The organism is Nocardioides sp. (assembly GCF_036405735.1).
Lineage (GTDB): Bacteria > Actinomycetota > Actinomycetes > Propionibacteriales > Nocardioidaceae > Nocardioides.
The window spans coordinates 1-52,578 of sequence record NZ_DASWXC010000056.1; the positions used below are offsets into that span (position 1 = coordinate 1).

The 52,578-nt window shown below is 71.7% G+C and carries 60 protein-coding genes and 2 tRNA genes; 45 read left to right on the forward strand and 17 right to left on the reverse strand.

All coding sequences use genetic code 11. The features are described from left to right. Positions 1-45: 45 nt before the first annotated feature. Genes VGE38_RS08270 through VGE38_RS08300 form a run of 7 tightly spaced genes read right to left on the reverse strand, consistent with a single transcriptional unit; the run spans position 46 to position 3,164 of the window. On the reverse strand, positions 46-174 hold the full coding sequence (locus tag VGE38_RS08270) for a hypothetical protein (protein WP_331142057.1): 129 nt from the start codon (positions 172-174) through the stop codon (positions 46-48). Further along, a complete protein-coding gene (locus VGE38_RS08275; RefSeq protein WP_331142058.1) occupies positions 171-506 on the reverse strand; it encodes a hypothetical protein in 336 nt (111 codons plus the stop codon). Before VGE38_RS08275 ends, VGE38_RS08270 begins: the two co-directional genes overlap by 4 nt. Then, positions 503-847, reverse strand: coding sequence for a hypothetical protein (locus VGE38_RS08280; RefSeq protein ID WP_331142059.1), 345 nt, complete (start codon positions 845-847; stop codon positions 503-505). Before VGE38_RS08280 ends, VGE38_RS08275 begins: the two co-directional genes overlap by 4 nt. After that, positions 844-1,641: a DUF6551 family protein gene (locus tag VGE38_RS08285; protein ID WP_331142060.1), complete on the reverse strand. Its 798-nt coding sequence runs from the start codon at positions 1,639-1,641 to the stop codon at positions 844-846. Before VGE38_RS08285 ends, VGE38_RS08280 begins: the two co-directional genes overlap by 4 nt. After that, complete coding sequence (locus tag VGE38_RS08290; protein ID WP_331142061.1) at positions 1,634-2,608, reverse strand: hypothetical protein; 975 nt, start codon at positions 2,606-2,608, stop codon at positions 1,634-1,636. Before VGE38_RS08290 ends, VGE38_RS08285 begins: the two co-directional genes overlap by 8 nt. Further along, entirely contained in the window at positions 2,605-2,850 is a 246-nt protein-coding gene (locus tag VGE38_RS08295; RefSeq protein WP_331142062.1) for a hypothetical protein, read from the reverse strand. Before VGE38_RS08295 ends, VGE38_RS08290 begins: the two co-directional genes overlap by 4 nt. Continuing rightward, entirely contained in the window at positions 2,850-3,164 is a 315-nt protein-coding gene (locus VGE38_RS08300) for a helix-turn-helix domain-containing protein (protein WP_331142063.1), read from the reverse strand. Before VGE38_RS08300 ends, VGE38_RS08295 begins: the two co-directional genes overlap by 1 nt. On the opposite strand from VGE38_RS08300, the gene VGE38_RS08305 reads away from it, so the two are divergent. The 7 genes from VGE38_RS08305 (at position 3,163) to VGE38_RS08335 (ending at position 8,335) form a co-directional block, all read left to right on the forward strand. Beyond that, entirely contained in the window at positions 3,163-3,543 is a 381-nt protein-coding gene (locus tag VGE38_RS08305; protein ID WP_331142064.1) for a hypothetical protein, read from the forward strand. The genes VGE38_RS08300 and VGE38_RS08305 overlap by 2 nt on opposite strands. 31 nt (positions 3,544-3,574) lie before the next feature. After that, entirely contained in the window at positions 3,575-3,970 is a 396-nt protein-coding gene (locus VGE38_RS08310; protein ID WP_524538545.1) for an ImmA/IrrE family metallo-endopeptidase, read from the forward strand. Positions 3,971-4,005: 35 nt separating this feature from the next. After that, the gene (locus VGE38_RS08315) at positions 4,006-4,464 is read left to right on the forward strand and encodes a hypothetical protein (protein WP_331142066.1); all 459 of its coding nucleotides are present in this window, start codon (positions 4,006-4,008) and stop codon (positions 4,462-4,464) included. A 190-nt stretch (positions 4,465-4,654) separates the two neighbouring features. Further along, positions 4,655-6,043 (forward strand): M15 family metallopeptidase, encoded by a 1,389-nt coding sequence (locus VGE38_RS08320; RefSeq protein WP_331142067.1) that lies wholly within the window; start codon positions 4,655-4,657, stop codon positions 6,041-6,043. A gap of 19 nt (positions 6,044-6,062) precedes the next feature. After that, on the forward strand, positions 6,063-6,509 hold the full coding sequence (locus tag VGE38_RS08325; protein WP_331142068.1) for an HIT family protein: 447 nt from the start codon (positions 6,063-6,065) through the stop codon (positions 6,507-6,509). 32 nt (positions 6,510-6,541) lie between these two features. Beyond that, positions 6,542-7,309, forward strand: a complete 768-nt coding sequence (locus tag VGE38_RS08330; protein WP_331142069.1) for an SDR family NAD(P)-dependent oxidoreductase — start codon at positions 6,542-6,544, stop codon at positions 7,307-7,309. Between the two features lie 27 nt (positions 7,310-7,336). After that, on the forward strand, positions 7,337-8,335 hold the full coding sequence (locus VGE38_RS08335) for a DUF3048 domain-containing protein (RefSeq protein ID WP_331142070.1): 999 nt from the start codon (positions 7,337-7,339) through the stop codon (positions 8,333-8,335). 3 nt (positions 8,336-8,338) lie between these two features. Here VGE38_RS08335 and VGE38_RS08340 read toward each other — a convergent pair whose 3' ends face one another. Then, positions 8,339-9,040 (reverse strand): TetR/AcrR family transcriptional regulator, encoded by a 702-nt coding sequence (locus tag VGE38_RS08340; protein ID WP_331142071.1) that lies wholly within the window; start codon positions 9,038-9,040, stop codon positions 8,339-8,341. Between the two features lie 131 nt (positions 9,041-9,171). Between VGE38_RS08340 and VGE38_RS08345 the strand changes: the two genes are divergently transcribed. The 4 genes from VGE38_RS08345 (at position 9,172) to VGE38_RS08360 (ending at position 12,586) form a co-directional block, all read left to right on the forward strand. After that, on the forward strand, positions 9,172-9,708 hold the full coding sequence (locus VGE38_RS08345; RefSeq protein ID WP_331142072.1) for a hypothetical protein: 537 nt from the start codon (positions 9,172-9,174) through the stop codon (positions 9,706-9,708). A 162-nt stretch (positions 9,709-9,870) separates the two neighbouring features. Then, positions 9,871-10,434 carry a YqgE/AlgH family protein gene (locus VGE38_RS08350; protein WP_331142073.1) on the forward strand — a complete coding sequence of 188 codons (564 nt, stop codon included), beginning with the start codon at positions 9,871-9,873 and terminating at the stop codon, positions 10,432-10,434. Positions 10,435-10,496: 62 nt separating this feature from the next. Next, a complete protein-coding gene (locus VGE38_RS08355) occupies positions 10,497-10,778 on the forward strand; it encodes a DUF3039 domain-containing protein (protein ID WP_331142074.1) in 282 nt (93 codons plus the stop codon). Between the two features lie 107 nt (positions 10,779-10,885). Next, entirely contained in the window at positions 10,886-12,586 is a 1,701-nt protein-coding gene (locus VGE38_RS08360; RefSeq protein ID WP_414690911.1) for a DEAD/DEAH box helicase, read from the forward strand. Positions 12,587-12,610: 24 nt separating this feature from the next. Here the strand turns inward: VGE38_RS08360 and VGE38_RS08365 are convergent, their stop codons facing one another. Further along, positions 12,611-13,846, reverse strand: a complete 1,236-nt coding sequence (locus VGE38_RS08365; protein ID WP_331142075.1) for an MFS transporter — start codon at positions 13,844-13,846, stop codon at positions 12,611-12,613. Between the two features lie 66 nt (positions 13,847-13,912). Then, complete coding sequence (locus VGE38_RS08370) at positions 13,913-15,226, reverse strand: nicotinate phosphoribosyltransferase (protein WP_331142114.1); 1,314 nt, start codon at positions 15,224-15,226, stop codon at positions 13,913-13,915. Positions 15,227-15,254: 28 nt separating this feature from the next. Here VGE38_RS08370 and clpS point away from each other — a divergent pair, with 28 nt between their 5' ends. The 5 genes from clpS to VGE38_RS08395 all read left to right on the forward strand — a co-directional run bounded on the left by clpS (position 15,255) and on the right by VGE38_RS08395 (position 17,958). Further along, positions 15,255-15,548 carry an ATP-dependent Clp protease adapter ClpS gene (clpS, locus tag VGE38_RS08375; protein ID WP_331142076.1) on the forward strand — a complete coding sequence of 98 codons (294 nt, stop codon included), beginning with the start codon at positions 15,255-15,257 and terminating at the stop codon, positions 15,546-15,548. A 7-nt stretch (positions 15,549-15,555) separates the two neighbouring features. Next, complete coding sequence (locus VGE38_RS08380) at positions 15,556-16,137, forward strand: DUF2017 domain-containing protein (protein ID WP_331142077.1); 582 nt, start codon at positions 15,556-15,558, stop codon at positions 16,135-16,137. Between the two features lie 82 nt (positions 16,138-16,219). Further along, positions 16,220-16,666, forward strand: coding sequence for a M67 family metallopeptidase (locus VGE38_RS08385; protein ID WP_331142078.1), 447 nt, complete (start codon positions 16,220-16,222; stop codon positions 16,664-16,666). A 12-nt stretch (positions 16,667-16,678) separates the two neighbouring features. Next, positions 16,679-16,966, forward strand: coding sequence for a MoaD/ThiS family protein (locus tag VGE38_RS08390; protein WP_331142079.1), 288 nt, complete (start codon positions 16,679-16,681; stop codon positions 16,964-16,966). 44 nt (positions 16,967-17,010) lie between these two features. Then, positions 17,011-17,958: a PLP-dependent cysteine synthase family protein gene (locus VGE38_RS08395; protein ID WP_331142080.1), complete on the forward strand. Its 948-nt coding sequence runs from the start codon at positions 17,011-17,013 to the stop codon at positions 17,956-17,958. A gap of 43 nt (positions 17,959-18,001) precedes the next feature. On the opposite strand, the gene VGE38_RS08400 is transcribed toward VGE38_RS08395, so the two are convergent. Continuing rightward, entirely contained in the window at positions 18,002-19,048 is a 1,047-nt protein-coding gene (locus VGE38_RS08400) for an alkaline phosphatase family protein (protein ID WP_331142081.1), read from the reverse strand. A gap of 117 nt (positions 19,049-19,165) precedes the next feature. On the opposite strand from VGE38_RS08400, the gene murI reads away from it, so the two are divergent. From murI to rdgB, 6 genes are read left to right on the forward strand one after another with little or no spacing between them, the layout of a single operon-like run. Then, on the forward strand, positions 19,166-19,981 hold the full coding sequence (gene murI / locus VGE38_RS08405; protein WP_331142115.1) for a glutamate racemase: 816 nt from the start codon (positions 19,166-19,168) through the stop codon (positions 19,979-19,981). Beyond that, entirely contained in the window at positions 19,978-20,760 is a 783-nt protein-coding gene (locus tag VGE38_RS08410) for an MBL fold metallo-hydrolase (RefSeq protein WP_331142082.1), read from the forward strand. Before murI ends, VGE38_RS08410 begins: the two co-directional genes overlap by 4 nt. Positions 20,761-20,797: 37 nt before the next feature. Beyond that, positions 20,798-21,736: an ABC transporter ATP-binding protein gene (locus tag VGE38_RS08415; RefSeq protein ID WP_331142083.1), complete on the forward strand. Its 939-nt coding sequence runs from the start codon at positions 20,798-20,800 to the stop codon at positions 21,734-21,736. Beyond that, positions 21,733-22,536 carry an ABC transporter permease gene (locus tag VGE38_RS08420; protein ID WP_331142084.1) on the forward strand — a complete coding sequence of 268 codons (804 nt, stop codon included), beginning with the start codon at positions 21,733-21,735 and terminating at the stop codon, positions 22,534-22,536. Before VGE38_RS08415 ends, VGE38_RS08420 begins: the two co-directional genes overlap by 4 nt. A gap of 50 nt (positions 22,537-22,586) precedes the next feature. Then, on the forward strand, positions 22,587-23,315 hold the full coding sequence (gene rph / locus VGE38_RS08425; protein ID WP_331142085.1) for a ribonuclease PH: 729 nt from the start codon (positions 22,587-22,589) through the stop codon (positions 23,313-23,315). Next, on the forward strand, positions 23,312-23,920 hold the full coding sequence (gene rdgB / locus VGE38_RS08430; protein WP_331142086.1) for an RdgB/HAM1 family non-canonical purine NTP pyrophosphatase: 609 nt from the start codon (positions 23,312-23,314) through the stop codon (positions 23,918-23,920). Before rph ends, rdgB begins: the two co-directional genes overlap by 4 nt. Before the next feature lie 18 nt (positions 23,921-23,938). Here the strand turns inward: rdgB and VGE38_RS08435 are convergent, their stop codons facing one another. Further along, positions 23,939-24,727, reverse strand: a complete 789-nt coding sequence (locus tag VGE38_RS08435; RefSeq protein ID WP_331142087.1) for an SDR family NAD(P)-dependent oxidoreductase — start codon at positions 24,725-24,727, stop codon at positions 23,939-23,941. Positions 24,728-24,768: 41 nt separating this feature from the next. After that, entirely contained in the window at positions 24,769-26,091 is a 1,323-nt protein-coding gene (locus tag VGE38_RS08440; RefSeq protein ID WP_331142088.1) for a hypothetical protein, read from the reverse strand. A gap of 71 nt (positions 26,092-26,162) precedes the next feature. Between VGE38_RS08440 and VGE38_RS08445 the strand changes: the two genes are divergently transcribed. The 12 genes from VGE38_RS08445 (at position 26,163) to VGE38_RS08500 (ending at position 36,237) form a co-directional block, all read left to right on the forward strand. Next, a complete protein-coding gene (locus VGE38_RS08445; RefSeq protein ID WP_331142089.1) occupies positions 26,163-27,032 on the forward strand; it encodes an alpha/beta hydrolase in 870 nt (289 codons plus the stop codon). Positions 27,033-27,044: 12 nt separating this feature from the next. Further along, on the forward strand, positions 27,045-27,563 hold the full coding sequence (locus VGE38_RS08450; protein WP_331142090.1) for a ribose-5-phosphate isomerase: 519 nt from the start codon (positions 27,045-27,047) through the stop codon (positions 27,561-27,563). 3 nt (positions 27,564-27,566) lie between these two features. Continuing rightward, positions 27,567-28,442 (forward strand): Fpg/Nei family DNA glycosylase, encoded by an 876-nt coding sequence (locus VGE38_RS08455; protein WP_331142091.1) that lies wholly within the window; start codon positions 27,567-27,569, stop codon positions 28,440-28,442. 43 nt (positions 28,443-28,485) lie between these two features. Then, complete coding sequence (locus VGE38_RS08460; protein ID WP_331142092.1) at positions 28,486-29,580, forward strand: PP2C family protein-serine/threonine phosphatase; 1,095 nt, start codon at positions 28,486-28,488, stop codon at positions 29,578-29,580. A 79-nt stretch (positions 29,581-29,659) separates the two neighbouring features. After that, positions 29,660-29,733: transfer RNA gene (locus VGE38_RS08465), tRNA-Gly, on the forward strand. Between the two features lie 46 nt (positions 29,734-29,779). Continuing rightward, positions 29,780-29,855 (forward strand) — tRNA-Pro (locus VGE38_RS08470). 138 nt (positions 29,856-29,993) lie between these two features. Then, positions 29,994-31,376 carry a trigger factor gene (gene tig, locus VGE38_RS08475; protein WP_331142093.1) on the forward strand — a complete coding sequence of 461 codons (1,383 nt, stop codon included), beginning with the start codon at positions 29,994-29,996 and terminating at the stop codon, positions 31,374-31,376. 93 nt (positions 31,377-31,469) lie between these two features. Beyond that, positions 31,470-32,573 carry a lipase family protein gene (locus tag VGE38_RS08480; RefSeq protein ID WP_331142094.1) on the forward strand — a complete coding sequence of 368 codons (1,104 nt, stop codon included), beginning with the start codon at positions 31,470-31,472 and terminating at the stop codon, positions 32,571-32,573. A gap of 254 nt (positions 32,574-32,827) precedes the next feature. After that, positions 32,828-33,442 carry an ATP-dependent Clp protease proteolytic subunit gene (locus VGE38_RS08485; RefSeq protein ID WP_331142116.1) on the forward strand — a complete coding sequence of 205 codons (615 nt, stop codon included), beginning with the start codon at positions 32,828-32,830 and terminating at the stop codon, positions 33,440-33,442. Next, on the forward strand, positions 33,442-34,047 hold the full coding sequence (locus tag VGE38_RS08490; RefSeq protein ID WP_331142095.1) for an ATP-dependent Clp protease proteolytic subunit: 606 nt from the start codon (positions 33,442-33,444) through the stop codon (positions 34,045-34,047). The genes VGE38_RS08485 and VGE38_RS08490 overlap by 1 nt, the downstream gene beginning before the upstream one ends. A 143-nt stretch (positions 34,048-34,190) precedes the next feature. Continuing rightward, complete coding sequence (clpX, locus tag VGE38_RS08495) at positions 34,191-35,474, forward strand: ATP-dependent Clp protease ATP-binding subunit ClpX (RefSeq protein WP_331142096.1); 1,284 nt, start codon at positions 34,191-34,193, stop codon at positions 35,472-35,474. 157 nt (positions 35,475-35,631) lie between these two features. Continuing rightward, positions 35,632-36,237, forward strand: coding sequence for a hypothetical protein (locus VGE38_RS08500; protein WP_331142097.1), 606 nt, complete (start codon positions 35,632-35,634; stop codon positions 36,235-36,237). 11 nt (positions 36,238-36,248) lie between these two features. Here VGE38_RS08500 and valS read toward each other — a convergent pair whose 3' ends face one another. Beyond that, entirely contained in the window at positions 36,249-38,891 is a 2,643-nt protein-coding gene (gene valS, locus VGE38_RS08505; RefSeq protein WP_331142098.1) for a valine--tRNA ligase, read from the reverse strand. Between the two features lie 79 nt (positions 38,892-38,970). Here valS and VGE38_RS08510 point away from each other — a divergent pair, with 79 nt between their 5' ends. From VGE38_RS08510 to ndk, 4 genes are all read left to right on the forward strand, one after another. Next, positions 38,971-39,861, forward strand: a complete 891-nt coding sequence (locus VGE38_RS08510; RefSeq protein WP_331142099.1) for a GNAT family N-acetyltransferase — start codon at positions 38,971-38,973, stop codon at positions 39,859-39,861. 50 nt (positions 39,862-39,911) lie between these two features. Then, complete coding sequence (locus tag VGE38_RS08515) at positions 39,912-41,282, forward strand: bifunctional folylpolyglutamate synthase/dihydrofolate synthase (RefSeq protein WP_331142100.1); 1,371 nt, start codon at positions 39,912-39,914, stop codon at positions 41,280-41,282. Beyond that, the gene (locus tag VGE38_RS08520; protein WP_331142101.1) at positions 41,279-41,680 is read left to right on the forward strand and encodes a DUF4233 domain-containing protein; all 402 of its coding nucleotides are present in this window, start codon (positions 41,279-41,281) and stop codon (positions 41,678-41,680) included. Before VGE38_RS08515 ends, VGE38_RS08520 begins: the two co-directional genes overlap by 4 nt. Positions 41,681-41,762: 82 nt before the next feature. Further along, on the forward strand, positions 41,763-42,185 hold the full coding sequence (gene ndk, locus VGE38_RS08525) for a nucleoside-diphosphate kinase (protein ID WP_331142102.1): 423 nt from the start codon (positions 41,763-41,765) through the stop codon (positions 42,183-42,185). Here ndk and VGE38_RS08530 read toward each other — a convergent pair. Then, complete coding sequence (locus VGE38_RS08530; RefSeq protein ID WP_331142103.1) at positions 42,178-42,804, reverse strand: maleylpyruvate isomerase family mycothiol-dependent enzyme; 627 nt, start codon at positions 42,802-42,804, stop codon at positions 42,178-42,180. The two genes, ndk and VGE38_RS08530, sit on opposite strands and share 8 nt — an antisense overlap. An 81-nt stretch (positions 42,805-42,885) precedes the next feature. Here VGE38_RS08530 and VGE38_RS08535 point away from each other — a divergent pair, with 81 nt between their 5' ends. Next, positions 42,886-43,350 (forward strand): MarR family winged helix-turn-helix transcriptional regulator, encoded by a 465-nt coding sequence (locus VGE38_RS08535; protein ID WP_331142104.1) that lies wholly within the window; start codon positions 42,886-42,888, stop codon positions 43,348-43,350. Here the strand turns inward: VGE38_RS08535 and VGE38_RS08540 are convergent. Then, the gene (locus tag VGE38_RS08540) at positions 43,307-43,915 is read right to left on the reverse strand and encodes a M23 family metallopeptidase (protein ID WP_331142105.1); all 609 of its coding nucleotides are present in this window, start codon (positions 43,913-43,915) and stop codon (positions 43,307-43,309) included. The two genes, VGE38_RS08535 and VGE38_RS08540, sit on opposite strands and share 44 nt — an antisense overlap. A 178-nt stretch (positions 43,916-44,093) precedes the next feature. Here VGE38_RS08540 and VGE38_RS08545 point away from each other — a divergent pair, with 178 nt between their 5' ends. Genes VGE38_RS08545 through rodA form a run of 5 tightly spaced genes read left to right on the forward strand, consistent with a single transcriptional unit; the run spans position 44,094 to position 49,899 of the window. After that, on the forward strand, positions 44,094-45,122 hold the full coding sequence (locus VGE38_RS08545; RefSeq protein WP_331142106.1) for a rod shape-determining protein: 1,029 nt from the start codon (positions 44,094-44,096) through the stop codon (positions 45,120-45,122). Then, entirely contained in the window at positions 45,122-46,072 is a 951-nt protein-coding gene (mreC, locus tag VGE38_RS08550; RefSeq protein WP_331142107.1) for a rod shape-determining protein MreC, read from the forward strand. The genes VGE38_RS08545 and mreC overlap by 1 nt, the downstream gene beginning before the upstream one ends. Further along, complete coding sequence (locus VGE38_RS08555; protein WP_331142108.1) at positions 46,069-46,623, forward strand: rod shape-determining protein MreD; 555 nt, start codon at positions 46,069-46,071, stop codon at positions 46,621-46,623. The genes mreC and VGE38_RS08555 overlap by 4 nt, the downstream gene beginning before the upstream one ends. Before the next feature lie 7 nt (positions 46,624-46,630). Continuing rightward, positions 46,631-48,733, forward strand: coding sequence for a penicillin-binding protein 2 (mrdA, locus tag VGE38_RS08560; RefSeq protein WP_331142109.1), 2,103 nt, complete (start codon positions 46,631-46,633; stop codon positions 48,731-48,733). Continuing rightward, positions 48,730-49,899 carry a rod shape-determining protein RodA gene (gene rodA / locus VGE38_RS08565; protein ID WP_331142110.1) on the forward strand — a complete coding sequence of 390 codons (1,170 nt, stop codon included), beginning with the start codon at positions 48,730-48,732 and terminating at the stop codon, positions 49,897-49,899. The genes mrdA and rodA overlap by 4 nt, the downstream gene beginning before the upstream one ends. Here rodA and VGE38_RS08570 read toward each other — a convergent pair. Further along, positions 49,896-51,017 (reverse strand): calcium:cation antiporter, encoded by a 1,122-nt coding sequence (locus VGE38_RS08570; protein ID WP_331142111.1) that lies wholly within the window; start codon positions 51,015-51,017, stop codon positions 49,896-49,898. The two genes, rodA and VGE38_RS08570, sit on opposite strands and share 4 nt — an antisense overlap. 99 nt (positions 51,018-51,116) lie before the next feature. Here VGE38_RS08570 and VGE38_RS08575 point away from each other — a divergent pair. After that, the coding region (locus tag VGE38_RS08575; protein ID WP_331142112.1) for a TIGR03960 family B12-binding radical SAM protein at positions 51,117-52,578 on the forward strand (1,462 nt) is incomplete at its 3' end.

Genomic DNA, 52,578 nt, shown 5'->3' on the forward strand with positions numbered 1-52,578 from the left:
CTTGACCTCGGACGCACGCCATCCCCAAGCGCGCGCCCGAGGGGTCTAGGTGGCGCTCGCGGTGACGATGGCTGCGACGGTCACGCCGTAGATGACGACGAGCGCGAGGAGGAGAGCGACGGTCGTCACGAGGCGGGCCGTCGGGTGCTTGGTGAGGGAGCGGAGGGTCATCATCGCTCCACTCCCCATCCGTCAGCCGCGAGCACCGGCAGAAGTTCGGCGGTGCGGTAGCTGATGACCCGCGGCAGATCGTCGGGGATGGTGCCGGTCAGCGGGAGGCCGGCGGTCGCGGCCTTGCTGGCGAGCGTCTCGGCCAGGTCGGTGGTGAAGTCGATGACGCCGGGCTCCCACTCAGCCAGCACCATGCGCTGTGTGCCGGTGCCCAGGTCGCGGGTTAGGCGGATGATGGAGATGTCTGCGTTGCCATAGGGGGCGACGCTCAGCAGTTCGAGCCCAGCAGCGAGGTTTTTGAGGTCGGTGGCCGAGAGGCGAAGGGGGGCGCTCATGCCACACCCCCGAGCCACTCCATGACCGGCGCCGGCTTCCCGCGGTTCTTGCCCTCGCGGTCGTCGGACACCTGCCAGTCGCCGGTGCGACGGACGAGGCCCTGCGACAGTGCGCGGTGACAGAAAGCGCCGACCCGCTGTGGCTTCACGCGACCACGCACCAGGGGCCGCAGCTCGTTCGGCGGGATGAGGCCGGCGTGACGAGCGGCGACAGTGGCCAGCGCGTCGACGTAGGCCTGCCACTCCTCGCGCTCGGACGGGATCGCCGGGTGCTGCTCGGCCAGGAGGTCGAGCAGGGAGGCGGTGTCGGAGTCGACAGGGGCGAAGGTGGGGGCGGTCATGCGGCCCACCAGGTCATGAGCTTCACGCCGCCGCGACCGGAGTTGTAGAACTCGACGACGGCGGCGGCGGCTGCCTCGGGCTGGGTCACGCCGTACTGCGCCTTGAGCACGTTCATGCGCTGGATCAGGCCCTTCCAGCCGTTCTTGACGCCGGCGAGCTTCTGAACCAGGCGTTCGTCGTCAACGTCGTCGGCGTAGCGGGCGAAGACTGCCGCCACGCCGAGGAGCACTGGTCGCTCGAATCCGCCCTCGGTGAAGGCGTCGCGGATCGTTCGGATGGTGCGCGCGAGCACCTTGGCGCCGTGCTTCTGGTAGATCGTGATGAGAGCGCCGATGGCGCTGATCGAGTTCTCGTTCTTGCTGACGCCGATGGTGCAGCCGTTTGCGCGGACGATGCGGTTGATGTCGCAGGCGTCGGTCCTGCCGGCGGTCACGGCGGCCTTGAACTTCGCCATGGCGTCGACCTGCTTCTTGTTGTTGAACGTCAGGAAGAACTCGGCCTCCTGCTGCTCGGTCAGGCCCTTGTAGAGCCAGACCTGGATCTGCTGGCCTTCGCCGAAGAAGTGCCGGTAGGCCCAGCAGGAGTGCTGGCCCTCCATCACGTACAGCGAGCCGTCGTTGCGCTGGTTGACGTGCGGCACCTGGAACTTGTCGATGTCGAAGTTGTCCAGGATCCACTGGCCCCAGGTCGGCTTGAACTCGCGCTGGGCGACAGGGTTGACCTGGAGGTCGTCGGCGTTGACCCAAGCGAGATGCGCCTGGCGGGCGGGCTTGTTGTTGGTAGGCTCACTCATGGAGCGACTCCTTGATCTTCTTGACTGCCTTGGAGAGGGCGTTGATGGAAGTGGTCAAGGAGTCGAGCCGTTCCAGGGCCTCCTCCTTGTCGAGCTGGCCCGGGTCGATGTCCCGCACGGCCATGGACGCGACCTCTACCGACTCAGCGGCGTTGGCGAGGATCACGTCGTAGTTGAGGCGGCGGACCTTGCCGCGCACCTCGTCGGCGATGATGAGGACGCCGTGCTCACGGGCGAGTCGGCGGACCTGAATCTCTGAGACGCCGATCTCTCTGGCGATCTGAGCGGAGGTCGCGCCTCGCTCGGCCAGATCGCTGATCTGCTTGACGCGCTCCTCGGCGCGCACCCACGCCCTCTTGTCGTCAGCCGCGGCAGGGGCCGACGACCTGACCTCTCGGGCGGCAGCGCTGACGGTCTTCTCGCCCGACTCGACGGCCTTGATCAGGTCGTCGTCGCCGGACTCGATGACCGCGCGTGCTCGCTTGACCGACTCCCGAGCGATGTTGAACTGAGCCGCCGCCTCCACGATCGAGGGGGCGGAACGCTCAGACTTGGCCTCAGGAGTGGAGGGCTCTTTTGAGCCATCCACCTTCTCGGCGTACTGGTTGGAACCGTGCTTCAACGTCGCCAGCCGGGCGGCGATCATCGCCTTCTGGCTCGTCGTCAGATGACGACGGTGCACGTTGTGGCTGATGATCCACTGCTCCACGTCGTCGCCCGAGTAGCGCGTCTCCTTGACGTCGATCCCGAGCGCCTGGCAGGCACGGGCACGGTTGCGGCCGTCGAGAAGACGCCCTTCGGCGTCGAGCACAACCGGCTCGCGCTGGCCGTTGACGCGGATGTCCTCCACGAACTCGCGGAACGCCTCGCCCTCGATGAAGGGGAAGAGGGCCGCGACCGGGTGGACCTCGTAGTTCAGGACGGACGACTCAATCTCGCCGGTCTCGGTGTTGACGACGGAAGTCATGACGCCCTCCGAGCACTACGGCTGGTCTGCCCGCCAAGGATCGGGGCGGACGCCTTCTGCTCGCCGATCACGGTGTGCTTCGCGAGAATCTCGGCGACCTGCTCATCGGTGAACCGGATCGTTCGGCCGACCTCAACGCAGGGCCAGCCGTACTCACGGCGCCAGTCGAGCACCTTGCGGGCTGTCGTCTCGCCGCCAAACAGGTCAGCCAGGTCGGCAGGGGTACGGAGACGGCCGGCCATCAGGCTGCGTCCTTCTGGCTGGCCGCAAGAAGGTTCACCAGCGGAACGCCGAGCCAGTCCGCGATGACTGGAAGCTCGTCGAGGTCGAGACCGAGTCCGCCGTTGAGCCGACGGGAAGCCGACTGCTGACTACACTGGAGGAGCCGGGCAAGGTCCACGCCGGTCTTCCGCTGGCGAGCCATCTCGGCTCGGATCTCGGCCGCTACTTGCTGGCGGAGGGATGCTGTAACCACATGGGTACAGTAGGCACGAGTTGGGTACGCAAGCAACCGACTAGAGACATGTACTCGTGATTTGAGTACATTGCCCCCCATGACCGACTTCCCCGCCGGCACCCGATCCGCCTTCGCGCGCGCTGTTTCAGCAGAAGTGCGGGCCCTCCTGGGTGCATATCGCCTGTCTCTGCGCGACTTCGCCTCGGCCGCCGGATTCAGTTCGCACAACTACCTGGCGATCCGGCTTCGTGACGAGAAGCCATTCACGCTTGACGACATCGACCTGGTCTGCGCCTACTTCGAGTTCGATGCCTCCGAGTTCCTGCGACGCTGCTACGAGAACCACATCGAGCGACTCTGGGCTGAGGCCGACCTCGAGAGAAGCCGCGGGGGCTTGTCGGCGGTTGATGACAACCTCGGCGCTGCCGCCTCCACGGAGTCGGCAATCGAAGGCTCAGGCGAGGAAGGGTCGATCTAGGTTGCACAACACGTACAGTCCATGGGCGGAGTTGTCGACCCTGTCCGACCTCACTCTTGAGTGGCGGCACTTGACCGGCCGGGTCGGCGAGTACCTCCACCGCGAGCGCAAGATCCACCTTGACCCACGCGCGCCCCGCCGCCAGCTCCGATCAGTGCTCTGTCACGAGTTGAGGCACGCTGAGGCCGGCGACCGTCTGACCCATTGCGGGCGGGTCAACTTGCGGCAAGAGCAGGCCGCAGACCAGAAGGCGGCGCGGCTGATGATCGACGTTCGCGACCTTGGGGACGCGATGGTCCTGCACGCCAACCACCTGTCGGCCATCGCCGTCGAGCTCCGCGTCTCGGACGCTCTCCTCCGCGTCCGTCGGGACCACTTGCACCCGAGCGAGAAGTCCTACCTGCGTCAGCGGCTGGCGGATTCGTGAGACGAGCGCGGGCTGGCCGCAGTAGGTTGCCGAGAGTGAAGCGACTGATCTCTGCCATCGGGCTGATGGCCACTGTCTCGCTGGCGGCATGCGGCGGGAATGACGAGCAGTCGCAAGCGAGCGGCGAGCTTGACGCTCCAGAGGCCAGCGCGTCGACTCCAAGCGCGGAGCCGCCCGATGTATCGCTGGGGACTACCTGCAGGATTTTGTTTGCTGGCGAGACCGGCACAAATCCGCTCGACAAGATCACGATCCTCTTCGAGGAGGAATCGCTCGACGTCGCAGAACTCGACGAGATCAATGCCGGGATAGAGGCGGTTGAGTCGGCAGCCGAAACCGCGCAACCGCAGCTCGCCGTTCAGATGATTGCGCTGGTCGAGCAAGCCCGAGCGTTCTTGCGCGACGGGCTGGGGGATGAGCCGGTTGCGCGCGACACAACGCTCTACAAGTCGGCCGGTCTAGAGATCGCCTCTATCTGCATGGATGAACTCTGACCGTGCGGAAATTTCCGCACGCGGGCCGTTTCGCGTCGTCCGAGTCGTCTCCAGGCGTGCCTCCTGGGGCGTGTCGTATGAGTCCCAGTGAGGATGCCGCGTCGTTCGATTCCCCGCAGCTCCACCAACTGATGCGGCACCGCCCCGTGGTGCCGCTGCATCACCCCTCCGGCACGGCACACTGGGGCGCATGCGTCGTCTCGGGTCCCTCCTCCTCCCGCCGCTGGCAGCGCTGGCGGTCCTGCTCGGCGTGCTGTCCACGCCCGCTCCCGCCGCGGGCGCGGGGCCGGAAGGGCCCGGAGGGCCGCAGCTCTCCGTGGCGCCCGTCCCGGCGGCGTACGCCGGCGAGACGGTGACCGTCGTGGTGACGCTGTCGGGTGTCGAGCCGGCGGAAGGTCAGGAGATCACCGTCACCCGGATGGGGGAAGTGCTCGTCGCGCCGACCGACGAGCACGGCGTCGCGCGGGTCGCGCTGACAGTCGCCCGCGACCCGGACCGCAACGTCGTGGTGGCCAGCCACGGCACCACCTCGGTGTCGGCGACCCTTCCGCTGCGACCGCGGGGCGCCGTCCTCACGGTCGGCGGGCCCGGCGCGGTGGTGGACGAGCGGTCCACGACCGTCGCGGTGTCCTGGATCGCCGACAACGGCGAGCCGGTGTCCGGGCCGGTGACCTTGCTGGCCAGCAGTCGCGGCGGTCCGTGGCGGCCGGTCGCCGCCCTGACGACCGGGCCGGACGGCAGGGCGACGTACGTCGCCACTCCCCGCTACGACACCCGCTGGCGGGTGCAGGCGCCGCCGCTGCCGTGGGTGCTGGGCGGCGGCAGCGCGGTCTACCACCTCGACAACCGGCCGCCGGGGCGGGTCGTGCGGATGGCGAAGCGCGCTCCCCAGCCCTCGCGCAGGATCCGCGGCGAGCAGCCGCGAGCGGTCGGCGCCGGCGCGAACCCGGTCATCACGCCCCTTCCCGACGCGGTCTGGCGCAGCATGGTGGGTCGCAGCTGGCACCCCGGATGCCCGGTGGGGCGCTCGGGACTGCGGCTGGTCGCCGTCAACTACTGGGACTTCACCGGCTACCGCCGCCGCGGCGAGCTGGTCGTCGCCGACGAGGTCGCGGGTCAGGTGGCCGCAGCGGTCGCCGAGCTCCACCAGCGGCGCATCCCCATCCGCCGGATGGTGCGGGTGGACCGGTTCGGGTGGTCGAAGCGGCTGCGCGGCGCCGACGACTACGCGTCGATGGCCGCCGGCAACACCTCCGCGTTCAACTGCCGCGACGTCGTGGGTCGCCCCGGGGTCCGCTCACCGCACGCCTGGGGCCGCTCGGTGGACATCAACCCGTGGGAGAACCCCTTCCGCTCCCGCCACGGCCTGGTGCCCAACGGGTGGTGGCACTCCCATCCGCATCCCCGGGTGTCCTGGCGCTCGCGGGGCCACGTCGTGGTCCGGCTGATGGCGAGGCACGGGCTGCGCTGGACCTACGGCACCGGCGACAGCCACCACTTCGACGCCGTACCGCGCGGCGCCAGCCGACCGCTGCTGCCACGGGCATGCGCCGGGCCGGCCGCCGGCGTCTGTCACTGAGCGCCGCTAGCGTCGAGCCATGAGCTGTGTCTTCTGCGCGGTCGGCGCGGGCGAGGAGCCGGCGCACGTGGTGCTGGCCGACGATGCGTTCGTGGCCTTCCTGGACCGCCGCCCCGTCTTCAAGGGTCACGTGCTCCTGGTGCCGCGTCAGCACGTGGTCACGCTCCCCGACCTGCCGGCGGCGCTGCGGGACGGCTTCCTCGGCGCCGCGCAGCGGCTGGCCTCCGCGGCGGTCGCCGGACTCGGCGCCCAGGGCAGCTTCGTCGCCGTCAACAACACCGTCAGCCAGTCGGTCGCCCACCTCCACCTCCACGTCGTGCCGCGCACCAAGGGCGACGGGCTGCGCGGCTTCTTCTGGCCGCGGACGACCTACGCCGACGACACCGAGGCGGGGGAGTACGCCGCACGACTCCGGTCCGCGCTCGAGGCTGGTCCCGGATCCGTGCCCACCGCTGATCTAGAGTGACCGGCGGTCACGCACGAGAGCGAGGAGCAGTCATGGGTCGGTTCGACGGTCGGGTCGCGGTCATCACGGGCGCGGCGCGCGGCATCGGGTTCGGTGTCGCCCAGCGGTTCGCCCAGGAGGGAGCCTCGGTCGCCATCGTCGATCTCGACGAGGCCGCTGCCGCCGAGGCGGCCGCGAAGCTGACGCTCGGCGAGGGCGCCAAGGCCGTCGGCATCGGCGCCAACGTCGGCTCGGCCGCCGACGTCGACGCCGCGATCAGCCGGGTGGTCGACGAGCTCGGCGGGATCCACGTGCTCATGAACAACGCCGGCATCACCCGCGACAACCTGCTGTTCAAGATGACCGAGGACGACTGGGACCTCGTCATGAACGTCCACCTCAAGGGCGCGTTCCTGCTCTCCAAGGCGGCCCAGCAGCACTTCGTGGCCCAGAAGTACGGCAAGATCGTCAACGTCTCCAGCACCTCGGCGCTCGGCAACCGCGGCCAGGCCAACTACTCCGCCGCCAAGATGGGCATCCAGGGCTTCACCCGGACGCTGGCCATCGAGCTGGGCCCGTACGGCGTCAACGTCAACGCGATCGCGCCCGGCTTCATCGCCACGGAGATGACCGACGCCACCGCGGCCCGGCTGGGCCTCGACGTCGAGGACTTCCGCAAGCTGAGCGCCGAGCACAACCCGGTCCGCCGGGTCGGCTTCCCCGAGGACATCGCGTCGGCCGCGGCGTTCCTGGCCAGCGACGAGGCGTCGTACATCACCGGTCAGACGCTGTACGTCGACGGCGGCGCCACGCTCGTCTGAACCAACCCACCCCAGATCGGAGTCACCGTGCGCGTCATCGCCCGCGTCCTCGCCCCCCTGCTCGTCGCCAGCCTCGCCCTCGCGGGCTGTGGCGGCACGAAGGAGTCCGGGGACAAGCCCGACGCGGCCGCGTCGTCGGCTCCGCCGAAGCCGGAGTTCTGGCCGCTCACCGGTGTCCAGGCGCCGCTCGGCGAGACGGTGGCCAAGGACCACCCGGTGATGGTCGTGAAGATGGACAACACGGCGGCGGCCGCCCCGCAGCTCGGCCTCGGCTCGGCCGACCTGGTCGTCGAGGAGCTGGTCGAGGGCGGTCTGACCCGGCTCGCGGCCTTCTACTACTCCCAGCTGCCCAGCAAGGTCGGCCCGGTGCGCTCGATGCGCGCCAGCGACATCGGCATCGTCACGCCGGCCGACGCCCAGGTCGTCACCAGCGGCGCGGCGGCGGTCACCATCAGCCGGATCAAGCAGGCCGGCATCACCTTCTACGGCGAGGGCTCCAAGGGCCTGGCCCGCGACAACGGCCGGCGGGCGCCGTACAACCTCTTCGCCGACCTCACCAAGACCGTCGGCCTGGCCCGGCAGGACCCGGCCACGCCGGCCGACTACCTCACCTGGGGCGCGCCGGCGGACTTCGTCGGTGTCCAGCCGGCCACCCGTGTCGACGTGCCGTTCTCCTACGGACACACGACGCGCTGGAGCTTCGAGGGCGGCAGGTACGTCAACACCAACTCCAACGCCCGGCAGGGCGACCGGTTCCAGGCCGACAACGTGCTGGTGCTGCGGGCTCCGGTCGGCGATGCCGGCTACAAGGACCCGGCCGGCAACCCGGTCCCCGAGACCAAGCTCGAGGGCAGCGGCGCCGCCGTGCTGTTCCACAACGGCAGCCTGGTCCGCGGCACCTGGTCCAAGGCGTCGCTCGACGCTCCCATCGAGCTCAGCACCGAGGCCGGCGCCCTGACGGTGCCCGCGGGCAGGACCTGGATCGAGCTGGTGCCGGAGAACGCGCCCCAGCTGGTCATCAAGTAGTCGTCAGTCGGTGCTCGGCGCGGCGTCCGCGCCGAGGACGACGCCCTGGTCGGCCAGCGACTGCAGGCCGGCCATGATGTAGGCGATCGCCGTCTCGACCCGCTCGGCCGCCCTGGTCGGGTCGTCGGCGGTCGCGACGGACTCGCCGGCCGAGGAGAGGGCGCCGAAGAAGATGCGCGCGAAGGTCGTGACCATCTCCTCGTCGGCGTGCTGGCCGCCGGTGCGCAGCACCGAGCGGACGATGTCGTGCACGACCCCGAAGGCCGTGCGCTCCTCCTGCTCGCGGAAGCGCTCGTACCCGAGGACCGCCGGGCCCTCCTGGATGACGATGCGCCGGTAGCCGGGCTCCTGGACCACGTCGAGGAAGGCCCGCAGGCCCACCATCGCCGCCTGCCAGGGGTCCTTGATGCCCTTCATCGTCTGCTGGATGCGTTGGGCCGACTCGCTCTCGACGCGCTCGAAGACGGCCTCGAACAGCGCCTGCTTGCCGCTGAAGTGGTGGTAGAGCGCGCCCTTGGTGACGTCGGCGCCGGACACGATCGCGTCCAGCGGCGTGCCGGCGTAGCCCTGGACACTGAACAGCTCCTCGGCGACGTGCACCAGAGCGCGCTTGGTGCTCGCGGAGTACTGCTGTCGGCGGCTGGCGCCCGGCACGCCCGGAAGCGGCGGCACCTTCGGCACCAGCTTGGTCACGGACTTCGGCACCCGACGCAGTGTAGTTGGGAGGGTCGGCCAGGTGGTCCGGATCACGTACGCGGACGTTGGCATACCGTTGGTATGGGACGTACGGTGGGTACGTACTCACGGTATGTGAGTCCGCCGACGAAGGAGGAGCCATGACCTCGACGTCCTTTCACAACCGCGGAGAGATCCTCCGCCGCGTCATCGACGCCGCCGACAGCCGCCGTGACGGTCGTCTTCCGATGGACCTCGACGGCGTCGCCGAGAAGTTCGACGACGAGCTCGACCTACTCAGCGCACTCCAGCTGCGCTGGCACACCCGGCTCGCCGGGCGGATCGAGCAGCAGCTCGCCGACCAGCCCATGGACCTGGAGGCGGCCGTGGTCGCCGCGTGGCACGGCGTCGCGGACGCCATGCCCGGCGTCCGGGCGATCCTCGACCACTACCGCGCTGAGCCGCTGGACGCCGAGATGGCCCTGGTGATGACCAAGGCCGTCAACAAGGAGCGCATCCTGCTCGCCGTGATGGCCGGCCATGCCGGCGTCGCTGACGAGCTGGCGGTGCAGGTCGGGCAGCGGATCGAGGAGCGTGCCCGGGCGACGTACCGCCGCGCCGACCTGCCGGCCGTCCCGTCCGTCCCCCTGCCGCGCGCCAGCCTGATCGACCGCCTGCGGGCGGCCCTCGCTGCCTGACCCAGCTCCCGCCCCCACGCTCCCCGAAGAGCGGACCCAGAGCCAGACGGCTCCGGTTCCGGTGCACTCCCTCCCTCCCTGCGGCCCCTCCCGCCGCCTCCCTCGCACCGGGCCGGAGCCGTCTTGTGTCACCAGCCGACCTGGCGCGTCATGATGGAGGGCATGGCGGAGGACGGGCTGCGCGCGGGCATGCTGGCGGTGGCGACCGCCGACCTGCTGGATCCGAGCTTCGTCCGCAGCGTGGTGCTGTTGCTCGACGTCGAGGAGGACGGCGTGCTCGGGGTCGTGCTGAACCGGCCCTCGCCGGTGCCGGTCGCCGACGTGCTCGACGGGTGGGGCGAGACCCTCGCGTCCCCGGAGGTGTTCTTCCAGGGCGGGCCGGTCGCCGCGGACACCGCGCTGGCGGTCGCACGGCTGCGCGATGCCGCCGTCGTGCCCGTGGGGTTCCGCCGGGTCCACGGGCGGCTCGGGCTGCTCGACCTGGACACCCCGGTCGAGCTGCTCCGCGGCAGCCTCGCCGGGGTCCGCATCTTCGCCGGGTACGCCGGCTGGGGTGCCGGTCAGCTCGAGGCGGAGATCGCCGAGGGCAGCTGGTACGTCGTGTCCGCGGAGGAGAGCGACGTGTTCCGCGACGACGTCGGCCGCCTGCGCCGCGACGTGCTGCGCCGGCAGCCCGGGAAGCTGGCCTGGCACGCGACCCGCCCGGGCGATCCCGGCCTGAACTGAGAGGCCCACCGATCGCGTCGCGGGTGCGTCGAGTGTCCCCTCCGGCACGTAGGCTTAGCGCCATGTCGTTCCTGGGATTCGGAAGCAAGACCGGCACCGCCGTCGACGAGCGGGTGCGCGAGGACGAGCGGACTGTTCCCACCGAGGACGGCGACCACGACCGGTTCGCCCACTACGCGCCGAAGGACAAGGTCACCGAGGCGATGGTCATGGGCACGCCCGTGGTGGCGCTGTGCGGCAAGGTGTGGGTCCCGAGCCGAGACGGCACCAAGTTCCCCGTGTGTCCGCAGTGCAAGGAGATCTGGGAGTCGCTTCCCGACGTGCCCGAGGGCTCCGGCGAGTGACGGGCGGCCACGACGCCGCCCAGCTCACGTCCGCCCTCAGCCCCGCGTGGCCGGGGCGTGCGGCCTGGGGGACGGCCACGTCCCTGCGAGCCTGGCAGCAGGCGGCGATGAACCAGTACTTCGACCGTCTGCCGCGCGACTTCCTCGCAGTGGCGACGCCGGGTGCCGGCAAGACGACCTTCGCCCTCTCGGTGGCGGCCGAGCTGCTCGGACGCCGGATGGTCGACCGCATCATCGTGGTCGCCCCGACCGAGCACCTCAAGCTGCAGTGGGCGGAGGCCGCCGGCCGGGCCGGCATCCCGATCGACCCCACCTACTCCGCGGGCCAGGGCAAGACCTCCGGTGACTTCCTCGGCGTCGCCGTGACCTACGCCGGCGTCGCGGTCAACCCGTTGGCGATGCGGATCCGGGCCGAGCGGTTCAAGACCCTGGTCATCCTCGACGAGATCCACCATGCGGGCGACGCGCTCTCGTGGGGCGAGGGGGTGCGCGAGGCCTTCGAGCCCGCCGCGCGTCGGCTCGCGCTGACCGGCACGCCCTTCCGCTCCGACATCAACCCCATCCCGTTCGTCACCTACGAGCCGGGCCCCGACGGCGTGCCGCGGTCCGCGGCGGACTACACCTACGGGTACGCCCAGGCGCTGGCCGACCACGTCGTGCGCCCGGTGCTGTTCATGGCGTACTCCGGGCAGATGACCTGGCGCACCCGCGCGGGTGACGAGATCGCCGCCCATCTCGGCGAGCCGCTCACCAAGGACATGACGGCGCAGGCGCTCCGTACGGCGCTGGACCCCAACGGCGCCTGGATCCCTGCCGTGCTCGAAGCCGCCGACAAGCGGCTCTCCGAGGTCCGTCGACACGTGCCCGACGCCGGTGGCCTCGTGATCGCCACCGACCAGGACTCCGCCCGCGCCTACGCCAAGACGCTGCGCGCCATCACGGGCGAGGCGGCCACCGTCGTGCTGTCGGACGAGAAGGCCGCCTCGAAGCGGATCTCGGCCTTCGCGGCCGACGACAGTCGCTGGATGGTCGCGGTGCGGATGGTCTCCGAGGGCGTCGACGTGCCGCGGCTCGCCGTCGGCGTCTACGCCACGACCACCTCGACGCCGCTGTTCTTCGCCCAGGCCATCGGCCGCTTCGTGCGGGCCCGGTCCCGGGGCGAGACGGCCTCGGTGTTCCTCCCGTCGGTGCCGAACCTGCTCGGGTTCGCCTCCGAGCTCGAGGTCGCCCGCGACCACGTGCTCGGCCGCAAGGTCAGCGACGAGGGTGACCTGTTCGCGCCCGAGGACGCGCTGATGGCCCAGGCCAACGCCAGCGAGGCGGCCAGCGACGACGAGGCGATGCTGCCCTTCGAGGCGCTCGGGTCCGAGGCGCGCTTCGACCGGGTGCTCTTCGACGGCGGCGAGTTCGGTCATGCGGGGGAGGTGCACGTCGGCTCCGAGGAGGAGATGGACTTCCTCGGCATCCCCGGCCTGCTCGACCCCGACCAGATGCGCGAGCTGCTGCACCAGCGGCAGAGCGACCGGGCCAAGAAGCAGAAGGCCAAGGCCGCCGCCGACGACACCCAGCGCCGGCACGCCGACTCCCTCACCGAGGTCTCCACGCACGAGCAGCTCGCCGTGCTGCGGCGCGAGCTCAACGGACTGGTCGCCGCCTGGCACCACCGCACCAGCCAGCCGCACGGCGTCACGCATGCGGCGCTGCGCAAGGAGTGCGGTGGCCCGGCGGCCGCGGTCGCCAACGCCGACCAGCTGCGCGCCCGCATCGAGCGGATCCGCGAGTGGGCGGCGACGCGCAAGTCGTCCTGACCGACCCGCTGCCCCGGCCTGGCCTCAGCCCGGCTGCAGCTCGACCTGGCCCGGCCGGCGCGGCAGCCCGCGGACGGTGCCGGAGAGCAGGGTGGCCAGGCAGATCACGACGTAGGCGAGTCCGGCGACCGAGATGACCGGACCGACGCCGTACAGCTCGGCCAGCGGGCCGACAGCGAGCTGCCCGATGGGGATCGCGGCGTAGGACCCGAGCTGGTCGTAGGAGTAGGCGCGCGAGAGCAGCTCGTCGGGGATGTGCTCCTGCATGGCGAGGTGCCAGCCGAGGCTGTAGGTCTGGATGCCGATCCCGGAGACGAACGCCGCGAGCAGCAGCGGGCCGGTGTGCGGCGACCAGCCGAGCACCATCATCGGCAGGCCGAACAGCGCACAGCCCGCCATCCCGACCAGCAGCGGCCGCTGCAGCTGCCAGCGCAGGAAGAACAGCGTGGCGATCAGCAGCCCGGCAGCCTGCACCGACATCGCCCAGCCCCACCCGGTCGCGCCGATGGCCGTCTCCTTGGCGCGCACGGGGCCGAGGGTGTTGAAGCCACCCTCGTGCAGCGCGTTGAGCAGTGCGAAGGCCCCGACGACCAGCCACAGCCAGGTGGTGCGGCGGAAGAGCTGCCAGCCCTCGCGCAGCTCCGCGACCAGCGTGGCGGCCGGGCCGGTCGGGGCGGGGATGACGACCGGCGCCAGCAGTACGGCGGCCGCCAGCCACGTCACGGCGTCGATCGCGAGGGCCCATCCCGGCCCGACGGTCACGACCAGCACGGCCGCCGTACCCGGCCCCACGACCATCAGCGCGGCCCGCGTCATGGAGAGCAGCACGTTGGCCTGCTGCAGCTGCGCGCGCGGCACCAGCTGCGGCACGATCCCGTTCAGCGCCGGCATGCCGGGCGCGACGACCACGCCGTTGAGACCGGCCAGCGCGACCAGCGACCACAGCTCGGCCTGGCCGGTGATGATCAGCACCGCCATCGCGCCGCGGACCAGGCCGGAGAGGACGTTGGACGCCTGGATGACGCGGCGCCGTCCCCAGCGGTCGGCCAACACGCCACCGAGCAGGAGGAACGCGAGCATCGGGATGCTGTAGGCCGCCAGCACCATGCCGAGGGCGCTGGCCGAGTGGCTGACCTCCAGCACTCCGAAGGCGAGCGCGACCGGCGCCATGGTGCTGCCGACCAGGTTGACCGAGCGTGACAGGAAGTACCAGCGGAACGAGGGCTCGCGCAGGGGTGCCATCGCCGAGATCGAAGTCACCCGCGCGACTCTAGACCCGTCGGCGCCGTGGTGGGCACCTCTGCCGGAGAAGCCGGGCGCGTCCGCTCAGGCGAAGATCGTCGGCAGGACCGGCTCCCCGCGCGCCATCGACTGGGCCTCCACCGGCAGCTCGGCCCGCGCGGACTGGTGCCGTCGGCGCGCGGCGTCGAGCTCCTCGCGGCCCACCACCTTGCCGTCACGGACCAGCGGCACCAGCAGCGGGCGGTCGTCGCCGCGTCCTCGTGAGCCTGTCGAAGGATCGTCGGCGGGTGCTGTGCCGATGCCGACGACCTCGGCCTCGGCGACGCCGTCGGCCGAGCGGCGGCGCAGCGCGAACTTGCGGCCCCCGATCGACGTCTTGTCGGTCGACCGCTTGGCCACCGACACCAGCTCGCCGTCCTCGCCCTCCCGGGCGACCAGCTTGTAGACGAACCCACAGGTGGGGTGCCCGCTGCCGGTCACCAGCTGCGTGCCGACGCCGTAGCCGTCGACCGGAGCCGCGGCCAGCGCCGCGATCGCGTGCTCGTCGAGGTCGCTGGTGACGATGATCTTGGTGTCGCCGGCGCCGAGGGAGTCCAGCTGCGCGCGGACCTGGACGGCCAGCACGCCGAGGTCACCGGAGTCCAGTCGCACCGCGCCCAGGCCGGGGCCGGCGACCTCGACGCCGGTCCGGATCGCCTCGGCGATCTCGTAGGTGTCCACCAGCAGCGTGGTCCCGGTGCCGAGCGAGGCGACCTGCGCGCGGAACGCCTGCTCCTCGGTGTCGTGCAGCAGCGTGAACGAGTGGGCGCTGGTGCCCGTCGTCGGGACGCCGTAGCGCCGCCGGGCGGCGAGGTTCGAGCTCGCGGCGAAGCCGGCGACGTACGCCGCCCGGGCGGCCGCGACCGCGGCCTCCTCGTGGGTGCGCCGGGACCCCATCTCGATGCAGGGCCGGTCGCCGGCGGCCAGCGTCATGCGGGAGGCCGCCGAGGCGATCGCCGAGTCGTGGTTGTAGATCGAGAGCAGGACCGTCTCCAGCAGGACGGCCTCGGCGAACGTCGCCTCGACCACGACCAGCGGCGAGTGCGCGAAGTAGAGCTCGCCCTCCGGGTAGCCCCAGATGTCGCCGGCGAAGCGGTAGTCGGCCAGCCACGCCAGCGTCGGCTCGTCGACCACGCCCTCCAGCGCGGCCAGCGTGGCGTCGTCGAAGACGAACGCCTCGATCGCGTCCAGGGCACGCCCGACACCGGCCACGACGCCGTACCGCCGCCCCTCCGGGAGCCGGCGGGGGAACAGCTCGAAGACGGAGCGGCGCTGCGCGGTGCCTGCCGCGAGGGCGGCCTGCAGCATCGTCAGCTCGTAGTGGTCGGTGAGGAGCGCGGTGGAGTCCACGACGCCCATCATGTCGCCCCCGTGGCACGATGGCCCCATGTCCGCGCCGAGCCCGGTCGAACTCGACGAGCCCGTCACCGACGACCTGACCCTCCCGGCCACGCCGTGGGTCACGGTGGTCTGGAACGACCCGGTCAACCTCATGTCGTACGTCACCTACGTGTTCCAGAAGTACTTCGGCTACGGCAAGTCCAAGGCCGAGAAGCTGATGCTCGAGGTCCACGAGGACGGCCGCTCGGCGGTGAGCTCCGGCACCCGCGAGGAGATGGAGCGCGACGTGCAGGCGATGCACGAGTACGGCCTGTGGGCGACGCTGGAGAAGCAGGAGTGACCACCCGATGACCGGCTTCGCACGCCACCGCCGCAGCGGCCGGGTGATCGCCACCTTCACCGGCTTCGAGGCGGACCTCCTCCGCTCCCTGGCCGGCCAGCTCGTCGAGCTGTTGCGCAACGAGGTCGCCGCGCCGGTGGCACAGGACCCGCTCGAGGCGATGCTCGACTTCACCGGCCCCACCACCGAGCCCGAGGACCCGGTGCTGGCCCGGCTGTTCCCGACCGCCTACCGCGACGACGACGAGGCCGCCGCCGACTTCCGCCGCTTCACCGAGGGCAGGCTGCGCGACGGGAAGGCCGCCGGCGCCGCCGCGATCATCGACGCGCTCGAGGAGGCGGGGCTGCCCCCGCAGCTGGCCGACGACTCGCTCATGATCGACGTCGAGCTCACGCCCGAGGAGGCCGAAGGCTGGCTGCGCTCCTTCACCGACCTGCGGCTCGCGCTGGCCACCCGGCTCGGCGTCGAGGAGGGCGACGAGGCGCGCTGGGAGGCGCTGCCCGACGAGGACCCGCGCAGCCAGGCGCACGACATCTACGAGTGGGTCGGCTACCTGCAGGAGACGCTGGTCGACGCGCTGTCCGGGTAGGTGGCCGCCGGCCGGGGCGCCGCACCTGTCCGCCACCCGGGCCGCGGCCGAGCGCGTGCGGTCGCCCGCCTAGGCTTCGCTCATGCTCACCATCGCCCAGGCGACGTACGACGCGATCGTCGCCCACGCCAAGCGGGACCACCCCGACGAGGCCTGCGGCATCGTGGCGGGCCCGGAGGGCAGCGACCGCGCCGAGCGGCTGGTGGAGATGGTCAACGCCGCCGGCAGCCCGACGTTCTACGAGTTCGACTCCACCGAGCTGCTCGAGCTCTACAAGGAGATGTGGGCCCGCGACGAGGAGCCGGTCATCGTCTACCACTCCCACACCGCCACCGAGGCCTACCCCAGCCGCACCGACATCGGCCTGGCCAGCGAGCCCGGTGCCCACTACGTGCTCGTCAGCACGCGGGAGCACGGGAATAACCCGGGCCCTGTGGAGTTTCGTTCCTATCGCATCGTCGACGGCGTCGTGACCGAGGAAGAGGTCAACGTCGTCCCCGAACTGCCCGGTCGCGAGACCGGCAACTGAAAGAGGAGTCCCATGGCCATCGAGGTCCGCATCCCGACCATCCTGCGCACCTACACCAGCGGCGAGAAGGCCGTCTCCGGTGAGGGCACGACGCTGAGCGCCCTGATCGAGAACCTGGAGGCCAACCACCCCGGGATCAAGGAGCGCCTCATCGACGTCAAGGACGGCAAGGAGGACCTGCGCCGCTTCGTGAACGTCTACGTCAACGATGAGGACGTGCGGTTCATCGGCGGCCTGGAGGCCCAGCTCGCCGACGGCGACCAGATCGTCGTGCTGCCCGCCGTCGCCGGAGGCTGCTGACCCGCACCACGGGTCTCCGGACCGGTGGATGGGAGACTGGTGCCATGCGCTTCGACAACCTGCTCGCCTCCGTCGGCGGCACGCCGCTGGTGGGTCTGCCGCGGCTGTCTCCCTCGCCGGACGTGCGGCTGTGGGCGAAGCTCGAGGACCGCAACCCCACCGGCTCGATCAAGGACCGCCCGGCCCTGAAGATGGTCGAGGAGGCCGAGAAGGACGGACTGCTCCGCCCCGGCTGCACGATCCTGGAGCCGACCTCGGGCAACACCGGCATCTCGCTGGCGATGGCCGCCAAGCTCAAGGGCTACCGCATCGTCTGCGTGATGCCGGAGAACACCTCCGAGGAGCGCCGTCAGCTGCTGCGGATGTGGGGCGCCGAGATCGTCTCCTCACCCGCCGCCGGTGGCTCCAACGAGGCGGTCCGGGTCGCCAAGCGGCTCGCGGAGGAGCACCCCGACTGGGTGATGCTGTACCAGTACGGCAACGCCGCCAACGCCACCGCGCACGAGGAGGGCACCGGCCCCGAGCTCCTGGCCGACCTGCCGACGATCACCCACTTCGTCGCCGGCCTCGGCACCACGGGCACCCTGATGGGCGTCTCCCGGTTCTTCCGGTCCGCCAAGCCCGACGTCCGCATCGTTGCCGCGGAGCCGCGGTACGGCGAGCTCGTGTACGGCCTGCGCAACCTCGACGAGGGCTTCGTGCCCGAGCTCTACGACGCCTCGCTGATCGACACCCGGTTCTCGGTGGGGCCGCGCGACGCCGTACGCCGGGTCCGCGAGCTGCTCGAGATGGAGGGGATCTTCGCCGGCGTCTCGACCGGCGCCATCCTGCACGCGGCGCTCGGCCAGGCCGCCAAGGCCGTCAAGGCGGGGGAGTCGGCCGACATCGCGTTCGTCGTCGCCGACGGCGGCTGGAAGTACCTCTCCACCGGCGCCTACGAGGGCACCGTCGACCAGGCCGAGGAGTCCCTCGAAGGCCAGCTCTGGGCCTAGTCCGCGACGTCCGGCGCACGCACCGGACGTCGCGGAGGGCTGATCAGCTGACGTCGAGCGACTGCGCGGTGCCGAAGAGGCTGCCGCGCACGGCAGGCAGACCGAGCAGGTCGGTCGCGAGGTTGGCGACGTCGCCGTTGCGGATCGGCTGCACGGCGCGGTACGCCGGCCGGCGGTTGCCCGGGTCGCGGTAGTCGCCCGGGTTGAGGGCGTAGAGGTCGCCGTGGGCGACACCGGCGCCCCACACCAGGAACGGCACCTTGTAGTTGGCGGGGCGACCGGCCGCCTCGTGGTGCGTGGAGCCCGGCCGGAAGCCGTGGTCCGCGGTCAGCACCAGCACCAGCTCGCGCTTGAGCAGCGGGTGGGCGTCGATCGCGGCGAGCACGCGGCCGAGCAGGGCGTCGGTGCGGCGTACGGCGGCGAGGTACTGCTCGCTCATGCCGCCGTGCTGGTGACCGGCCGCGTCGGGCAGCGAGGTGTGCAGGAACGTGAACGCCCGGTTGGCCGTGGTGAGGTCCACGATGGCACTGCGGACCAGCCGGCCGTTGTTGGCGTCGAGCTCGAACCGGCCGATCGCCCGGGGCCAGGACCGCTGGAAGTGGCGGAACTTGGACTTGGTCGTGAACAGGGCGGTCGACAGCCCGGCCTTCCTGACCGCGGTGAAGACCGAGCCCACCCGGTGGCCGGCGGCCTTCTGCACGGTCATCCGGGGCCGCTCGACGTTCCAGGTGACGCCGTGTCCGCCGTGGCGGCGGTCGATGCGCCGGCCGGTGACCATGGTGGTGTGGTTGGGGAGCGTCTCGGTGCGCTCGTAGGCGGTGCGCGCGTTGAGGGTGGTGGCACCCTCGGCGAGGAGCCGGTGGAGGTTCGGAGCTCCGGCGCGGCCCAGACGGGTGATCGCGCGGACGTTGAGGCCGTCGACGGACACCGCGAGCACGCGCTTCCCCGTCGGGGCCGGCCGCTCCGCGGACGCCTGGGACACCGGGGCCGGCACCGGCGCGGGCTCGGCCGCCGAGGCCGGCAGCAGCACGGCTAGCGGGGCGACGAGGGACAGAGCCGCGGTCCGAGCGGCGAGGCTACGAGTCGTCATGCCGACGAGGTTACGGGGCGGCCGGCGACCGGCCCGTGACCACCGTCTCGCGTGACGTGGGTCAAGGATCGCTGCGGCACCGGGTGGCAGCGCCTAGCCTTGCGCCTTGTGCATGCGATGACCCCCACCGTCGACGTCGACGCCCCGATCGGGATCTTCGACTCCGGCTTCGGCGGACTGACCGTCGCCCGCTCGGTCATCGACCAGCTGCCGCACGAGTCGATCCTCTACGTCGGTGACACCGCGCGGGCGCCGTACGGCCCGAAGCCGATCGCCGAGGTGCGGGAGTACGCCCTGGAGTGCCTCGACCACCTCGTCGACCAGGGCGTGAAGGCGCTCGTGATCGCGTGCAACTCCGCGAGCGCCGCGATGCTGCGCGACGCGCGGGAGCGGTACGACGTCCCGGTGGTCGAGGTGATCCTGCCGGCCACCCGCCGGGCGGTCGCGGCGAGCCGCACCGGGCGGATCGGCGTCATCTGCACCCAGTCGACCGCCGAGTCGATGGCCTACGACGACGCGTTCGCCGCCGCCCCTCACCTCCAGCTGCACACCAGCGTCTGCCCGCGGTTCGTGCCGTTCGTGGAGGCCGGGATCACCAGCGGCGAGGAGCTGCTCGCCGCGGCGCACGAGTACCTCGACCCACTCACCAGCGCGGGGATCGACACCCTGATCCTCGGCTGCACGCACTATCCGCTCCTGACCGGCGTCATCTCCTACGTCATGGGCGATAACGTCACGCTCGTGAGCAGCGCGGAGGAGTGCGCCAAGGACGTCTACCGGACCCTCACCGAGCACGGAGTGCTCCGGGCGTCCGGCGAGCCGGCGTACACCTTCCTCACCACCGGCCACCCCGAGGCCTTCGAGACGATCGGTCGCCGGTTCCTCGGGCCCGAGCTGGCGGTGGCGCAGCAGTTCGTGGGCGGCCTCGCATGACCACTCCCATGGGCATGAAGCTGACGATCGTCGGGTGCGCTGGTTCCTACCCGGGTCCGGACTCGCCGGCCAGCTGCTACCTGCTGCAGGCCGAGGACCCGGGCGAGCCCGGCCGCACCTGGAGCGTCCTGCTCGACCTCGGCAACGGCGCCCTGGGCGCGCTGCAGCGGTACGTCGACCCGCTGGCCGTCGACGCCGTGCTGCTCAGCCACCTGCACGCCGACCACTGCGTCGACATGACGAGCTACTACGTGCTGCGCAAGTACCACCCCTCGGGCACCCAGCCGAAGATCCCCGTCTGGGGCCCGAAGGGGACCGCTCGGCGGCTCGCGAAGGCCTACGACCTGCCGCGCAAGCCCGGCATGCGCGAGGAGTTCGAGTTCCACCGCTACCGAGGCGTCTTCCAGGTCGGGCCGTTCACCGTCACGCCGGCCGCGGTCGACCACCCGGTCGAGGCCTACGGCCTGCGCATCGAGGCCGGGGGCTCCACGATCTGCTACACCGGCGACACCGGCCCCACCGCGGCGCTGGACGAGCTCGCCGACGGCGTGGACCTGCTACTCGCCGAGGCGTCGTTCCGCACCGGTGACCCCAACCCGCCCAGCCTGCACCTGACCGGCGCCGAGGCCGGCGAGCTGGCCGGTCGCGCCCGCGCGAAGCGGCTCGTGCTCACCCACGTGCCGCCGTGGCACGACGCTGGCGCGATGCTGACGGAGGCGGTCGGCACCTTCGACGGGCCGGCGGAGCTGGCCGCCCCCGGCAACGTCTACACGGTCTGACCTGCGGCCGGCACCCGCGACAGGGCAGGGTGTACCCATGATCAAGGTCGAAGGACTGACACGCGCGTACGGCTCGTTCGTCGCCGTCGACGACGTGAGCTTCGTCTGCCAGCCCGGCCGGGTGACCGGCTTCCTGGGGCCCAACGGCGCCGGCAAGTCGACCACCATGCGGGTGCTGGTCGGGCTCACGCCGCCGACCCGGGGCCAGGCCACGATCGGCGGGCTGCGCTACCACGACATCCCCAACCCGGGCCGCCACGTCGGGGTGCTGCTGGACGCATCCGCGCAGCACGGTGGCCGCACCGGCCGCGAGGTGCTCGCGCTCGGCGCCAGGACCATGGGTCTGCCGGCCGCGCGTGTCGACGAGATGCTCGAGCTCGTCTCGCTGACCCGCGCGGAGGCCAAGCGCCGCGTCAAGAACTACTCCCTCGGGATGAAGCAGCGCCTCGGCATCGCCCACGCGCTGCTCGGCGACCCGCAGGTGCTGATCCTCGACGAGCCCGCCAACGGCCTCGACCCCGCCGGGATCCGCTGGATGCGCGGGCTGCTCAAGGGCTTCGCCGACAACGGAGGCACGGTGCTGCTCTCCAGCCACCTGCTGCACGAGGTCGAGCAGATCGCCGACGAGATGATCCTCATCGGCCGGGGCAGGATCGTGGCCCAGGGCGACCGCGCCACGCTGCTGGCCGGTGCCCATGGCCCGAAGCTGTCCCTGGTGACCTCCCTCGACAACGACCGGCTCGCCGACGCGCTGCGAGGCAAGGGGTACGACGTCGAGGCGGCCGGCCACGGCCTGCGGGTGCACGCCGCGACCGACGAGGTCGGCCGCACCGCGCTCGAGCGCCAGGTGGTGCTCACCGACCTGCGCGACGGCGCCGCCGGTCTGGAGGACCTCTTCCTCGAGCTGACCGCCGAGAGCCAGCGCGAGGCGTCCGACACGCTCCCGGCTCCGACCCGCGAGGGGACGATCGCATGACCACCTACACCCGCGACCCGTTCACGTTGGACGTCTCGCAGACCTCCGGCATCCCGTTCGCCCGGCTGACCGCGGTCGAGCTGCGCAAGACCTACGACACCCGCGCCAGCTTCTGGTTGCTGGCGACCATCGCGTTCGGTGTGCTGCTGGCCGAGACGATCGCCCTCATCGTCACCGCGACCCAGGACACCACGATCCAGTTCGGCGACTACACCGCCGTCGCCGCGTTCCTCACCTCGGTCCTGCTCCCCGTCCTCGGCATCATGCTGGTCACCACCGAGTGGACGCAGCGCTCCGCGATGGTGACCTTCACGCTGGAGTCGCGCCGGTCCAGGGTGGTGCTCGCCAAGCTCGTCGTGGGTCTCCTGCTCACGGTGGCCACCGTCGTCTTCGCGATCGTGGTCGGCGCCCTGTGCACGGTGCTGTCCGACGCGCTCGTCGGCCGGTCGGACTGGCACTTCGGCGCCGACGGCTTCTGGGGCTTCTTCATCACCCAGAACCTCGCGATGCTGATCGGCTTCGCGCTCGCGGCTCTGCTGCTCAACACCGCCGCGGCGATCGTGCTGTTCTTCGTGTACCGGTTCGTGCTTCCCACCCTCTTCGCGATCGGCTCCCAGCTGATCGACTGGTTCGCGGACGTGGCTCCCTGGCTCGACTTCGGCGCCGCGCAGCAGGAGCTGTTCGACCTCTCGGCCATGACCGGCGAGGACTGGGCGCACCTGCTCGTCTCCGGGTTCGTCTGGCTCGTGGTGCCCACCGTGATCGGACTGCGCCGCATCCTGCGCGCCGAGGTCAAGTAGCCGCAACCGCGAGCCGGCGGCCGTCGGGGCGCGCACTAGGGTTGCTGCCCATGAGCGACAACACCCGTGCCGACGGCCGCGGCGACGACCAGCTCCGCGACATCACGATCACCCGCCACTGGCTCGACCACGCCGCCGGCTCGGTGCTGGTGGAGTTCGGCAAGACGAAGGTGCTGTGCGCCGCGTCGGCCTCCGAGGGCGTGCCCCGGTGGCGCAAGGGCTCCGGCCTGGGGTGGGTCACCGCGGAGTACGCCATGCTCCCGGCCTCGACCAACACCCGCTCGGACCGCGAGTCGGTCAAGGGCCGCATCGGTGGGCGCACGCACGAGATCTCCCGGTTGATCGGCCGCTCGCTGCGCGCCGTCATCGACTACAAGGCGCTCGGGGAGAACACCATCCAGATCGACTGCGACGTACTCCAGGCCGACGGCGGCACCCGGACCGCCTCCATCACCGGTGCGTACGTCGCCCTGGCCGATGCCGTGGCGCACCTCAAGGGCCAGGGGCTGCTGACCGGCAACCCGCTGACCGGCTCGGTCGCGGCTGTGTCGGTCGGCATCATCGACGGCGTGCCGCGCCTGGACCTGCCCTACGAGGAGGACGTGCGGGCCGAGACCGACATGAACATCGTGATGACCGGCGAGGGCAAGTTCGTGGAGGTGCAGGGCACCGCCGAGGGGGCGGCGTTCGACCGGGCCGAGCTCGACGCGCTCCTCGCCCTGGGGGAGAAGGGCTGCGCCGACCTCACCCTGTTGCAGCACGAGGCGCTGGCCCGGTGAGCGTCCGGATCTTCGTCGCCTCGCGCAACGCCAAGAAGCTGGCCGAGATGGAGCGGATCCTCGCGCCGCTCATGCCGTCCCTGGCCGTCGTCGGCCTCGACGACGTGGAGTTCTACGAGGAGCCGGTGGAGGACGCCCCGGACTTCGCCGGGAACGCGCTGCTGAAGGCGCGGGCCGGGTTCGCGGCGACCGGGCTGCCGACGGTGGCCGACGACTCCGGGCTCTGCGTCGACGCGCTCAACGGCATGCCGGGCGTGCTCTCCGCGCGCTGGTCGGGCCGGCCGAAGTCCGACGCCCGCAACAACCAGCTGCTGCTCGACCAGCTGCTCGACGTACCCACCGAGCGCCGCGGCGCCCACTTCCGGTGCGCCGTCGCGTTCGTCTACCCCGGTGGCGAGCTGGTCGTGGAGGGCCGGATGGACGGCCAGGTGGTGTTCAGCGAGCGGGGGAGCGGCGGCTTCGGCTATGACGTGCTGTTCGAGGCCGACGACCACCCGGGCGTCACGACAGCCGAGCTGTCGGTCGAGGACAAGGACGCGATCTCGCACCGGGGGAAGGCGCTGCGCGAGATCGCGCCGCAGATCGCCGCGGCGCTGCAAAGCTGACGAAAGGGCGCTCCGCCGCTAGCTCTTCGGCTTGACCATCCGGGCCGCGACCGGCGCCACGAGCGGCTCGGGCAGGTGGTTGCCCAGCTCGGCCTGGACCCGGTTGCGGAAGGCTCCGGCCACCACCCGGTGCCGGCCTGCCATCAGGGCCTCCAGGGCGTCGCGGGCGACGTCGTCGGGGTCGTCCTTGCGACCCTGGGCGATGACGGTGTCGAGCATGTCGGCGCGCTCGAAGAAGGCGGTGTCGGTCGGCCCGGGCATCAATGAGGTCACGGTGACGCCGGTGTCCTTGAGCTCGGTCCGGAGCGCCTCGGCGAAGGAGTGGCCGAACGCCTTCGACGCGGCGTACGTCGAGTGGTACGGCCCCGGTGCCAGCCCCGCGATCGAGGAGGTGACGAGCACGCGGCCGTACCCGTTGGCGACCAGGTGGGGGATCACCAGGTGCGCGAGGTGCACCGTCGAGCGGACGTTGAGGTCGACCACGCGGAGGTGCCCGGCCAGCGAGGACTCGTGGAACCGCCCCGCGACGCCGATGCCGGCATTGAGGACGAGCACGCTGACCCGGTCGGTGGGCACGGCCGCGTAGAGCTCCTCCACCCCCTGAGGCGTCGCCAGGTCGGCTTCGACGGCGCGGACGATGGTGCCCAGGGGCTCCAGCGCGGCGGCGGTGGCGTGGATCTCCGGCTCGTCGGCCGCGATCACCAGGTCGAACCCGTGCTCGGCCAGCTGGCGTGCGATCGATCGCCCGATGCCGGTGGAGGCACCGGTCACGACCGCGGTGCCGGGGTTGCTGTCGTGGATGGACATGCGGCCCGGTACCCCGCCGTCGGCGGTCGGCTCAAGGAGGCTCACGCGGTCAGCTGCAGCTCGGCCCTCAGCCGGTCCATGAAGAGGTCGTACCGCTGCTGGTCCCGGCGGCGAGGCACTGTTCGGGTGCCGGTGTTGTCGACGAGGTAGAGCGCGCCGTAGGGATCGCGCCACAGGAAGACGCCGGGATAGGGCTGTTGGACGTCCCAGCCGGCGTGGGTCTTGATGCGGTGGTGCTGGGTGGTCATGGGGCCGTAGTTCCCGAGCGCGCTCTCGCCGCCCGCGCCATGGGCGAGGGTGTGGTCGATCTGCATGGTGCCGTCGGTGCAGGAGGCGAACGGGAAGATGTCGGCCGGCGTCAGCAGACGCACGGCCCGTCGATGTCGGTCGGGGATCTCGTAGGCGTCGACGGGCGCACGGTCCGCCAGGTCGAGGACGGGCTGGACCTTGATCGTCGCCCTCGCGTCCTCGCCGAGCACGCGGCGGATCCACGCCTCTGTGACGGCGCCGTGGCCCTCGACCCGGGCGATCTCGTCGGTGTCGGGGTGCGCCGGACACGGCGCGTAGACGTGGACGAAGAGCGTGGCGCTGCGGCCCTTGGCCCCGGCGAGGCCGGCGTTGGCCAGCGCTCGGCGCAGCGCCTCGACCCGAGCGGTGTCGCCGGCGAACTCCGGCTCCGCGTCGCCGAGCGTCTCGGCGAGGTTGCCCACCGCGGTGTCGATCTGCTCGATGGTGGCGACGTCGGCACGGATCATGAAGGTGGCCATGCCGTCGGCCTGCGTGCGGATCCGCTTGGCGAAGGTCGCCCGCGCCGCACGCTCCTCGCGCTCGCGTGCGGCGTCGACGTCGGCGGCCACGACGGCGCCCTCCACGAGCGCCTCGAACCGCGACCACGGGATCCGGCCGTCCGCGGACTCGGCCACCCGGGCGTCGACGTACGCCGCCTGCTCCCTGCTCAAGTCACGCGCCCGCCGCGCCACGAACCGTGCGTAGGAGTCGCGCACCTCCAGTCGCCGCACCCGCTCCCACAGCACCGGGAACCGGTGCTGCAGGTCGAGCGCGTCGGCGATCAGCGCGGCGCCGGCCCAGGTGGTGATGCCGAGCCGGGCGGCGAACGCCGCGGCGGCGAACTCGGTCACCGTCGGCGTCCCGTCGCCGCCGTGGCGCCGGGCCTTCTCCCGCCCCGGACGTGCGGCCTCGGCGGGATCGAGCACCTGCTCGGGATGGCGCACCGCCCACGCGTAGGCCATCACCAGCTTCTTCACCGCGAGCTCACGCTCGCGCACGCCGGTCTCCTCGAGCTCGTCGAGGAACTCCCCGTCAGGGAGCTCGGCGAGCTGCTCGAGGTCGACGCTGCTGGTCATGGGTCGACTCAAGCACCTGCCACCGACAGTGTCTGGCGCCGAGCGCCCCGTCGATTCTCTACGCTCGGGCCATGGTGCTGTTCCGACAGGCCGCGCGCGCGGTCGAGGCCGCTGCTGCCGAGCCGCCGGTCTGGGAGACCGACATCGCCGCCGCCCGGACGGCCGCCCGCGCCGAGGCCGCGCGGGCCGCCCGGGAAGAGGTCGCCGAGGTCGAGGAGATCGACGCCGACGGCGTCCGGTGCCGGCTCTACACGCCCGACGGTGCGCGCCCCGGGCTGGTGGTGCACCTGCACGGCGGCGGCTTCGTCTTCCATGACATCGACGTGCACGACGCGGTGTCGCGCCGCTTCGCCAACCGCGCGGGGCTGCGGGTCCTGAGCGTCGACTACCGCCGACCGCCGGAGCACCGGTTCCCGGCCGCCCCCGACGACGTCGACACCGTGCTGGCCTGGCTCGCCGCGCAGGACCGGTGGCGCGGCCCGCTCTACGTCCACGGTGACAGCGCCGGCGGCAACCTCGCGCTGGTGGCGGCGCTGCGCCACCCCGGCCGGTTCCGGGCCGCCGTCCTCATCTACCCCTTCCTCGACCCGGATGCGGGCTGGGACTCCTACCGCACCGCCGCCGACGGCTTCGACCCCCGCGAGGCGACCTGGTACTGGCAGCAGTACGCCGCGTCCGCGGCCGACCTCCGCCACCCCGACCTGGCGCCGCTGCGCAGCGACCGACTGGGCACCCTGCCGCCGACACTGGTCGTCACCGCGGAGCACGACCCGCTGCGTGACGAGGGCGAGGAGCTGGCCCGCCGCCTGGACGCCGCCGGCGTCGAAGTGACCGCGACGCGCTACCTCGGTCAGACCCACGGGTTCTGGCGCCAGGAGGCGTTCGCGAGCTCCGAACGCCTCATCCGGCAGGTGGCCGGCTTCCTCGCCTCCTACGGCTGACAGAATCGCCCCATGCGCGTGCACCTCGGCTGCGACCATGCCGGCCTCGACCTCAAGAGCCACCTCACCGACCGCCTGACGTCGCTCGGCTTCGAGGTGGTCGACCACGGCCCCTTCGTCTACGACGCCCTCGACGACTACCCGGTGTTCTGCATCCGTGCGGCCGAGGCGGTCGCGCGCGAGCGGGAGCAGGGACTGGACAGCCTCGGCGTCGTCATCGGCGGCTCGGGCAACGGCGAGCAGATGGCCGCCAACAAGGTCAAGGGCATCCGCGCCGCCCTGGTGTGGAGCGACGAGACCGCCAAGCTCGCCCGCGACCACAACGACGCGCAGGTGGTCGCCGTCGGAGGCCGGATGCACAGCCTCGAGGACATGACCCGGTTCGTGGAGATCTTCCTCGCCGAGCCCTTCAGCGAGGACGAGCGGCACGTACGCCGGATCGGGCAGCTCAGCAGCTACGAGCAGACCGGCCGCCGCCCGGCGTTGCCGGAGTCGGCCGTCGGCCTCGGCCCGGCCGAGGACCAGGACTGAGGGATGCCCGAAGGGCACACCCTCCACCGGCTCGCGCTCGATCTCACTGACGCCTTCGCCGGGCAGCAGGTCAGGGTCGGCAGCCCGCAGGGCCGCTTCGACGCCGAGGCACGCCAGCTCGACGGCCAGGTGCTCGAGAGCGCCGAGGCGTGGGGCAAGCAGCTGTTCCTGGAGTTCCCGGGTGAGCGGTTCGTCCACATCCACCTCGGCCTGATCGGCAAGCTCGCGATCACGCCGTACGACGGCGAGGTGCCGCCGCCCGTCGGGCAGGTGCGCCTGCGGCTCGTCGGGCGGGAGCACCTCGCCGACCTGCGCGGCGCGACCGCCTGCGATCTGTGGACGCTGGAGCAGCGCGACGCCTGCGTGGCCAAGCTCGGCCCCGACCCGCTGCGTGACCCCGAGGACGGGGGCGACCCCGACCGGGCCTGGAAGCGGATCGGCGGCAGCCAGCGCAGCATCGCCTCGCTGCTGATGGACCAGGCCGTGCTGGCGGGCGTGGGCAACGTGTACCGGGCCGAGCTGCTCTTCCGCCACCGCGTCGACCCGCTGCGCCCCGGGGCGAGCCTGAGCCGACGCCAGTGGGACGCGATGTGGGACGACCTGGTCGGCCTGATGCGGACCGGCGTGGAGCGCAACCGCATCGACACCGTCCGCGACGAGCACACCCCGGAGGCGATGGGCCGCGATCCCCGCGTCGACGACCACGGCGGCGAGGTCTACGTCTACCGGCGCGCCGGCCAGCCGTGCCACGTCTGCGGCGCGGTCATCCGCACCGCCGCCCTGGAGGGCCGCAACCTGTTCTGGTGCCCCGGTTGCCAGCGCCGTTACCGGCCGCGAACCGCCGTCCGGGCGGTTCGCGGCGCGACACCACGCCGTTGACCGTAGAGTGATGGCTCCCCAGCCCCCCCGGCCAAGGACGAGGATGACCACCCAGTCCCCGCCCGTGCGACCGCCGACTGTGCGTCGGCGGCGCTCCAGCCTGCGTCTGGTCGGCTGGTGGCGCCACGGCCGCATCCTGGTGGGCCTGGTGCTGCTGGCGGTGGCCTCGACGGCGGCGATCATCGGATTCTCCGAGGACGTCCCGCGCAGCGTGCTGGTGGTGCCGGTGGTGATCGGCAGCCTGGTGCTCAACCCGCGCACCCTGCCGTGGTTCGTCGTCCTGCTGCTGGCGCTGCTGGTCAGCACGGTCGTGTTCAGTCCCGACTCCATCGACGCCCGTGCGATCTGGAGCATCGCGGTGATGTTCGTCGTCGGGCTCTTCGTGCTGCTGATGTCGTTCCGGCGCACCCGCCTCGGTGTGGCCGGGATCCAGGGCGAGTCGATGTTCGTCGACCTGCGGGACCGGATCCTCAACCAGGGCGGCATCCCCGCCCTGCCGCCCGGCTGGCACGCCGAGTCGGCGTTGACGTCAGCCGGCGGCACGCTGTTCGCCGGCGACTTCGTCGTCGCCAGCCGGCCGACGCGCGACCGGCTCGACCTCGTCGTCGTGGACGTCTCCGGCAAGGGCGAGCAGGCCGGGACCCGGGCGCTGCTGCTCTCGGGCGCGTTCGGCGGGCTGCTGGGCGCACTGCCGCCGGACCAGTTCCTTCCGGCGGCCAACGACTACCTGCTGCGGCAGGACTGGGACGAGGGGTTCGCAACCGCCGTCCATCTCAGCCTCGACCTGACCACGGGCTGCTACGAGGTGCGCTCGGCGGGCCACCCGCCCGCCGTACTCCGTTCGGCGGGCTCGGGCCGGTGGAGCGTCCTCACCAGCGAGGGACCGGTGCTGGGACTGATGCCGGACGCCGAGTTCATCCCGCACCGTGGCGTGCTGGAGCGCGGCGACGCGGTCATGCTCTACACCGACGGCATGGTCGAGGAGCCGCGTCGCGACATCGACCTCGGCATCGACCGACTGCTCGGCGAGGCGGAGTCACTGCTGCGCGGTGAGTTCCGCGACGCGGCGCAGCGGCTGGTCGACGCGCTCGGCTCCAAGGACGACGACCGCGCGATGGTGGTCGTGAACCGGCTCTAATTCGCTCAGGGACCCGGTTGGGGGTCAGATGCGCCGATGTGGCAGCATGTCGGCGTTCACGCGGTCCGACCGTGTGCTCGCGGATGTAGCTCAATGGTAGAGCCCCAGTCTTCCAAACTGGCTACGCGGGTTCGATTCCCGTCATCCGCTCCAAGGGGGCCTCGGTGCCGCTGACCGCGGTGGCCGGCGCCTCGCTTGGCGGGGCGTAGCGTAGTGGCTAGCGCGCCTGCTTTGGGAGCAGGAGACCGCAGGTTCGAGTCCTGTCGCCCCGACCACGTCGGCCCGCCCCTCCGGGCGTGGGTGGCGCCTGTCCGGGCGCGCGCCCGCGGGTTCGGCCGGTGCGGCGGCCGCAGGTAGGATCGGCCGGTCGGGCCGTGCCTGACCCGTGTCAGACCTACTAGAGGAGAAACCCTGTGAAGAGCGCCGTCGAGACCTTGAGCCCGACCCGGGCCAAGCTGACCGTCGAGGTGCCCTTCGAGGAGCTCAAGCCGAGCCTCGACAAGGCATACAAGCAGATCGCCCAGCAGATCAACGTCCCCGGCTTCCGGAAGGGCAAGGTCCCCGCTGCGGTCATCGAGCGGCAGTTCCCCGGCGCCGCGCGCGAGCAGGCGCTCAACGACATCCTGAGCGCCAAGTACGCCGAGGCGATGCAGGACAACGACCTGACCCCGCTCGCGCAGCCCGAGGTCGAGGTCACCAAGTACGACGACCAGGGCCCGCTGGAGTTCACCGTCGAGGTCGACGTCCGACCGGAGATCACCGTCCCCGACTACGAGGGCCTGGAGGCAGTCGTCGAGGACGTCGAGGTCACCGACGAGGACGTCGCCGAGCAGGTCACCGCCCTGCGCGAGCGCTTCGGCACCCTCAAGGACGTCGAGCGAGCGGCGGCCGACGGCGACTTCGTCGTGATCGACCTCGTGGCGACCCGCGACGGCGAGACCGTCGAGGGCGCCGAGGTCGCCGGCATGAGCTACCAGGTCGGCCGCGGCGGCATGCTGGACGGTCTCGACGAGGCCCTCACCGGCCTGTCCGCCGGCGAGGAGAAGACCTTCTCCAGCCAGCTCGTCGGTGGCGACCTGGTCGGCCAGGAGGTCGACGTCACTGTCAAGGTCACGCAGGTCCAGGAGCAGGAGCTCCCGGCGGCCGACGACGAGTTCGCCCAGCTCGCCAGCGAGTTCGACACCTTCGCCGAGCTCGAGGCCGACGTGCGCGAGCGGCTCGGCCGGGGCAAGCGCCTCGAGCAGGCCGCCGCCGCGCGCGACGCCGTCCTGGAGGCGCTGCTCGACAAGGTGGAGATCCCGCTTCCCGACACGCTCGTGACCGAGGAGCTCAATGCCCGCCGCCAGAGCATCGAGCAGCAGCTGCAGTTCGCCGGCCTGACGATGGAGAAGTACCTCGACGACGAGGGCAAGACCATCGAGGAGTTCGAGGCCGACCTCGAGCGCCGGGTGCGCGACGCGCTCGCCGCCCAGATGCTGCTCGACGAGATCGCCCAGGGTCAGGAGTTCGAGGTCACCAACGAGGACCTCACCGGCTACATCCTCCGGCAGGCGCAGAGCCAGGGCCAGGACCCCCAGCAGGCCTTCGCGCACATCCAGGAGCACCCGCACCACCTGCAGGAGTACGCCGCCGAGATCACCCGCGGCAAGGCCCTCGCCATGATCGTCGAGGCCGCCAAGGTCACCGACAAGTCGGGCAACCAGGTGGAGCTGAAGAACCTGCGCCCCGACGGCACCATCGGCGAGCCCGCCGAGGACGCCACCGAGGACGCCACCGAGGAGACCACGGAGGCCTGAGCGCCCAGGTCGCACGCCGCTTCGCGACGCCCCGTCCCCGGATCACACCGGAGACGGGGCGTCGCGGCGTCCGGAGTCCCTACACTTCCCGGCATGGCGCCACCGACCGCCGGCAACGGCCGCAGCCCCGTCGTCGTCCTCGACGACGACCGGCGCTCCCGACGTACGTCGCCGTCGCGACGCACCGGGCTGTGGCGGATCGCCCGGCGCATCACCGGCCTCGGCCGACGCACCGCCGTCTCGGGCATCGCCGTGGCGGCGCCGGTGGCCGAGCAGCTGGGCAAGCAGCTGGGCCGGGAGGCACTGCGTCGCGCGGCGCCGGTCGCCCAACAGCTGGCCGCGCCCGTGATCGAGAAGCTGCCGCCCCAGCTGACCGTCCCGCTCTCCGCGCCGCTCGCCCGCCTCGCGGGACCGCCGGCAGGCAGGACGGTGCGACGGGCCCTGGCGGTCCGCGTCGCCGGTCGCGACCTCGTGCCGGACCCGGAGAGCCTGGCCGCCGCGTACCCCGACGCGACCGGGCGGATCCTCGTCCTGGTCCCGGGCGCGGGCGAGGACGAGCGGGTGTGGCAGACCGGCGTGGAGCAGACCGGGGCGTCGTACGGCGACCGGCTGGCTGCCCTGCTCGGCTGGACCCCTGTCACCCTCCGCCACGATCCGGGCGCGGAGCTCTCGGTGACCGGGCTGGAGCTGGGCGGTCTGCTCCAGCAGCTCGTCGACGGCTGGCCGGTGCCGGCGGAGCGCATCGTGCTGCTCGGGCACGGGACCGGAGGGCTGGTCGCGCGCGGCGCCTGCGGCGTGCAGTCCCTCGGCGCGACGCCGTGGCGTCCGCTCGTCACGGAGCTGATCGCGCTCGGGACGCCCCATCTCGCCGCGTCGCAGCAGCCGGTCACCCGGGGTGTCGGCCGCGCCATCGACGAGGCGCTCGCCGGCATCGTGGTCGTCGGGCGCGACGTGGTCGACGTGCCGGCGCTGCCCGGCGTCGACTATCTGCTCATCACCGACCGCACCCAGACCCGCGGCAACCCCGTCGGCCGGGCGCTGGGGGAGCTGTTGTGGTGGCGGCACCGGCTGCCGGCCACCCGACGGGAGGTGCAGGACCTGTTCCCCACGGCGGAGCGCTTCGAGGTCTCCACCGGCACCCAGCCGCTGGCGAACCACACCGACGTCCACGACGCACTGCTGCGCTGGCTCGCCTGACCAGCGGCGGGCGAGGAACGAGCCCGCCGCTGGTCAGGCGGGTCGAGCAAGCGCACGACCGAGCTTGCGAGGTCGTGACCGCGCGTCGAGACCGGTACATGTCGCCGTGCGAGGAACGATCACGCCGCGTTGGGCGTCAGGTGAAACGACGAAATCCGCTGTCGGCGAACAGGGGCCGAGTTCCCGTGGAACTGTCCGGAGCGGCGGCTAGGGTCGGCGACGTGAACCAATACTCCAGTCACCTTGCGCCGGCGATGGGCGGTGGCCCCGGGCCCGCCGACCTCGACAGCCACATCTACTCCCGGCTGCTGCGGGAGCGCATCGTGTTCCTCGGCTCCGAGGTGCGGGACCAGAACGCGAACGCGATCTGCGCGCAGCTGCTGCTGCTCTCGGCCGAGGACCCCGAGGCCGACATCTTCCTCCACATCAACAGCCCCGGCGGCTCCGTGGACGCCGGCATGGCGATCTACGACACGATGAACTACATCCCCAACGACGTCGCGACCGTGGGCATGGGCCTGGCCGCGTCGATGGGCCAGTTCCTGCTGTGCGCCGGCGCGAAGGGCAAGCGCTACGCCCTCCCGCACGCGCGGATCATGATGCACCAGCCCTCCTCGGGCATGGGCGGGTCCGCCTCGGACATCAAGATCCAGGCGCAGCAGTCGCTCCACATCAAGAAGGTCCTGCTCGACCTCATCTCCGAGCACACCGGCCAGAGCGTCGAGCAGGTCACCGCCGACGCCGACCGTGACCGCTGGTTCACCGCGCAGGAGGCGCTCGACTACGGCCTCGTCGACCAGGTGATCACCAGCGCTCGCGAGGCGGCCGACCAGGGCCGCCCGGCGCACGGCACGGAGGAGAACGCCTGATGAACTACTACATCCCGCAGTGGGAGGAGCGCACCTCCTACGGCTTCCGCCGGATCGACCCCTACGCGAAGCTGTTCGAGGAGCGGATCATCTACCTCGGCACGCCGATCTCGGACGACGTGGCCAACGCCGTGATCGCCCAGCTGCTGTGCCTGCAGTCGATGAACCCCGACCAGGACATCAACATCTACATCAACTCGCCGGGCGGCTCGTTCACGGCGCTCACGGCGATCTACGACACGATCCAGTTCATCAAGCCGGACGTGCAGACGGTCTGCATGGGTCAGGCGGCGTCGGCAGCGGCGATCCTGCTCGCGGCCGGCACCAAGGGCAAGCGGATGGCGCTGCCCAACAGCCGGATCCTGATCCACCAGCCCTACACCGAGGGCACGTTCGGCCAGACCTCCGACATCGAGATCCAGGCCAACGAGATCCTGCGGATGCGCGAGCTGCTGGAGCGGATGATCAGCGAGCACAGCGGCAAGACCATCGAGGAGGTGAGTCGCGACATCGAGCGCGACAAGATCCTCACCGCCCAGCAGGCGGTCGAGTACGGCATCGTCGACCAGGTGCTGGGCTCCCTCAAGACGCCGGCGCTGGCCTGACGTCCGACACGGGCCTCGTGTCCGCGCCGAAACGGGGCGGACACGAGGTACCGTCAGGGGGCTCGAGGACATCACGAGCGCCTTTCCAAGAGCAGCTGCACGACACCGGGCGAGGTCCCGGCACCTGAGAAGGAGATCCGCCCGTGGCACGCATCGGTGACGGAGGCGACCTGCTGAAGTGTTCCTTCTGCGGGAAGAGCCAGAAGCAGGTGAAGAAGCTCATCGCCGGCCCCGGTGTCTACATCTGCGACGAGTGCATCGACCTGTGCAACGAGATCATCGAGGAGGAGCTCTCCGAGGGCAGTGAGGTCAGCCTCGACGAGCTGCCCAAGCCGAAGGAGATCTTCGAGTTCCTCAACTCCTACGTCATCGGCCAGGAGCAGGCCAAGAAGTCCCTCGCCGTCGCGGTCTACAACCACTACAAGCGGGTCCAGGCCGGGCTGCAGCCCATCTCGGGCAAGCACTCCAAGGAGGAGACCGTCGAGGTCGCCAAGTCCAACATCTTGGTGATCGGTCCCACCGGCTGCGGCAAGACCTACCTCGCCCAGACGCTGGCGCGGATGCTCAACGTCCCCTTCGCGATCGCGGACGCCACGGCGCTCACCGAGGCGGGCTACGTCGGCGAGGACGTCGAGAACATCCTCCTCAAGCTGATCCAGGCCGCCGACTACGACGTCAAGAAGGCCGAGACCGGGATCATCTACATCGACGAGATCGACAAGGTGGCCCGCAAGGCGGAGAACCCCTCCATCACCCGTGACGTCTCGGGTGAGGGCGTGCAGCAGGCACTGCTGAAGATCATCGAGGGCACCACCGCCTCGGTCCCGCCGCAGGGCGGCCGCAAGCACCCGCACCAGGAGTTCATCCAGATCGACACGACGAACATCCTGTTCATCGTGGGCGGCGCGTTCGCCGGCCTGGAGCACATCATCGAGCAGCGGGTCGGCAAGAAGACCCTCGGCTTCACCGCCGAGGTGAAGAGCAACGCCGACAAGGAGGCCGAGGACCTGCTCCAGCTGGTGCGGCCCGAGGACCTCACCAAGTTCGGGCTGATCCCGGAGTTCATCGGCCGACTGCCGCTGATCGCCAGCGTGAACAAGCTCGACCGCGAGGCGTTGGTCCAGATCCTGACCGAGCCGCGCAACGCGCTGGTGAAGCAGTACCAGAAGCTCTTCGAGCTCGACGGCGTCGAGCTGGAGTTCACCGATGACGCCGTCGACGCGATCGCGGACAAGGCCCTCGAGCGGGGCACCGGCGCGCGTGGCCTGCGGGCGATCATCGAGGAGGTCCTCCTCCACGTGATGTACGACGTCCCGTCGCGTGGTGACGTCGCCAAGGTGATCGTCAACGAGGCGGTCGTCATCGGGCAGGACGCGCCGACCCTGGTCCCGCGTGAGTCCGAGGTCAAGAAGAAGAAGTCCGCCTGACCGAGCGCGGAGCGCGACCCGGTCGGACCAGCGTCACGGCCACGTGGGTCCCGCCGACCTAGTCACTTCGGGCCATTTATCGTTCGCGGTTCGCGGACACCCCTCCTGACCAGCGAAAATAGGAGCGTCACCGCTCCAACGCTCTCGGGAAGGGGTCATGAGCTCCCAGCACAAGGCACCTCTTGCTGCCTTCCTCGTGGTCTCCATCGCCTGCATCGTCGTCCTGGTGAACGCCGTGCGCGGGGATGCGCTGACCGGGCTGTTCGAGCACCCGAGCCAGTCGATCGTGAGCGGTGCCCGGCTGGTCCCGCAGCCCGTCGAGCCGCTCGACGAGCAGTTCGACGAGTCGGTGGACGTGTCCCGGTCCGTCGTGTCCGGCCCGACGCTCGCCGCGCGCGTCGCCGCGAAGACCCGGCCTGCCCCGGTCGCGCCCGTGTCAGCTGCTCTCGCTCCGCCGGCACCGCAGGCGGCAACAGCCGCGCCGGTGGCGCTGCCTGTGCCTGTGCCGGTTCCTGTGCCGGCGGCTGTGCCGGTGCCTGCGGCTGCGGCGAACGAGCGGACCGACCGCCACGGGCACGGCCGCTCAGGCCGTGAGGACAAGCGGGCCGGCGAGCGCGGCGCAGGCACCGGCCACCGCCGCCACTCGCACGGCCACGCGTGGGTGCGGACGCCGGCGCCGTCCGACCAGGACCGCAGTCGCTCGTCGCGCGGCGACCGGCGAGGCTCGGCCGAGAGCTCGCGGGGGTCGCGCGGCCGGCGCTGACCGGATCCGGCTCAGCCCTCGCTGGGCTGCTCGGCGAGCGTGGCGCTGACGCGGAGCTCCTCGGCGGCCTCGTCGACCACGAACCGGAGCTCGCCGACGATCTTGCCGCTTCGGCGCAGGTCCTCGGCCGCGAGCTCGGCCGCCGCGACGAGCGTCGCGGGTCCGGCGATCTCGACCTCGGACAGCTCGGCGCGCATCGAGGCCTTGGCCTGCGACTTCGCGCCGCGGATGCCGCCCAGGGCAGCGGCGACGGCGTCCAGGCTGCTCGGGTCCGCCGCCGCGGCCGAGCCGAGCTCGAGCTCGGTCGGCCAGGTGGCCCGGTGGATCGAGGTCCCGCCGTCGTTCACCGAGTGCCACCACGACCAGACCTCTTCGGTCACGTAGGGCAGGAACGGTGCGAGCAGACGGAGCTGGACCTGCAGTGCGATCGCCAGGGTCGCCTTCGCCGAGACGGTGGCCGGGCCGCCGTCCGCGTCGTACGCCCGCTCCTTGACCAGCTCGAGGTAGTCGTCGCAGAACTCCCAGAAGAACTTCTCGACGCTCTCGAGGGCCGTCGTGTAGTCGTAGGACTCGAACGCCTCGGTCGCCTTGGTGATGACCTCCTTGAGGCGGGCCAGCAGCGCGCAGTCGATCGGCTCGGAGACCTCGAAGACGTTGAGCTCGGTCGCGCCGACGCCGCCGAGCACGAACTTGGAGGCGTTGAGGACCTTCACCGCCAGCCGGCGACCGACCTTCATCTGGGTCTCGTCGAACGGCGAGTCCAGGCCCGGGCGCGCCATCGCGGCCCGCCACCGGACCGCATCGGCGCCGAACTTGTCGAGGATCTCGGTCGGTACGACGACGTTGCCCTTGGACTTCGACATCTTCTTGCGGTCCGGGTCGAGGATCCAGCCGGACAGCATCGCGGTGCGCCACGGCACCGCTCCGTTCTCGAAGGTCGACCGCACTACCCGGCTGAACAGCCAGGTCCGGATGATGTCGTGACCCTGCGTGCACAGGTCCATCGGGAAGACCCGGTCGAACAGGTCGTCGTCGGCGCCCCAGCCGCCCGCGATGTGCGGGGTCAGCGAGGAGGTGGCCCAGGTGTCCATGACGTCGGGGTCACCGATGAAGCCGCCCGGCTTGCCGCGCTGCTCCTCGGTGAACCCCTCCGGCGCGTCGGTCGAGGGATCGATCGGCAGCTGCGCCTCGGCCGGCAGCAGCGGAGCGGCGTAGTCCGGCTCGCCCTGGTCGTCGAGGCGGTACCAGACCGGGAACGGGATGCCGAAGAACCGCTGCCGCGAGATGAGCCAGTCGCCGTTGAGGCCCCCGACCCAGTTGTCGTAGCGGTGCTGCATGTGGGCCGGGACCCACTCGATCTGGGCGCCCTGGTCGAGCATGCGCTGACGCAGGTCCGCGTCGCGGCCGCCGTTGCGGATGTACCACTGCCGGGTCGCGACGATCTCGAGCGGCTTGTCGCCCTTCTCGTAGAAGTTCGCCATGCGCTGCGTCGGCTTCGGCTCGCCGTCCAGGTCGCCCGACGCGCGCAGCAGCGCGACCATCGCCTCGCGGGCCGAGTGGGCGGTCTTGCCCTTGAGCTCCTCGTACGCCGTCACGGCGGCCTCACTGGTCAGCCACTCGGGGGTGTCGCGCGAGAGCCGGCCGTCGCGGCCGATCAGCGTCCGGACGGGCAGCTGGAGCTCGCGCCACCACTGGACGTCGGTGAGGTCGCCGAAGGTGCAGCACATCGCGATGCCCGCGCCCTTGTCGGGCTCGGCGGCCGGGTGCGCGAGCACGGGGATCTCCACGCCGAACACCGGCGAGGTCACGGTGGTGCCGAACAGCGCCTGGTAGCGCTGGTCGTCGGGGTGCGCGATGAGCGCCACGCAGGACGCGATCAGCTCGGGCCGGGTCGTCTCGATGTACACCGGCCCGTCGGCCGCGTGGAACGCCACCCGGTGGTAGGCGCCGGCGTACTCACGCGCCTCGAGCTCGGCCTGCGCCACGGCGGTCTGGAAGGTGACGTCCCACAGCGTGGGCGCCTCCTGCAGGTAGGCCTCGCCGCGGGCGAGGTTGCGCAGGAACGCCCGCTGGGAGACGGCCTGGGCCCGCGTGCCGATCGTGGTGTACTGCTGGTTCCAGTCCACGGAGAGGCCGAGCGTGCGCCACAGCGACTCGAAGACCTCCTCGTCCTGCTCGACCAGCCGGTTGCACAGCTCGATGAAGTTGGGGCGGCTGATCGGGACCTGCCGCTTGGGGTCCGGCTTCTCCGGCGGCGTGAAGTCGGCGTCGTAGGGCAGCGACGGGTCGCAGCGCACGCCGAAGTAGTTCTGCACCCGGCGCTCGGTCGGGAGGCCGTTGTCGTCCCAGCCCATCGGGTAGAAGACCGTCTTGCCGCGCATCCGCCAGAACCGGGCGACCAGGTCGGTGTGGGTGTAGGAGAACACGTGGCCGACGTGCAGGCTGCCGCTCACGGTCGGCGGCGGGGTGTCGATCGAGTAGACGTTCTCGCGCGGCTGGGTGCGGTCGAAGGCGTAGGTCTGGTCGTTCCTCCAGCGCTCGACCCACTTCTGCTCGAGGCCCTCCAGCGCAGGCTTGTCCGGTACCGAGACGACACCGCCGGCCGGTGCCGACGTGCTGGTCTCCGGGGACTGACTGCGCTGGGTCTCGGTCATGCGCGAAATCCTAGGGCGACGGCCGTTCCGCGCGCGAAACCAGGTTGAAACCTGGATCGTCGCTGACCAGGGTGTCGTCATGCCGTACGCCGTCACCTTCTGTCCCGACGCGGCGACGTTCCTCTCCGTCGCCGGAGACCTCCTGGCGGCCCGGCCCGTGGAGGCGACCGTCGTGGCGACGGTCGCGGGCCGGCAGGCGAGCGAACCTGCCGGCGCGATCGATCCGGGGCGCCAGCCGTACAACTGGTTCGCCGCCGTGACCGACGAACGCGGTGCCGTCGTGGGTGCGGCGATGCGGACGGCCGGCTTCGCGCCGTACCCCGCGTTCCTGCTCCCGATGCCCGACGACGCCGCTCGCGCGCTGGTGACCGCGCTGCACGAGCGTGGCGAGCGGCTCGACGCCGCCAACGGGGCGCTGCCCGCGGTCGAGGCGGCGATGGCCGAAGCCGCCCGGCGCGCGGGCGCCAGGGTGGTCGTGGCCGAGGAGACCCGTCTCTGGGAGCTCGCGGAGCTGCGGGAGCCGCCGGTGGTCCCGGGGCGGCTGCGACCGGCGGCGGTCTCCGAGGCCGAGCTGCTGGCGCCGTGGCTGCAGGGCTTCGGCGCCGAGTCGGCGGCGATGTCGGGGCGTGCTGCGCCGCACGGGACCACCGACTTCACCCCGGCGGAGGTGGCTCGCCGCATCGAGCAGGGCACCGTATGGGTCTGGGAGGTCGACGGTGAGGTGGTCCACGTCACCGCGGCCAGCCTACCGGCCTTCGGCGTGGCCCGCATCGGCCCGGTCCTGACGCCGCGGGAGCACCGGGGGCACGGCTACGCCAGCGCGACCGTCGCCGCGGTGGCGGCGTCGCTGCGCGGGGACGGCGCCCGGGTGTGCCTGTTCACCGACCGGGCGAACCCGACCTCGAACCGCATCTACGCGGCGATCGGCTTCGAGCCCGTGACCGAGATGGTGCACCTCGAGCTGGCCTGACCCGGGTTGATTCGGGTGGGGGAGCGCCGCGCTCCTAGACTCGCCTCACGATGAGCCAGCCTCCTGCCCAGCCTCCTGCCCAGCCGCGTCCCGCCCAGACCTTCGCCGAGGCGGAGGACGCGCTGCTGTCGCGTTGGCCGGAGACCCGGCTGGAGCCGTCCCTGGACCGCATCGAGGCCTTCGTCGAGATCCTCGGCGACCCGCAGCGCGCCTACCCGGTGATCCACCTGACCGGCACCAACGGCAAGACCTCCACGAGCCGGATGATCGACACCCTGCTGCGCGCGCTCGACCTGCGCACCGGACGGTTCACCAGCCCGCACGTGGAGAGGATGAGCGAGCGGATCGCGGTCGACGGCGAGCCGCTGTCCGACGAGGCGTTCGTCGAGGCGTTCAACGACGTCGCGCCCTACACGCACATGGTCGACGCGGAGCAGGACCACCCGCTGTCGTTCTTCGAGACCGTCGTCGGCATGGCCTACGCCAAGTTCGCCGAGGCCCCGGTCGACGTCGCCGTGGTCGAGGTCGGCATGGGCGGCGGCTGGGACGCCACCAACGTCGCCGACGGCGTCGTCGCGGTCGTCACGCCGGTCGCGATGGACCACGCCCAGTACCTCGGCGGCTCCCTCGACCTCATCGCCGCCGAGAAGGCCGGCATCGTGAAGGCCGGCGCCACCGCCGTGGTCGCGGAGCAGGAGCCCGCCGTGCTGGCGGTGCTGCAGCAGCGCGCGACCGACGTCGGCGCGAGCATCGTGCGCGAGGGCGTCGACTTCGGTGTGGTGGCCCGCAGCTCCGCCGTCGGCGGTCAGCTCGTCACCCTGCAGGGGCTGCGCGGGCGGTACGACGACCTCTTCCTGCCCATCTACGGCGCCCACCAGGCTCAGAACGCCGCCCTCGCCCTGGCGGCGGTCGAGGCCTTCGTCGGCGGCGACCAGCCGCTGTCGGACGAGCTGGTGCGCGGCGCCTTCGCGGAGGTCACCTCCCCGGGCCGGCTCGAGGTCGTGCGCTCCTCGCCGACCATCGTCCTCGACGCCGCGCACAACCCGGCCGGCGCCGAGGCCACGGCGGCCGCGCTGGAGGACTCCTTCCTGCTCTCGCCGCTGGTCGGCGTCATCGGCGTGATGGGGGACAAGGACGTCGAGGGCGTGCTCGCGGCCTTCGAGCCGCACCTGGAGCACCTCGTGGTCACCCAGAACTCGACGCCCCGCGCGCTGCGTGCCGAGCGCCTGGGCGAGATCGCCCAGCAGCTCTACGGCGAGGACCGGGTCACCGTGGTGCCCGACCTGGCGACCGCGATCGACCTCGGCGCGGCCCTCGCCGAGGCCGGCTCCGCGGACTCCCTGAGCTCCGGGGCGGTCCTGGTGACCGGTTCGGTCGTCACCGTCGGCGAGGCTCGCCGACTGCTCGGAGGGCCCCGATGAGCACCGGGAGCGCCGGGGTCGCGGGGGAGCGGCACAAGTCGCCGCGGCGCGGCATGTGCGCGGCCGTGCTGACCCTGGAGGCGATCACCCTCGGCCTCACCACGCCGGTGATGATCTCGGTCGCCGACGTCGCGACGGGCACCGCCCTGTGGGTCGGCCTGGGACTCACCGTGCTGTGCCTGCTGACGGCCGGCCTGCTGCGGCGACCGTGGGCCTACCTGCTCGGCTGGGCGATCCAGGTCGCCGCGGTCGGACTGGGCTTCGTCGTCGGCATCATGTTCGTCCTCGGCGGCATCTTCGCCCTGCTGTGGGGCATGGCCGACTACCTCGGGCGCCGCATCGAGCGCGAGCGGGCGGCCGCGTTCGCGGCGTACGACCGCCTCGGCGACGGGGCCTGACGTTCGGGGCCTGACGTTCGGGGCCTGACCCTCGGGGCCCTGGTTTTCGGGGGCGCCGCGGTCACTGGTTAGGGTGCGGGACATGACCCAGCGCACTCTCGTCCTCGTCAAGCCCGACGGCGTCCGCCGCGGTCTCACCGGTGAGGTGATCCGCCGGGTCGAGGCGAAGGGCTACACCCTCGTCGCCCTGGAGCTGCGCCCGGCCACCCGCGAGATCCTCGCGGCCCACTACGCCGAGCACGAGGGCAAGCCGTTCTACCAGCCGCTGGTGGAGTTCATGCTCTCCGGCCCGGTCGCCGCCATGGTGTTCGAGGGCGAGCGCGTCATCGAGGGCTTCCGGTCGCTGGCGGGTGCCACGGACCCGACCGCGGCCGCTCCCGGCACGATCCGCGGCGACCTCGGCCGCGACTGGGGCCTGGCGGTCCAGCAGAACCTCGTCCACGGCTCCGACGCGCCCGAGTCGGCCGAGCGCGAGATCGGCATCTGGTTCCCGGGCCTCAGCTGACCAGGCGTACGGCGCCGGGTCCGTCGAGCCGCTCGCTGACCGTGCGAGCGCGCCCCGTGAGCACCATCAGCAGCGCCAGCGCGTCGCCCCGCACCTCCTGACCGCTCCCGGCGCTCCAGTCGGCGTCGGTCGCGCGAAGCTCGAAGCCGGCCAGTCGCCGCCGCGCGTGGAACGGGAAGCCCATCTCCCACACCCGCTGGAGGCCGAGCCGGCAGTCCTCGGGGTCGACGCTGAACGGGCGATCCAGCGGGACGGTGATGTCCTGGCTGTGCACCACGAGGTCGAACAGCGAGTTCCGCGTGTCGAGCATCCGGGCAGTACGACGCCGGTCGGCGTGCTCCCGGATGCGGGCGACGATCTCGGCCGGTGGCGCGCTGCCGTGCTGGCGTGCGAGGTGCGTGTTGATCCGGTTGAGGTCGAAGCGAGCGCGCGGCCCGGCCGCGAGCAGCTGGCCGGTCGTGATGACGGGCACGAGGGAGAGGTGTCCGGCCACGTCGCGCACGCGCCACCCTTCGCACAGTGACGGCCGGTCCCATTCCTCCGCACCCAGCGTCTCCAGCAGGTCGGCGATGCGCCGGCGCAGCGTCGCCACCCTGGTCCAGTAGTCGTCGTCCAGCATGGCGTTCGCCTCCACTACGTCGTCCGAGGTTCGGACGATTCGACGTTAGTACGAATCTCGGACTTCTGCAATGATGGGGCCATGACCGCCTCCGAGGACGAGCTCAACCTCGGCCTGCTGCTCTTCATCCCCTACCGCCACCTCGAGTCGGCGGTGCTGACGGCGCTCCGCGAGCGCGGCCACGACCTGCCGCTCAACCAGGCCCGGGTCTTCCAGCGGATCGCGCCGGGCGGCTCCCGGCTCACCGACCTCGCCGAGGCGTCCCAGCTGACGAAGCAGACGATCGGCTCCATCATCGACCAGCTCGAGCGGTCGGGCTACGTGGAGCGCGTCCCCGACCCCTCCGACGCCCGCGCCCGGCTGGTCGTGGTCGCCCCGAAGGGCCGCGAGCTGGTCGAGCTCAGCCTGCCGGTGGTCCGCGAGGTGGAGGCGGCGTGGGAGGCGCACCTCGGCGTCGAGCGCACCCGGGAGCTGCGCCGGACCCTGGCGGCCCTGCGGGAGATCACCGATCCGTGGCTGACAGGCGGAGGTAGCGAGCAGGGTTGACCGCCCCGGTGTACCCGGTGCCCTTGCGGCGCGCCTCGAAGTGCAGGTGGCAGCCGTCGGGCGCACCAGCGTCGGAGGCGCGGGCGATGAGCTGGCCGCGCTCGACCCGGTCGCCCGGCCGCACGTAGACGCGTCGGGCATGCCCGATCACGATGTCCACAGTCCGGCCGCTGACAGACGACCGGATGCGGAACGCCTTGCTGCCGTAGGCGCTGCCGGGTCGGCCGGGCGACGACGGGCTGAGCACGACACCCCGCCGGCCGGCGTACAGCGGCGTCCCGCAGGGCAGGGCGACGTCGATGCCGTGGTGGAAGCCGCGGTTGCGCCGGCAGCGCGGGTCGGGCTCGTAGTACGGCGCCCGGGTGCAGCCGTAGGGGATCATGATCCGGCGCGCGCCGGCGTACCACGGCGAGGTGTAGCGGGTCTGGTCGGCCGTGTAGAACCGCCACCGGGGGTCCGGCCCCGCGGCCGCCGGGGACGGCCCGGTGACCAGCCCCGTGAGCAGCCCCGTGAGCAGCCCTACGAGCAGCGTGTGAGACAGCAGCCGGAGCGCGAACGGACGCATGTCGTCACCGTAGTCCGGCGCCGCCGGACGCGGACGCCGCCTCCGTCCCAACAGTCACTCCGGCATCGGCGTGGCATCCGACGAATCGGGCGTGCCGAGACCTAGCCTCGAACCCGGGAGCGGCCGTCCTGTCGCCCCGACTCTTCCCCGAGCCACCCTGGACGCGAGGCACTGACCCATGGCGAACAGCTTCATCGGCCGCGACATGGCCGTGGACCTCGGCACCGCCAACACGCTCGTCTACGTCCGCGGCAAGGGCGTGCTCGTCGACGAGCCCAGCGTCGTGGCCATCAACGAGACGACCGGCGAGCTGCTCGCCGTCGGGCACGAGGCCAAGCGGATGCTGGGCCGCACCCCGGACAACATCACCGCCATCCGCCCGCTGCAGGACGGCGTCATCGCCGACTTCGAGGGCTGCGAGCAGATGCTGCGGTACTTCATCCAGCAGGTGCACCGGCGCCGCTACTTCGCCAAGCCTCGGCTGGTCATCTGCGTCCCCAGCGGCATCACCCCGGTCGAGCAGAGGGCGGTCAAGGAGGCCGGCTACCAGGCCGGCGCGCGGCACGTCTTCATCGTCGAGGAGCCGATGGCCGCGGCCATCGGGGCCGGACTGCCCGTGCACCTGCCCACCGGCAACATGGTCGTCGACGTCGGCGGTGGCACGACCGAGGTGGCGGTCATCTCCCTGGGTGGCATCGTCACCAGCCTGTCGGTCCGGACGGCGGGGGACGATCTCGACAACGCGCTGGTGCAGTGGCTGAAGAAGGAGCACGCCCTCATGCTCGGGGAGCGGACCGCCGAGGAGCTTAAGATGACGCTCGGCTCCGCGTTCCCGATGGCGCAGGAGCCCGAGGCGGAGGTCCGCGGCCGCGACCTGGTCAGCGGGCTGCCGCGCACCGTCACGATCTCCAGCGCCGACGTGCGTCACGCGCTGGAGGAGCCGCTCAACGCCATCGTCGACGCCGTGCGCGCCACGCTGGACCAGACCCCGCCCGAGCTCGCCGGCGACATCATGGACCGCGGCATCGTGCTGACTGGCGGCGGAGCGCTCCTGCGCGGCCTCGACGAGCGGCTACGGCACGAGACCGGAATGCCGGTCCACGTCGCCGACGACCCGCTGACCTCCGTCGCGCTGGGCGCGGGCAAGTGCGTCGAGGAGTTCGAGGCGCTGCGGCAGGTCCTCGTGTCCGACACCCGGCGGCGCTGATGGCCACCCGGATGCCCGTGCGCGCCACCCGTGAGACCGCCCCCGAGCGGGTCAACCGCCGCGGCGGCCTCGAGCGGCCCGACCCGCGCGCCCCGAAGCCGGCCACGTTCGTGGCGCTGCTGCTCGCGTGCGCCGTCCTGGTCGTGCTCGACCTGACCAGCCCGGTGCTCTCGCCGCTGCGCCGCGTCGTCGGGGAGGTCTACGGCCCCCTGGAGTCGGCCGCCACCACCATGGCCCGGCCGGTGACGAGCATCCCGGAGTGGTTCCGCGGCCAGGGCGAGCTGCGCGCGGAGGTGCGCCGGCTCGAGGCCGACAACGCTGCATTGCGCCAGCAGCTGGCCGGCGTGGGCTACGACCGCAACAAGCTGGTCCAGTACGAGCGGCTCACCGCCGTCGCCGAGAACATCGGCTACGCCGTCGTCCCCGCGCGGGTGATCGGGATCGGTCCGAGCCAGAGCTTCGAGGCCACCGTCACCATCGACGCCGGCAGCGCCGCCGGCGTGCAGCCCGACATGACCGTCGTCAGCGGCGAGGGCCTGGTCGGCCGGGTGCTGCGGGTGACGCGCGGGACCGCCACGGTGCTGCTGCTGGCCGACGCCGACGCCGTGGTCGGCGGCCGCGTGGGGGACAGCATGGAGGTCGGCTTCGTCCACGGCAGCGGCGAACTGGCGGGCGAGGCACCGCTCGACCTGGAGCTGGTCGACCAGAGCGTCGTGCCGGCCAAGGGCGACACGGTCGTGACCTGGGGCAGCGACAAGGGCGCGCCGTACGTCGCCGGAGTGCCGATCGGCGTGGTGGACTCGGTGTACTCCGACGTGCGCGACTCCACCAAGCGGGCCCGGATCACGCCGTTCGTCGACGTCACCCGGCTCGACGTCGTCGGCGTCGCGGTGCCGAGCGGCACGGCCAGCGACCGTGCCCTGATCGACGCCGACGGGGAGCTGAAGTGACCTCGCTCGCCGCCACGCGCGCCGCCGTCGCCGCCGCGCTGGTCACCCTCGCGGTCGTCCTGCAGGTCAGCGTGCTGCCGTCCTTCGCCTGGGACGGCCCGGCCTCGCCGGTGCCGAACCTGCTGCTGCTCGTCGTGGTCGCGGCCGCTCTGACCCGCGGCGGCCAGTTCGCCATGGTGCTCGGCTTCGCCGGCGGTGTCGTGCTCGACCTCGCGCCCCCGGCCGACCACCTCGCCGGCCGGTGGGCGCTGGCGCTGCTCGTGGTCGGCTACGTCGCCGGACGGCTGCGGCAGGACCACGCGGCCGGCCGCTGGAACGGTCCGTCGGCTCCGCCTGCCCTGGCCGTCGTGGGCACCGTCGCCGGGTGCAGCTTCGTCGGCACCAGCCTGTACGCGCTGACCGGCGTGCTGCTGCGGGACCCCGCCGTCGGCGTGGGGGAGATGCTGCCCGCGATCGCGGCGGGCGTGCTGTGGGACGTGCTGCTCACGCCCCTCGTGGTCCCGGCACTGATGATGCTGTGGCGCCGCCTCGAGCCGGACTTCGTCCGCTAGGCCGGCTATGAGCACCCTGAGCACCTCCCGCACCAGCCGGCTGCGGCTGATCGTCATCCAGGCGCTGATCCTCGCGCTCTTCGGGACGCTCGCCGCCCGGCTCTACTACCTCCAGGTCGTCCACGGTCCGGGCTACAGCGCGAAGGCCGCCTCGCAGTCGGTGCGCCACGTGGTCGACCAGCCGGCTCGCGGCCTCATCGTCGACGACCTGGGGCGCCCGCTCGTCACGAACCGGCTGGCCTGGGTCGTCTCGATCGACAAGAACAGCCTCGGGGAGCTGTCCGAGGCCGACCAGGCCGAGCTGCTCGAGCGGGTCTCCGGGGCGGTCGGCGTCGACGTGGCCACGATCCAGCAGGAGCTGACCGAGTGGAACGGCTCGCGCTACGAGCCGGTCCCGATCGCCACCGACGTCGAGGAGAAGGTCGCGCTCACGATCCTCGAGCAGCCCGAGGACTACCCGGGCGTGGTGGCGCTCCAGCAGTCCGTGCGCGCCTATCCGCAGCCGTTCGGCGTCAACCTGGCGCACGTGCTGGGCTACCTCAGCCCGATCACCGAGGACGAGTACGACCAGGCCCAGGACGACGGCGACACCACCGTCAACGCCGCCTCGGCCGTGGGCCGCGCCGGCCTGGAGCGGCAGTACGACCAGTGGCTGCGAGGCGTCCCCGGCCGCACCTCGGTCGCCGTCGACTCCCTGGGCCGTCCGCTCGGGGAGACCCCCGACGCCCCCGCACAGCCCGGGGACACCCTGGTGACCAGCATCGACGCGAAGGTCCAGGGCGTGGTCGAGCAGGAGCTCCACGACGCGATCACCACGGCACGCCGCACCTTCGACCCCGTGACGCGGAAGAACTACGCGGCCGACTCCGGCGCGGTGGTCGTGCTGGAGGCGAAGACCGGTCGGGTCGTCGCGATGGCCAGCCAGCCGACGTACGACCCCGCCGTGTGGGTCGGCGGCATCACCGAGAAGCAGCTGGACCGGCTCTACTCGGCGAAGGCCGGCACGCCGCTGCTCGGGCGCGCGACGCAGGGCCAGTTCGCGCCCGGCTCCACGTGGAAGCCGTTCATGACCGCCGGCGCCCTCGACCACGGCTACGCGACCGACACCCGGCTGCACTGCTCCTCGGCCTTCCGCGTCGGCAACCGCGACTTCCACAACTACGAGTCCGCCGCCTACGGGATGATCACGTTCGCCCAGGCGCTGCAGGTCTCGTGCAACACCTTCTTCTACCGCGTGGGCCACGGCTACTGGGCCCGCTACGGCTCCGACGTCGCCGATGTGGACGCCAAGGATCCCCTCGTGACGACCGCCAAGCGGTTCGGCTTCGGGCAGCAGACCGGCGTCGACCTCCCCGAGGAGGCTGCGGGCCGCATCGCGGACCGGAAGTGGAAGCGCGCCTACTACGACGCCCAGAAGGACTACTACTGCGGTCTCGCGAAGGAGGGTGGCTCGGACTTCCTGCACCGCTTCGCCCGCGAGTTCTGCATCGAGGGCTTCGCCTACCGTGCCGGGGACGCGGTGAACTTCGCCATCGGCCAGGGCGACACCACGGTCACGCCGCTGCAGCTGGCCCGTGCCTACGCCGCGCTGTCCAACGGCGGCACGCTGTTCGCGCCGACCATCGGCAAGGCTGTCGTCGCCGCCGACGGCACCGTGCTGCGCGAGATCGCGCCGCGACCGGTCGCGAAGGTCAAGGCGAGCAAGCGGGCGCTGCGGTACGTCGACGAGGCGCTGCTCGGCACGCCGCGCACCGGCACCCTGGCGTGGAAGTTCACCGACTTCCCGCTCGAGGAGGTCGAGATCCGCGGCAAGACCGGATCGGCCGAGGTGCAGGGCAAGCAGTCGACGTCCTGGGTGGCGTCCTACGACGAGAACTACGTGGTCGTGATGATGGTCAGCCAGGGCGGCACCGGGTCGGGCACGAGTGGCGACGCCGTGCGCCACGTCTGGGAGGCGCTCTACGGCGTCGAGGACGGCGACGTGCGGCCCGGCAAGGCCGCCATCCCCGGCACCACGCCGCCGGCGGGGCTGCCGACCTTCGCCCAGGACGGCTCGATCCTGCCGCCGCGGTCCTCGGCCGGACGCGGCGGGACCGAGGAGGACCGATGAGCGAACGGCGCCGGATCGACTGGCTGCTGCTGGGGGCCGTCGGCTGCCTGGTGGTGCTCTCGACGCTGCTGGTGTGGTCGGCGACCGTGCACCGCGACGCGCTCACCGGCGGGGACAGTGGGCTGTTCCTCCGCAAGCACCTGGTCAACCTCGGCATCGGCGTCGCGCTCCTGGCGGCCGTCTGGCTCGTCGACCATCGCTGGATCCGGATCCTGACGCCGGTCGTCTACCTGGGGTCCGTGGTGGGGCTCGTCCTGGTGCTCACGATGGGCTCCACCGTCAACGGCTCCCAGTCCTGGCTCGACCTGGGTGGCCTGTCGGTGCAGCCGTCGGAGTTCACCAAGCTGGCCGTGGTGATCGGGATGGCGCTCGTCCTGGCCGAGCGCACCGAAGGACGCTGGCGCAGCAGCGTCGGGGCGGCCGACGTTCTCGCGATGCTGCTGGTGGCCGCGGTGCCCGCGGTCCTCATCGTGCTGCAGCCCGACCTCGGCACCACCCTCGTGCTCTCGGCGACGGTGTTCGGCGTGCTCGCCGCCTCCGGCGCGCCGCGGCGCTGGCTCGCGCTGCTGCTGGCCGGCGGCGTCACCGCCGCGCTGGCGGCGGTCGCCGGCGGCATGCTGAAGGAGTACCAGGTCGACCGGTTCCTGGCCTTCACCGACCCGGAGCTGGACCCGCGCGGAGCCGGCTACAACGTGGAGCAGGCCCGGATCGCCATCGGCAACGGTGGCCTGTTCGGGCAGGGCCTCTTCGACGGCAGCCAGACGCGCGCCGGCTTCGTGCCCGAGCAGCACACCGACTTCGTCTTCACGGTCGCCGGGGAGGAGCTCGGCCTGGTCGGCGCCACCGCGATCATCGGCCTGCTCGGCGTGGTGCTGTGGCGCGCACTGCGGATCGCGGCCCGCACCGAGGACCTGTTCGGGCGGATCGCCGCCGCCGGCATCGCCTGCTGGCTCGGCTTCCAGGCCTTCCAGAACGTCGGGATGTGCCTGGGGATCATGCCGGTGACCGGCGTACCCCTGCCGTTCCTGTCGTACGGCGGCAGCTCGATGTTCGCCAGCCTGATGGCCGTCGGGCTGCTGCAGAACCTCCACGGCCGGACCGCTTCGCTGCCGCCGCCCGTGCGCATGGCGGTGTTGCGGGAGACCGTCCCCAGACGTCACAGCTAGGGCTGCAGCGACACCACGAGGAACGCCGCGAGCAGGGCGAGGTGGACGACGCCCTGGAGGGTGTTGGCCCGGCCCTGCACGATGCTGAGCATCGCCACGACCACGGAGACCGCCAGCAGCACCATCTGGGTCGGCTCGAGGCCGAGCAGCAGCGGGCCCTCCAGCCAGATCATGGCGATGGCGATCGTCGGGATGGTGAGGCCGATCGAGGCCATGGCAGAGCCGTAGGCGAGGTTGAGGCTGATCTGGACCCGGTCGCGGGCCGCGTTGCGCACGGCCGCGATCGACTCCGGGGCGAGCACGAGCAGCGCGATGACGACACCGACCACGGGGTAGGGCAGTCCCAGGCTCGTCACGCCGTCCTCGATCGTGGGGGAGAGCAGCTTGGCCAGTCCCACCACGGAGGCGAGCGCGATCAGCAGCAGCATCAGGCTCAGCAGGGCGTCGCGGGCCGGCGGCGGGTCCGCGTGCCCGTCGCTGTCGGCGTCGACCACGCCCGTGACCCGGCCCTGGGCGTCGCTGGTGACGGGGAGGAAGAAGTCGCGGTGCCGGATGGTCTGGGTGAAGACGAAGGTGCCGTAGAGGACCAGCGAGGCGACCGCCGCGAAGCCCAGCTGGAAGGGGGAGAAGGCCGGCCCCTCGGCCGAGGTGGTGACGCTCGGCAGGATCAGCGTCACGGCAGCCAGCGCGGTGACCGTGGCCAGCGCTGACCCGGTCCCGGAGGCGTTGAAGCTGACCAGGTGGTGGCGCGCCGCGCCGATGAGCAGCGAGAGGCCCACGATGCCGTTGAAGGTGATCATCAGCGCCGCGAACACCGTGTCGCGCGCGTAGGTGCTGGCCGCCTCGCCGCCCGAGATCATCAGCATCACGATCAGGCCGACCTCGATGACCGTGACGGCGACGGCGAGGATGAGCGAGCCGAACGGTTCGCCCACGCGGTGGGCCACGACCTCCGCGTGGTGGACGGCCGCCAGGACCGCCCCGACCAGGCACAGCCCGATCGCGGTGAGCACCGCCGGGTGCTCGTGGCTCGCCCAGGTCGCGACGAGCACGGCGAGAGCCAGCACCGGCACGACGACCGTCCACTGCAGCGGGCCACGGATCCGGGTGTCGGCCATGGCCACGAGCCTAGGGGGACGTCCCGCAGCACCCCGAGGCGCGTCGGCGGCCGGTCGCCGAAGCGGCCCCGAGGCGGTCCGGCAGGTACCCTCGGGGACGTGTCCACGAGTGTCTTCCCCCGTCTCGAGCCGCGCCTCGCGCTGGTCAGCAAGCCGATCCAGTACGTCGGCGGCGAGCTGAACTCGACGGTCAAGGACTGGGACTGCGCGACCGTCTCGGGCAGCGGCGGTCCGACGGTCCGCTGGGCGCTGATGTACCCCGACGCCTACGAGGTCGGCCTCCCCAACCAGGGCGTCCAGATCCTCTACGAAGTGCTCAACGAGCGCGACTGGATCGTGGCCGAGCGGACCTACGCCGTCTGGCCCGACCTCGAGAAGATCATGCGTGAGGGCGACGAGCAGGGCCCGATCCCGCAGTTCACCGTCGACGCGCACCGTCCGGTCCGCGACTTCGACCTGTTCGGCGTCAGCTTCTCGACCGAGCTCGGCTACACCAACATGCTCAACGCGATCGACCTGGCCGGCATCCCGCTGCACGCCGTGGACCGCACCGACGCCGACCCCGTCGTGATCGCCGGCGGCCACGCGGCGTTCAACCCCGAGCCGATCGCGGACTTCATCGACGCGGCCGTCCTCGGCGACGGCGAGGAGGTCGTGCTGGCGATCTCGGAGGTCGTCCGCGAGTGGAAGGCCGAGGGGTGCCCCGCCGGCGAGATGCCGAGCGCGCGCGACGAGCTGCTGCGCCGGCTCGCCGTCTCCGGCGGCGTCTACGTCCCGAAGTTCTACGACGTCACCTACGGAGCGAACGGCGCGATCGAGGCCGTCGTGCCGACCCGCCCCGACGTGCCGTGGCGGGTGCGCAAGCACACGCTCATGGACCTCGACGCGTGGCCCTACCCGGCCAAGCCGCTGGTGCCGCTCGCCGAGACCGTGCACGAGCGGTTCAGCGTCGAGATCTTCCGCGGCTGCACCCGCGGCTGCCGCTTCTGCCAGGCCGGCATGATCACCCGCCCGGTGCGGGAGCGCTCGCTGCAGGGCATCGGCAAGATGATCGACAACGGCCTGGCCAAGACTGGTCTGGACGAGGTCGGTCTGCTCAGCCTGTCGAGCGCCGACCACTCCGAGATCGGCGAGATCGCCACCCAGCTGGCCGACCGCTACGACGGCACCAACACGTCGCTGTCGCTGCCGTCCACCCGCGTCGACGCCTTCAACATCACGCTGGCCAACGAGTTCAGCCGCAACGGTCGGCGCTCGGGCCTGACGTTCGCGCCCGAGGGCGGCAGCGAGCGCCTGCGCCGGGTCATCAACAAGATGGTCAGCGAGGACGACCTCATCCGTACCGTCGCGGCCGCCTACTCGCACGGCTGGCGTCAGGTGAAGCTCTACTTCATGTGCGGCCTGCCCACCGAGACCGACGACGACGTGCTGCAGATCGCCGACCTCGCCAAGCGCGTGATCGCCAAGGGGCGCGAGGTATCCGGCCGCAACGACATCCGGTGCACCGTGTCGATCGGTGGCTTCGTGCCGAAGCCGCACACGCCTTTCCAGTGGGCCGGGC

Excerpts from the sequence above, each read along its gene's own strand:
- VGE38_RS08270 (WP_331142057.1), bottom strand. The coding sequence starts at position 174 with ATGATGACCCTCCGCTCCCTCACCAAGCACCCGACGGCCCGCCTCGTG.
- VGE38_RS08275 (WP_331142058.1), bottom strand. The coding sequence starts at position 506 with ATGAGCGCCCCCCTTCGCCTCTCGGCCACCGACCTCAAAAACCTCGCT.
- VGE38_RS08280 (WP_331142059.1), bottom strand. The coding sequence starts at position 847 with ATGACCGCCCCCACCTTCGCCCCTGTCGACTCCGACACCGCCTCCCTG.
- VGE38_RS08285 (WP_331142060.1), bottom strand. The coding sequence starts at position 1,641 with ATGAGTGAGCCTACCAACAACAAGCCCGCCCGCCAGGCGCATCTCGCT.
- VGE38_RS08290 (WP_331142061.1), bottom strand. The coding sequence starts at position 2,608 with ATGACTTCCGTCGTCAACACCGAGACCGGCGAGATTGAGTCGTCCGTC.
- VGE38_RS08295 (WP_331142062.1), bottom strand. The coding sequence starts at position 2,850 with ATGGCCGGCCGTCTCCGTACCCCTGCCGACCTGGCTGACCTGTTTGGC.
- VGE38_RS08305 (WP_331142064.1), top strand. The coding sequence starts at position 3,163 with ATGACCGACTTCCCCGCCGGCACCCGATCCGCCTTCGCGCGCGCTGTT.
- VGE38_RS08300 (WP_331142063.1), bottom strand. The coding sequence starts at position 3,164 with ATGGGGGGCAATGTACTCAAATCACGAGTACATGTCTCTAGTCGGTTG.
- VGE38_RS08320 (WP_331142067.1), top strand. The coding sequence starts at position 4,655 with ATGCGTCGTCTCGGGTCCCTCCTCCTCCCGCCGCTGGCAGCGCTGGCG.
- VGE38_RS08325 (WP_331142068.1), top strand. The coding sequence starts at position 6,063 with ATGAGCTGTGTCTTCTGCGCGGTCGGCGCGGGCGAGGAGCCGGCGCAC.
- VGE38_RS08330 (WP_331142069.1), top strand. The coding sequence starts at position 6,542 with ATGGGTCGGTTCGACGGTCGGGTCGCGGTCATCACGGGCGCGGCGCGC.
- VGE38_RS08345 (WP_331142072.1), top strand. The coding sequence starts at position 9,172 with ATGACCTCGACGTCCTTTCACAACCGCGGAGAGATCCTCCGCCGCGTC.
- VGE38_RS08350 (WP_331142073.1), top strand. The coding sequence starts at position 9,871 with ATGGCGGAGGACGGGCTGCGCGCGGGCATGCTGGCGGTGGCGACCGCC.
- VGE38_RS08355 (WP_331142074.1), top strand. The coding sequence starts at position 10,497 with ATGTCGTTCCTGGGATTCGGAAGCAAGACCGGCACCGCCGTCGACGAG.
- VGE38_RS08360 (WP_414690911.1), top strand. The coding sequence starts at position 10,886 with ATGAACCAGTACTTCGACCGTCTGCCGCGCGACTTCCTCGCAGTGGCG.
- VGE38_RS08370 (WP_331142114.1), bottom strand. The coding sequence starts at position 15,226 with ATGGGCGTCGTGGACTCCACCGCGCTCCTCACCGACCACTACGAGCTG.
- clpS (WP_331142076.1), top strand. The coding sequence starts at position 15,255 with ATGTCCGCGCCGAGCCCGGTCGAACTCGACGAGCCCGTCACCGACGAC.
- VGE38_RS08380 (WP_331142077.1), top strand. The coding sequence starts at position 15,556 with ATGACCGGCTTCGCACGCCACCGCCGCAGCGGCCGGGTGATCGCCACC.
- VGE38_RS08385 (WP_331142078.1), top strand. The coding sequence starts at position 16,220 with ATGCTCACCATCGCCCAGGCGACGTACGACGCGATCGTCGCCCACGCC.
- VGE38_RS08390 (WP_331142079.1), top strand. The coding sequence starts at position 16,679 with ATGGCCATCGAGGTCCGCATCCCGACCATCCTGCGCACCTACACCAGC.
- VGE38_RS08395 (WP_331142080.1), top strand. The coding sequence starts at position 17,011 with ATGCGCTTCGACAACCTGCTCGCCTCCGTCGGCGGCACGCCGCTGGTG.
- VGE38_RS08400 (WP_331142081.1), bottom strand. The coding sequence starts at position 19,048 with ATGACGACTCGTAGCCTCGCCGCTCGGACCGCGGCTCTGTCCCTCGTC.
- murI (WP_331142115.1), top strand. The coding sequence starts at position 19,166 with ATGACCCCCACCGTCGACGTCGACGCCCCGATCGGGATCTTCGACTCC.
- VGE38_RS08410 (WP_331142082.1), top strand. The coding sequence starts at position 19,978 with ATGACCACTCCCATGGGCATGAAGCTGACGATCGTCGGGTGCGCTGGT.
- VGE38_RS08415 (WP_331142083.1), top strand. The coding sequence starts at position 20,798 with ATGATCAAGGTCGAAGGACTGACACGCGCGTACGGCTCGTTCGTCGCC.
- VGE38_RS08420 (WP_331142084.1), top strand. The coding sequence starts at position 21,733 with ATGACCACCTACACCCGCGACCCGTTCACGTTGGACGTCTCGCAGACC.
- rph (WP_331142085.1), top strand. The coding sequence starts at position 22,587 with ATGAGCGACAACACCCGTGCCGACGGCCGCGGCGACGACCAGCTCCGC.
- VGE38_RS08435 (WP_331142087.1), bottom strand. The coding sequence starts at position 24,727 with ATGTCCATCCACGACAGCAACCCCGGCACCGCGGTCGTGACCGGTGCC.
- VGE38_RS08440 (WP_331142088.1), bottom strand. The coding sequence starts at position 26,091 with ATGACCAGCAGCGTCGACCTCGAGCAGCTCGCCGAGCTCCCTGACGGG.
- VGE38_RS08445 (WP_331142089.1), top strand. The coding sequence starts at position 26,163 with ATGGTGCTGTTCCGACAGGCCGCGCGCGCGGTCGAGGCCGCTGCTGCC.
- VGE38_RS08450 (WP_331142090.1), top strand. The coding sequence starts at position 27,045 with ATGCGCGTGCACCTCGGCTGCGACCATGCCGGCCTCGACCTCAAGAGC.
- VGE38_RS08455 (WP_331142091.1), top strand. The coding sequence starts at position 27,567 with ATGCCCGAAGGGCACACCCTCCACCGGCTCGCGCTCGATCTCACTGAC.
- VGE38_RS08460 (WP_331142092.1), top strand. The coding sequence starts at position 28,486 with ATGACCACCCAGTCCCCGCCCGTGCGACCGCCGACTGTGCGTCGGCGG.
- VGE38_RS08480 (WP_331142094.1), top strand. The coding sequence starts at position 31,470 with ATGGCGCCACCGACCGCCGGCAACGGCCGCAGCCCCGTCGTCGTCCTC.
- VGE38_RS08485 (WP_331142116.1), top strand. The coding sequence starts at position 32,828 with ATGGGCGGTGGCCCCGGGCCCGCCGACCTCGACAGCCACATCTACTCC.
- VGE38_RS08490 (WP_331142095.1), top strand. The coding sequence starts at position 33,442 with ATGAACTACTACATCCCGCAGTGGGAGGAGCGCACCTCCTACGGCTTC.
- VGE38_RS08500 (WP_331142097.1), top strand. The coding sequence starts at position 35,632 with ATGAGCTCCCAGCACAAGGCACCTCTTGCTGCCTTCCTCGTGGTCTCC.
- valS (WP_331142098.1), bottom strand. The coding sequence starts at position 38,891 with ATGACCGAGACCCAGCGCAGTCAGTCCCCGGAGACCAGCACGTCGGCA.
- VGE38_RS08510 (WP_331142099.1), top strand. The coding sequence starts at position 38,971 with ATGCCGTACGCCGTCACCTTCTGTCCCGACGCGGCGACGTTCCTCTCC.
- VGE38_RS08515 (WP_331142100.1), top strand. The coding sequence starts at position 39,912 with ATGAGCCAGCCTCCTGCCCAGCCTCCTGCCCAGCCGCGTCCCGCCCAG.
- VGE38_RS08520 (WP_331142101.1), top strand. The coding sequence starts at position 41,279 with ATGAGCACCGGGAGCGCCGGGGTCGCGGGGGAGCGGCACAAGTCGCCG.
- ndk (WP_331142102.1), top strand. The coding sequence starts at position 41,763 with ATGACCCAGCGCACTCTCGTCCTCGTCAAGCCCGACGGCGTCCGCCGC.
- VGE38_RS08530 (WP_331142103.1), bottom strand. The coding sequence starts at position 42,804 with ATGCTGGACGACGACTACTGGACCAGGGTGGCGACGCTGCGCCGGCGC.
- VGE38_RS08535 (WP_331142104.1), top strand. The coding sequence starts at position 42,886 with ATGACCGCCTCCGAGGACGAGCTCAACCTCGGCCTGCTGCTCTTCATC.
- VGE38_RS08540 (WP_331142105.1), bottom strand. The coding sequence starts at position 43,915 with ATGCGTCCGTTCGCGCTCCGGCTGCTGTCTCACACGCTGCTCGTAGGG.
- VGE38_RS08545 (WP_331142106.1), top strand. The coding sequence starts at position 44,094 with ATGGCGAACAGCTTCATCGGCCGCGACATGGCCGTGGACCTCGGCACC.
- mreC (WP_331142107.1), top strand. The coding sequence starts at position 45,122 with ATGGCCACCCGGATGCCCGTGCGCGCCACCCGTGAGACCGCCCCCGAG.
- mrdA (WP_331142109.1), top strand. The coding sequence starts at position 46,631 with ATGAGCACCCTGAGCACCTCCCGCACCAGCCGGCTGCGGCTGATCGTC.
- rodA (WP_331142110.1), top strand. The coding sequence starts at position 48,730 with ATGAGCGAACGGCGCCGGATCGACTGGCTGCTGCTGGGGGCCGTCGGC.
- VGE38_RS08570 (WP_331142111.1), bottom strand. The coding sequence starts at position 51,017 with ATGGCCGACACCCGGATCCGTGGCCCGCTGCAGTGGACGGTCGTCGTG.